We start from the raw sequence: 56,416 nt of genomic DNA, 5'->3' as shown, positions 1-56,416 counted from the left end.
TGTAGGCCTCGAGCTTCTTGAGCATCTCCGGCTGGTCGGGGCTGTCGATCAGCTCGGCCTTGAACTCGCGGCCCAACTGGTAGCGGTACATGCGCGGGGTCATGTCCTTGGACTCGATGAGGATGCGGTCGCCCTGCACCAGGCCGACGATCTGCTCGCTGCCCGACGGCTTGATCATGCCCACGCCCTGGTCGCCCTCAGGCAGGTTGAGCAGGTCGCGCCCCCAGCACTGGTGGCGGGCCTGGCCACCGAGACGGCCCATGATGGTCGGCACGATGTCGACCTGGGTGCCCACGGTGTGGTTGAGCGCGCCAAACTTCTCCTGGATGCCTGGGGCGATCAGCAGCAGCGGCACGTTGAAGCGGCCCAGGTCCAGCTCGGTGACCTGCTGGTGGTTGCCGAAGCCGTGGTCACCGACGATGACGAACAGGGTGTCCTTAAAGTACGGCTCCTTGCGCGCCTTCTCGAAGAACTGGCCCAGCGCCCAGTCGGAGTAGCGCATGGCGGTCAGGTGCTCGTCCAGGCGGCCCTGCCCGGTGACCTTCTCCACCGGCAGGTCCTTGGGCAATGCGTACGGGGTGTGGTTGGAGAGGGTCTGCAGCAGCGCGTAGATCGGCTTCTTGCCGTCATGCTTGGCCAGCTCTTGGTTGCCGCGGTCGAACATGTCTTGGTCGGACACGCCCCAGGTCGGGTCGGAGAACACCGGGTCGACGAAATCGTTGCGGCCGATGAAGGTGGTCATGCCCTGGTTGCCGAAGAACCCGGACTGGTTGTCCCAGGCGAAGTCGCCGTTGTAGACGTAGACGTCGTCATAGTCGCGGGCACTGAGCAGCGCCGGCAGACCGGACAGCTTGTGGCCGCCTTCCGGGGTCTGCATCAGGTATTCGAAGCCCGGCAGGTTGGGGAAGCAGGCCATGGTGGCGAACATGCCCTGGTGGGTATGGGTGCCGTTGGAGAAGAAGCGGTCGAACAGCAGACCCTCCTTGGCCAGCTTGTCGAAGTACGGGGTGATGTTGTTCGGGCTGCCCAGGGCACCGACCGAGTGGCCGGCGAAGCTTTCCATGAGGATCACCACGACGTTCTTGACCCCCAGCGTGTTCGCCGCAGGCGGCACGAAATCACGGCGGATCGCGGCCTCGTCGGCATCGACCAGGGTGTCGTTGGCGGTCAGCAGCTGCTCGCGCACGGTCTGGGTGGCCAGCGGCTGGTCCAGCACGGGCTTCCAGATATTGGCGCGGTCTTCGCCGAAGCGGCTCTTGGCGGCATCGATCAGGGTCAGGGTGCCGTTCAGGCCCAGCTGGTTGACGAAGTTGGAGTCGGTGGTGAAGGCATCACCCCAGCGCATCGGCGGGCCCTGGCGCAGGGTGCCGCGGGCGGCGACCACGGCCACCAGCAGGACCACCATGAACACCGCCAGGCGACCGTACCAGGGCGCCAGCTTGCGGCTGCCCGACAGCTGGGCGCTGGCGTTGCCGCGGGTCAGCCGGTCGATGCCCTTGAACAGCAGGCTCAGCAGCCAGGTACCGACCAGCCAGGCCAACAGGTAGCGGACCACCGGGAAGCCGTACCAGAGCATGCTCATGACGGTCTTGGGGTCTTCCTTGATGTACTGGAACACCAGGCCGTTCAGGCGCTGGTGGAACTCGCGGTAGAAGTCCATCTCCATCAGGCCGAGGAACATCACCACGCTCGAAGCGATGGTCAGCCAGAAGCGGAACAGGCCACGGCGGGCCATCAGCCAGGGGCTGAGCAGCGCCAGCAGCAACGGGATGCTGATGTACACCACCACGCGCAGGTCGAAGCGCAGGCCGTTGAAGAAGCCTTCGGCAACGGTCGAGTACGGCGTGTCGCCGATCATGTCGCTGTTGTAGACCAGCAGCGCCAGGCGCACCAGGCTGAGCATCAGCATGATCACCAGGCCACTGAGCAACGTGTAGGCCAGGTGGGATTTCAGGGTCGGCGAGAACGAGCCTCGCACACCCTGTTGCTTCAAGGCGTCCGTGTTAGCCATGAATGGAGAGGTCCTAGGATTGCGGTTTGCGGGAAGGCGAAAGCGCCGATAGCCTGGTGGTCTGGCCCTTGTGGGCAAGGTGAGACCAAGGCCGCATTGTGCGGCGCGGATTTTCAAAAATCGAGTGTGAAAATTTTGTCGAGAGCAACTATCGCTTACATAACCTGTAGGAGCTGGCTTGCCCCGCGATCACCGGCAAGGCCGGTGCCACCTCCCCCGATAGTCAGATCCGCACATTGCCCCGCGGCCCGGCGATCGCCCAGATGATCAGCCCCAGCACCGGCAACAGCAGGATCAGCAGGATCCACAGCACCTTGATCCCGACCTCGGCGCCGCTCTTGAGCACATTGAGAATGGCCCAGATGTCCAGGGCCAGGATGATCAGGCCGACCAGGCTGTTGAAGGTGGACCCCATGGTGCCGCTCCCGCACGGTGTGTGTGCCCCAGAGCATAGCTGGCTATGGCCCCGATAGAAGGGAATCCTTGGCCGCGAATGCCGGTCAGTGAATAAACTGCTGTCATCCACTGCCCAGAGGTCCGCATGCCCCCTGCCCACACCCAAAGCGCCGCCCCCGATTCACTGTTCAGCGCCTGGCGGCAACAGGCCCTGCAGACCCCCTGGCTCAGTGCCGGCCTGGTGCTGAGCCTGCTGGCCATCGGCGCATTGCTGCTGGCAAGCATCTGGAACGCGGTCAACGGCGATCATGCCGACCATCTGCACCTGGCACTGCTTGGCGGCCTGTCCGGCTTCGGCGCCACCGCGCTGGGCGCGGTGCTGGCGGTGATCCTGCGCGACGTCAGCGCGCGCACTCAGGACGTCATGCTCGGTTTTGCCGCCGGCATGATGCTCGCCGCCAGTTCGTTTTCGCTGATTCTCCCCGGGTTGGACGCTGCCCGCGAGATCACCGGCAACGGCCCGGCGGCGGCCTTCACGGTGGTACTGGGCATGGGCCTTGGGGTGCTGTTGATGCTGGGCCTGGACCGGTTCACCCCGCACGAGCATGAAAGCACCGGCCCCTGCGGCCCGCAGGCCGAGCGGGTGAGCCGGGTGTGGCTGTTCGTGCTGGCAATCACCCTGCACAACCTGCCCGAAGGCATGGCCATCGGGGTGAGTTTCGCCAACGGCGACATGGCTATCGGCCTGCCGCTGACCAGCGCCATCGCCATCCAGGACATCCCCGAAGGCTTGGCCGTGGCCCTGGCCCTGCGCGCCACGGGGCTGTCGAACTTCAAGGCGGCGCTGGTGGCGATCGGTTCTGGGCTGATGGAACCGCTGGGCGCGGTGATCGGTCTGGGCATCTCCACCGGCTTTGCCCTGGCCTACCCGATCAGCATGGGCCTGGCGGCGGGAGCGATGATCTTCGTGGTGTCCCACGAGGTGATCCCGGAAACCCACCGCAACGGGCACCAGACCGCGGCGACGCTGGGGTTGATGGGCGGTTTCGCGGTGATGATGTTCCTCGATACCGCGCTGGGTTGACCGGCCGATCGCAGCGCAAGCCCGCTCCCACGGGCTCCACGACGGCTACGGTTCAGATGTGCACTGCCACCTTCAACGCTTCCAGCGCCGGCTCCACCTTGATGCCCACGGCCTCGCCCAGCGCCAGCACACGGGCCAGGTCGTGCTGCCCGACCATGATCATCTGCAACTCATCGTCGAGCAATTGGCTGAAGTTCAGCAGCACGTAGCCACCGGCTTCCTTGTTCAGCGCGCCCATCTGCACCTGGATGCGGTTGAGCGCGGTGAGCGCCTCGGTGCGCGCCAGTTGCTTGGGTTTGAGGGTGAACGGCACGCTCTTGTCGAACGAATCGCTGATCTGCTGGAACAGGTCCTGGTAGCTGTCGGCCTGGAACAGCACGGTATCGGGCAGACTGCCGACCACCACCCATTCACCCAGCGGGAACGGGAAGCTGTCGTCGTAGTTGATGTCCGGATTGGCGGCGAGGAACGCAGCGGGGTCGGCGTAGGCCTCGGCGGCCTCGGCGGCGATGCGCTCGATGTCCTCATCGCGCATGCAACCGGCGCCGATGAGGCTGATGAATTCGAGCAACTGGTCTTTCATGGGGGGGCCTGCGGGTTGGCGTGAAAAGCGCCAAGGATAGCCGCAAAAGCCCCCGGGCAGTTAGTCGGCCAATGCTTCGAGACGTGCCGCGCTATCTACCGCACCCATGGTGCGGGCGGCCATCAGCGCAGTGGCGCCGGCGGCATCGCGGTGCGCGGGGTCGGCGCCCTGGGCCAGCAAGTAATCGATGATCTCCAGGCGGTTGAACATCGCCGCCAGCATCAATGCGCTACGGCCGTCAGCGGCGGCGGCATCCACCGGCACGCCGTGTTCCAGCAGCAGGCGGATCATCGCCAGGTCGCCCTTGAAGGCGGCACCGGCAATCGGCAACTGGCCGTTGTCATTGGCAATCAGCGGGTCGGCACCATGGGCCAGCAGCACCTGCACGGCGTCATGGTGACCGTGGTAGCTGGCCAGCATCAGCAAGGTGTCGCCCTTGTGGTTGCACAGGTTGGCGGGCAGGCCGTTATCGAGCAGGCGGCCGAGCATTGTCGCGTCGCCGCGGCGGGCGCGCTCGAAGACCTCCTCGGCGAAGGCCGCGGTTTCTTCGGCGGTCATGGTGGCGGGCTGGTGATTGGACATCGGGAACCTCCTGGCATCTGGCAATGGGCCAAGTGTCCATCAGGCAGCAACGACAGGTCCAAGGTTCAGATTCTATCGGCGACAGAGAGCCAGGCTATGACCGTGCAAAATGCACTGTGCAAAATGCACGGGCGTGCAGAATGCAATGCAGTCGCTTACTAAAATAAATATAACTTATTGAATTTAAAGGATTTTATTTTAATCGCGGGCTGGCACGGTCACTGCAATCTTCAACTCAAGTCTGCCAGTACAACAGTCAGGAGTTGATATGGACCTCATCCAGCAAAAATTCGCCTCGCTCTTCGCCGCCTATCAGGTTGCCACCCAGCCACGCCCCGACGGCGGCGTGCTGCTGACCCTGCGCGCCAGCGACGGCGTGGTGACCCGCCGGGTGCTGTCCTATGCGCAACTGCACAGCGCCGAGCAACTGTCGTGGGCCATCAGCGCCATCCGCCGCGACCTTGCCGAACAAGCCAGCGAGCTGCCGGTGATTTCCATGCTGCAGAGCCAGCAACGCTTCGCCCTACCGACCTACCGCTAAGCGCGCAACCCGTTCGTGGGGCAGCTTCTGCTCACTCTTGGAGGGTGTGAGCAGGAGCTGCCCCGCGAGTTCGTTCAGAGCTCGTCGATCAGAGCTCGTCGAAACCGGCAAATTGCCGCGCCATGGCATCCCCGGTGAAGCGTGGCGGCACACCCTGCTCGCTGCCGAACAGACGCAAGGCCAGGCAGAATGGGCTGGCCCCCAGGTCCAGCCAGCGGCGCGTGCCGGCCGGCACCAGCAGCACGTCATCCTTCTCGCACAGCACGGCATACACAGCTGCGCCCAGGCGCAGGCTGAGCTGGGCACGCCCGCTGATCATCGCGAACACTTCATCGCTGTCATGCACATGTTCATCACGCAGGTCGGCCTGGCTCAGGTCGGCGCCATCGCGGCTGAGCACGCCAAATACCACGCTGCCGTGCGCGGTCATCAGTTGGTCGAGCGGCCCACGGCACGCCGCGACCACCTCATCCTGGCTGCTGCCCGGACGCAGGCGCGCACCGGACTGCCAGCGGCCGAAGCGCACGCCCTGCTCGGCCAGGGTCGCGGCGATGTCGTCGTGGTGGGTCAGCACCTTGTGCGGCAGGTCCGGGCTGGACTGGTCGAATACGCTGAGGATGCTCATCAGGGGTGGTTCCTGCTTTCTTTGAGTCGGAAGGCAATGATAACGGCTGCCGCGAGCGCCGCGACGCTGGCCATACCAAAGGTGAAGTGTGGGCCCAGCAGTTTCCAGCTGTAGCCCGAATACAGTGCGCCCAGGGCACCGCCGGTGCCTGACAGCGCCGCATACAGCGCCTGGCCCTGGCCCTGCTGGCGAGCGCCGAAGCTGGCCTGGACAAAGGCGATGGCCGCGGCATGGAAACAGCCGAACGTGGCCGCGTGCAGTACCTGGGCGAACACCAGCACCGCCGGGATATCCGCCAGGTTGCCGAGCAACAACCAGCGCAGCGCGGCCAGCAGGAAGCTGGCCAACAGCACGTTGCGCACCGAGCAGCGGGCGAAGATCCGGCTCATGACCATGAACACCAGCACTTCGGCCACCACGCCAAGCGCCCACAGCAAGCCGATGGCGCCGCGGCTGTAGCCCAGGTGCTCCAGGTGCAGGGTGAGGAAGGTGTAGTACGGCCCGTGGCTGAGCTGCATGAGGGCCACGCACACATAGAAGGCCAGTACCCCAGGCGCCCGCACCTGCCTGAGAAAGCCCCCTGCCCCGCGCTGCTCGGCCTGCTCGACGGGTTGCGCATTGGGCACCCAGAGGCTGGCAACGACGATACCGGCCATGATCGCCACCAGCGCCAGCGGGTAGATGTCCAGGCTCAGCCATTCGAACAAGCGCCCGAGGCCCACCACGGCGAGGATGAAGCCGATCGAGCCCCACAGCCGTACCTGGCTGTAACGCGAGGTCTGGCCGTGCAGGTGGGCCAGGGTGATCACTTCGAACTGCGGCAGCACCGCGTGCCAGAAGAAGGCGTGCAACGCCATGACCAGCGCCAGCCAGGCGTAACTCTTGCCGAAGAAGATCAGCGAAAAGGTCGCCAGGGTCGACAGCGCGCCCAGGCGCACGATCAGCAGGCGCTGGCCGCTGCGGTCACCGAGCCAGCCCCACAGGTTGGGGGCCACGCAGCGCATCAGCATGGGGATGGCTACCAGTTCGCCGATGCGCGCCGGGGAGAAGCCCAGGTGGTCGAAGTACAGGGCCAGGAACGGCGCGGTGGAGCCGAGCAGGGAGAAATAGAAGAGGTAGAAGCTGGAGAGGCGCCAGTAGGGGATCGGGGGCATGGGAAGTCCGTTCAGAAGCTTGCGGCCCTATCGCGGGGCGAGCCCGCTCCCACGCTGGAATTCGTGGGAGCGGGCTCGCCCCGCGATAGGGCCGGGACTGTCAGAGCTGGCCCAGCACCGGGGTCCCGACCTTCACCTCGGCATTCTGCGCACGATGGCGCAGCAGGTGGTCCATCAGCGCAATGGCCATCATCGCCTCGGCGATCGGCGTGGCGCGAATGCCGACGCAGGGGTCGTGGCGGCCCTTGGTGATCACCTCCACCGGGTTGCCGTCGACGTCGATGGAACGGCCCGGGGTGGTGATGCTCGAGGTCGGCTTGAGCGCCAGATGGGCAACGATCGGCTGGCCCGAGGAAATGCCGCCAAGGATGCCGCCGGCGTTGTTGCTGAGGAAGCCCTCGGGCGTCATCTCGTCACGGTGCTCGGTACCGCGCTGGGCGACACTGGCGAAACCGGCGCCGATCTCCACGCCCTTGACCGCGTTGATGCTCATCAAGGCATGGGCCAACTCGGCGTCGAGGCGGTCGAAGATCGGCTCGCCCAGGCCCGGCATCACGCCTTCGGCGACCACGGTGATCTTCGCCCCCACCGAATCCTGGTCGCGGCGCAGCTGGTCCATGTAGGCCTCGAGCTCCGGCACCTTGTCCGGGTCGGGGCTGAAGAAGGCGTTTTGCTCCACCGACTCCCAAGTCTTGAACGGGATCTCGATCGGGCCCAATTGGCTCATGTAGCCGCGCACGCGGATGCCCTGGGTGGCCAGGTACTTCTTGGCAATGGCGCCAGCCGCCACGCGCATGGCGGTTTCGCGCGCCGAGCTGCGGCCACCGCCGCGGTAGTCGCGGGTGCCGTACTTGTGGTGATAGGTGTAGTCGGCGTGGGCCGGGCGGAACAGGTCCTTGATCGCCGAGTAGTCCTTGGACTTCTGGTCGGTGTTGCGGATCAGCAGGCCGATCGAGCAGCCGGTGGTGCGGCCTTCGAACACGCCGGAGAGGATCTCCACTTCGTCCGGCTCCTGGCGCTGGGTGGTGTGCCGGCTGGTGCCGGGCTTGCGCCGGTCGAGGTCGTGCTGCAGATCGGCAAGGGAGATTTCCAGGCCTGGCGGGCAGCCGTCGACAATGGCGACCAACGCCGGGCCATGGCTTTCGCCAGCGGTGGTGACAGTGAACAGCTTGCCGTAGGTATTGCCGGACATGGACGCTCCGCGAATCAGCCTGAAGTGAACGAAAGCGGCAGTATACGGAAAACCTCGGGGGTGTGGTTGCCCCGCGATGGCGTCGACGAACCTTCAGCCTGACCCAAGGTCGAATCATCAACTTCCCATGTAGTACCCCGTCCATGAAGTCGCGCCTTGCCGCCCTGCTCCTGTTGTTCTGTGCCAGCCTTGCCCAGGCCGCGCCCACCGTGCTGCAACGCCCCATCGACCTGGACACCGGCCAGGGCGTGCTGCATGGCAGCCTGCTGTTGCCGCAGCAGGCCACGCCGCCCCCGGTGGTGCTGATCATCGCCGGCTCCGGGCCGACCGACCGCGATGGCAACAACCCTGCCGCCGGGCGCATCGACAACCTCAAGCGCCTGGCCTTGCTGCTGGCCGGCGAGCACATTGCCAGCGTGCGCTTCGACAAGCGCGGCGTGGCCGCCAGCCAGCCGGCCACCCCCGACGAACGCGACCTCAGCGTCGAGCGTTATGTCGCCGACGTGGTGGCCTGGGGCCGCGCGCTCAGGCAGGACCCGCGCTTCGGTCCACTGATCCTGGTCGGCCACAGCGAAGGCGCGCTGATCGCCAGCCTTGCCGCGGAGCAGGCCGGCGCCAGCGCGGTGATCACTTTGGCCGGCAGTGGTCGGCCAGTGGCTGACGTGCTGCGCGAGCAGCTGGCCCAGCGCCTGCCGCCGGCGCAATTGCCCGCTGGCGTGGCGCTGATCGACCGGTTGCAGGCCGGGCAGACCAGCCTCGACGTACCCGCGCCACTGCGCCAGGTGTTCCGCCCCAGCGTGCAGCCGTATCTGATCACTTTGCTGCATCAGGACCCGGCGGCGGCCTTCGCCCGGCTCAAGGTGCCCGCGCTGATTGTCCAGGGGCGCAACGACATCCAGGTGGAGGTAGCCGACGCCGAACGCCTCAAGGCGGCCAAACCCGACGCGCAACTGGCGCTGATCGACGGCATGAATCATGTGCTGCGCATCAGCCCCCGGGGCATGAGCCAGCAGCGTGACAGCTACCGCAACCCCGAGCTGCCGCTGGCGCGCGAGCTGGGCGAGCGCATCGTCCTGTTCATCCAAGGGTTGCCGCAGGCCTGAGGCCTGCCCTCAGGTATTGCCCAGGCCTGCCGATAACGCGGCTGAGAAGGCAGTGATCGCGGCCCACGCGCCCGGCCGCCGTGCACCTGAGGACCCCCTGATGACCGATGCCCCCGCCGCCGAGGCGACCGAAGAACAAGCGCCGGAAAGCGCCCCGCAGCCCTGGGCGGATCTTGCCGCCGAACACTTCCAGCTACTGCGCCTGGCGCCGCTGCCGACCGACCGCAACAGCGGCGCCCGCCCGCTGCGCTTTGTCCAGTTCGGCTACGCCGAGCGCCACGACAAGGCCCACAGCCTGTTGCGCATGGAAATCCGCCTGCCAGGGCAGAAGGTGCGCAAGGAACAGAACCAGCTGGACATCCGCGTCGACCACGAAACGCGCACGGTGCGCATCGGCGACCCGGCCGGCCTGCAGCTCGAGCCCCTCAACCGTGGTGTTGGCCGCTACCTGCTGGCGCAGGCGGTGCAATGGCTGCAGCAGCGCTGCTCGCACTACCAGATCGAAGGCATGAGCCTGCCGAACAAGGACGCCCTGAACGAAGACACCCGCCTGCGCCGCGACCATGTGCTGCGCAGCGTCGGCCTGGAGGTGCAATACACCGATGGGCAACTGCTCAAGGGGCGCCTGGTGGAAACGCCGGTGGGCCAGCTCAAGGGCGGCTGGAACACCGAGAAGGTGCAGCGCGTGGACCACCTCGAGGCCGCCGGCATGCTGCAACAGGCCGAGCAGAACCTGATGGAGAAGGAAGCGCAGCTGCGCGAGCGTGACGAGCGCGTGGCCAAGTACCGCCGCGAAGACAGCGGTTTGCGCTTTACTATCACCTGCCTGGTAGCCTTCGCGGTGTTCCAGGCCGGATTGCTGATCTGGATTGCCACCCGCTGATATCGCCCCTCGGGGCAAGCCCGCTCCCACGGAGATTGCATGCATCCTGTGGGAACGGGCGCGCAGTCAGACCCGTGCCTTGAACAGCTCCTGATGCTGCCGGCACTGTTCGGCCGTCAGCATGAACACCCCGTGCCCACCGCGCTCGAACTCCAGCCAGGCGAAGTCCACCTCGGGATAGAGCGACTCGACGTGTACCTGGCTGTTGCCTACCTCGACGATCATCAGGCCCTTGTCGGTCAGATGGTCGGCCGCCTCGGCCAGCATGCGCCGCACTAGGTCCAGGCCATCGTTGCCGCAGGCCAGGCCCAGCTCGGGCTCGTGGTGATACTCGGCCGGCATGTCACCGAAGTCCTCGGCATCGACATATGGCGGGTTGGACAGGATCAGGTCGAAGCGCTGCCCCGGCAGCCCGGCAAAACCATCGCCCTGCACGGTGTACACCCGCTCCTCGAGGCCATGGCGCTCGATGTTCTGGTTGGCCACCTCCAGCGCGTCGAACGACAGGTCGGCCAGCACTACCTCGGCGTCCTGGAACACTTCGGCGGCAACGATGCCGATGCAACCGGAACCGGTGCACAGGTCGAGGATGCGCGCAGGCTCGGCGGCCAGCCAAGGCTCGAAGCGCTTTTCGATCAACTCGCCGATGGGCGAGCGCGGCACCAGCACGCGTTCGTCGACGATGAAGGACATGCCGCAGAACCAGGCCTCACCCAGCAGGTAGGCGGTCGGCACACGTTCTTCGATGCGGCGCTTGAGCAGGTGCTGCAGACGTACCCGCTCATCATCCTCGAGTGCGCAGTCCAGATAGCTGTCGGCCACCTCCCAGGGCAGGTGCACCGCGCCGAGCACCAGCAGGCGGGCCTCGTCCCAGGCATTGTCGGCGCCGTGGCCGAAGAACAGTTCATGCTCATGGAAGCGGCTGACCGCCCAGCGGATGTGGTCGCGCAGGGTGCGCAGGCGGGATGTGATCACGGGGTACTCCTTTTCAGACAGGACAAAAGTCTAACAGCCCACACCGCACAAATGTTCGCCCCGATGGCCGAATGGATAGCCACAAGCCAGTAACCACGCCGCCTGCGCTGTCAACCATTCACATTGGCGCCAAGGCAAGGGAGAATAGGTACACAAAAGCCCTACCCAAGGAGCCCTTGATGTCCGTTCCAACCACGATGTTCCGCCTCACTGGCCGCGACTATCCGCCGGCCAAGCTGAGCCAAGCCAGCCTGATCGTCATCGATGCGCAGAAGGAGTACCTGAGCGGTCCGCTGGCGCTGTCGGGCATGGACGAGGCCGTGGCGAACATTGCCAGGTTGCTCGACGCCGCCCGCAAGGCCGGCCGCCCGATCATCCATGTCCGCCACCTCGGCACCGTTGGCGGTCACTTCGACCCGCAGGGCCCGGCCGGCGAGTTCATTCCCGGGCTGGAGCCGCGCGAAGGCGAGGTAGTGATCGAGAAGCGCATGCCCAACGCCTTCAAGAACACCAAACTGCACGAGACCTTGCAGGCATTCGGCCCGCTGGACCTGATCGTCTGCGGTTTCATGAGCCACTCCAGCGTCAGCACCACCGTGCGCCGCGCCAAGGACTATGGTTATCGCTGCACCCTGGTCGAAGATGCTTCGGCGACCCGTGACCTGGCCCTGAAGGACACCGTGATCCCCGCTGCGCAGATCCACCAGTGCGAGATGGCCGTGATGGCCGACAACTTCGCCTGCGTCGCCCCCACCGCCAGCCTGGTCTGACCCACGACCGCCCGGCGGACGGGCGGAACCCCAAGGTGACCCGCAGGTCGAAATCCGGATCAGCACCACCCGATCCTGAGGAATTCGAATGAAGCTCAAAGGCAGTTTCGATGCCAAGCGCCTGCGCCAGCGCGAGCCGAGCAACTGGGGCGCGCGCATCGCCGCGGCACTCTCGGTACTGCTGGCCACCCTGGGCATCCTGCTGGCCATGGCCGGCTTCGCCGGCTTGCTGGGCAACTACGCTGCCCTGGCCGAACTCAATGCCAACCGTCCGTTGTCGGCGACACTGACCGTCGTCGGGCTGGCCCTGCTGTACTTCGGCGTGCGCCTGTGGCGGCGCAGCCGTATCCGCCTGCGCCGCGGGCGCGAGCTGAACCTGTCGCCGCACCTGATGAAGAAGCACGACTGACACGCCGTGCGCGGGGCCAGGCTTGCCCCGCGATGACAGTCGCGTAAACTACGCCGCCCACGTGGAGGCACCATGCAAGACGACGACTTTTCCCTCTTCCGCAGCCAAGTGCAGGGCGTCAAGCCGATCAAGCACGATCGCGCCGAAGTCGGCAAACCCAATGCCGACCGCAAGCAGCTGGCAGGCCTGCGCCATGCGGCGACCATCCGCAGCGAGCAGACGCTGGTGATCGACGGCCTGTCCGACCAGTTCGTCATCGACGTCGGCGCCGAGGATGAGCTGATGTGGCGGCGTGACGGCGTGCAGGAAACCCAGCTGCGCAAGCTCAAGCTCGGCCAGATCGCCTTCGAGGGCAGCCTCGACCTGCACGGCATGAACGTCGAGAAGGCCCGCGAGACGCTGTGGGCCTTCATCGCCGAAGCGACCAAGCTCGAAGTGCGCTGCGTGCGGGTCACCCACGGCAAGGCCGCGCGCCTGGACGGCAAGCGCCCGATGATCAAGAGCCACGTCAACACCTGGCTGCGCCAGCACCCGCAGGTGCTCGGTTTCACCTCGTGTCAGGCCCGCCACGGCGGCACCGGCGCGGTCTACGTGATGCTCAAGCGAACCATGCTCGAAGGCCGCGACGAGTGACATCGCGCTTGCAGCGCCGCCGTCGCCGCCGTACCCTTCGTCTTTGCGAAATTTTCCACAGGTAGATCCATGTCCCTGGAACAGAACTACACCGCGATCCTCAGCCAGATCGGCGAGGATGTCTCCCGCGAGGGCCTGCTCGACACGCCCAAGCGGGCAGCGAAGGCCATGAAGTACCTTTGCCGCGGTTATGAGCAAACCCTGGAAGAAGTGACCAACGGCGCGTTGTTCACCTCCGACAACAGCGAAATGGTGCTGGTCCGGGATATCGAGCTGTATTCGATGTGCGAACACCACATGCTGCCGTTCATCGGCAAGGCCCACGTGGCCTACCTGCCCAAGGGCAAGGTGCTGGGCCTTTCGAAGGTGGCGCGGATCGTCGACATGTACGCTCGCCGTCTGCAGATCCAGGAAAACCTCAGCCGCCAGATCGCCGAGGCCGTGCAGCAGGTCACCGGCGCCGCGGGCGTGGCGGTGGTCATCGAGGCCAAGCACATGTGCATGATGATGCGCGGTGTCGAAAAACAGAACTCGACCATGCTCACCTCGGTGATGCTCGGCGAGTTCCGCGACAACGCCTCCACCCGCAGCGAGTTCCTCAGCCTGATCAAGTGATCGGCCTGTGTCCCGAGCCGACCCCATGGGGTCGGCTTTTTCATTTCAGGAGTTGCCCATGATCGTCAAAGCCCTGCGGGTCGGCCTCGGCCAGCTTATCGTGTTCGGCGACTGGATCAGCCGCCCGGCGAAAAAGAAGCGCGATGCCGCGGCCCAGGCCCAGGTCGAGCAGCAGGCCAAGGGCCTGGCGCTGTACCAGTTCCACGCCTGCCCCTTCTGCGTGAAGACCCGCCGTGCCCTGCACCGCCTCAATGTGCCGGTGGCTCTGCGCGATGCGAAGAACGATGCGCAGCACCGCCAGGCACTGCTCGAAGGCGGTGGCCGGGTAAAAGTGCCGTGCCTGCGTATCGAGGAACAAGGCGAGGTGACCTGGATGTACGAGTCCAAGGACATCATTGCCTATCTGGACAAGCGCTTCGCGGCGATCTGACAGATCGCCATCGCCGATGCGACTTGCCCCGCGATGAGGCCGATCAATCCACCATCGGCACATGCCGAGGATGGCTGGCCACCCGTGCCAGCCAGGCCTTCACTGCCGGATAATCGGTCAGGTCGAAGCCCCCCTGATGCGCCACATGGGTATAGGCGTACAACGCCACGTCGGCGATCGAGTACTGCTCACCGACCAGGTAGGGCGTCATTTCCAGCTGCTTGTTCATCACCTTGAGCGCCTTGTAGCCGCCCTTGTGCAGCCCCTTGTACTCCTCCAGCCGCTCCTGCGGCAGCCCCAGGTAGAACTGGATGAACCGCGCCACGGCGATGTAGGGCTCATGGCTGTACTGTTCGAAGAACTGCCATTGCAGCACCTGGGTGCGCAACCGCGGTTCGCTGGGCAGGAACTCGCTGCCATCGGCCAGGTAGTTGAGAATCGCGTTGGATTCCCACAGGCAGGTGCCGTCTTCGAGCTTGAGCACCGGCACCTTGCCGTTGGGGTTCATGGCCAGGAACTCGGGCGTTTCCGTCTCACCCTTGAGAATGTCCACCGGGTGCCACTCATACGGGCGGTCGAGCAGGCTCAGCATCAGCTTGACCTTGTAGCAGTTGCCCGACTGGTAATCCCCATACACCTTGTACATCGCCCCTCCCCTTTCACGCAGTTGCGTAGTAATGCCCCATAGTTGGCGACTGTACGGCTAAATGCAATGCCTGCTGTATGGCAAGGATCACGCCATGGCACGGTAGCCTGAAAAAACTGCTTACACCTGCACAAGGAATGCCCTATGACCGATGCCACCTCAGCGCGCCTGCGGCCGCTGGCGGACAGCTCGCCGTCGGCGATCGTCGCCGGCTTCATCGCCATGCTCACCGGCTACACCAGCTCGCTGGTGCTGATGTTCCAGGCTGGCCAGGCGGCCGGCCTTACCAGCGCGCAGATTTCCTCATGGATCTGGGCCTTGTCGATCGGCATGGCAGTGTGCAACATCGGCCTGTCGCTGCGCTACCGCACGCCGATCACCGTGGCCTGGTCGACACCCGGCGCGGCACTACTGATCACCAGCCTTGGCGGGGTGAGCTACGGCGAAGCGATCGGCGCCTATATCACCTGCGCCGTGCTGGTGTTGATCTGCGGCCTGACCGGCAGCTTCGAACGCCTGGTGCGGCGCATTCCTGCCTCCCTGGCCTCGGCCCTGCTGGCCGGCATCCTGTTCAAGATCGGCAGCGAGATCTTCGTCGCCGCTCAACATCGCACGGTACTGGTGCTGGGCATGTTCTTCAGCTACCTGCTGGTCAAGCGCCTGTCGCCGCGCTATTGCGTTCTGGCCGCGCTGCTGGTCGGCACGGCGCTGTCCGGCGCCCTGGGGCTGCTGGACTTCAGCGGCTTCCAGCTGGAAGTCGCAACCCCGGTGTGGACCACGCCAAGCTTCTCGCTGGCGGCGACCATCAGCATCGGCATCCCGCTGTTCGTGGTGGCCATGACCTCGCAGAACATGCCCGGCGTCGCCGTGCTGCGCGCCGACGGCTACCAGGTGCCGGCCTCGCCGCTGATCTCGGCCACCGGCTTCGCCTCGCTGCTGCTGGCGCCATTCGGCTCCCACGGGATCAACCTGGCAGCAATCAGTGCGGCGATCTGCACCGGGCCGCATGCCCATGAAGACCCGGCCAAGCGCTACACGGCGGCGGTCTGGTGCGGGATCTTCTACGGTATCGCCGGCACCTTCGGCGCGACACTGGCGGCACTGTTCGGCGCCCTGCCCAAGGAGCTGGTGCTGTCGATCGCGGCGCTGGCATTGTTCGGCTCGATCATGAACGGCCTGAGCGTGGCCATGGGCGAGGTGCGCGAGCGCGAAGCGGCCCTGATCACCTTCATGGTCACGGCGTCGGGGTTCACCCTGTTTTCGATCGGCTCGGCGTTCTGGGGGATCGTGGCGGGAGTGCTGACCTTGCTGATCCTCAGTCCGCGCAAGGGCTGACAACCCTATCGCGGGGCAAGCCCGCTCCCACGCATGCCACTCCCATGTGTGCACGCTCACTGAGCGTGGGAGCGGGCTTGCCCCGCGATAGGGCCGCCACAGCTAATCACAAGCGGAAATGCCCGACCATCCCCTTCAGGTCGCTGCCCAACTGCGCCAGTTCGACGCTTGAACGGGCATTGTCCTCCATCGCCAGTGCCGCCTGGTCGGCACTACCGCGAATCTGCGTGACGCTACGGCTGATCTCCTCGGCCACCGAGCTCTGCTGCTCGGCCGCCGCGGCGATCTGCTGGTTCATCTGCTGGATCAACGACACCGCCGCCGCGATGCTGCCCAGGGCGCTCTCGGTCTGCAGCGTGTCGGCCACCGCCAGGCGCACCAGCTCGGTGCTGCCGCGGATCTGCAGCACCGACTGCTGGGCATTGCCGCGCAGGCTGGCGACCAGGCGCTCGATCTCCTCGGTGGACTGCCGGGTACGCCGCGCCAGGGCGCGCACTTCGTCGGCCACCACCGCGAAGCCGCGCCCCTGCTCCCCGGCACGCGCCGCCTCGATCGCGGCATTGAGCGCCAGCAGGTTGGTCTGCTCGGCCACGCTCTTGATCACCTCGAGCACGTCACCGATGGTATGGATCTCGGCACTGAGGCTGTCGATGCCGCTGCTGGCGGTTTCGGCGGCCAGCGCCAGTTGCTCGATGCGCTGCATGCTCTGACGCACCACCTGCTGCCCGGACTCGACCTTGTCGTCGGCAGCCTGGGCCGCCTGGGCTGCCTGCTCGGCGTTGCGCGCCACATCGTGCACGGTCGCGGTCATCTGCTGCATGGCGGTGGCCACCTGTTCGGTCTCGTCCTTCTGGTTGCCGACTTCGCGGTTGGTCTGCTCGGTGACTGCCGACAAGGCCTGGGCACTGCCGGCCAACTGCTCGATACCTTGCTGCAAGCCACTGACGACACCGGACAAGCCCTCGGCCATCTGCTGCATGGCCTGCAACAACTGGCCGACCTCGTCGGCACGCGGCGGCTCGGCCTCGATGCCCAGCTCGCCTGCGGCAATGCGCCGGGCCCGGCTGATCACCCGCTTGAGCGGCGCGACCACGGCGCGGGTGATCAACCAGGCCGCAAGCACACCTACCAGCAGCGCCAGTACCGTGGCCGCGGTAATGGCGACGGCGTTGCGTGCCAGTTCGGCCTGCATGGCCTGCTCCTGATCGGCATACACCTGGTCGACACGCGCGGTAACCTGCTCGGCACGCGCCTGCAACTGGTCCTTGATACCCCGCTCCTGGCCCAGCAGGTCGGTGTACTCGTTGAGCTTTTCGGAGAAGCTGCCGATATGCCCGGCCACTTCGCCCAGCACGCTCTGGTAGCCGGCATCGGCGACCGAAGCCTTGAGCTGGTCCACCAGGGTCGCCGCTTCGACGGTCTGGGCGATGCGTCCCTCGGCGCTGGCTTCACCGCCCTTGCGGCTCTGGTCCAGGCGCACACGGGCCTCGTCCATGGCCTGCAGCATCAGCCGCGACACCTGCGCCACCTGCCCGGCCTGTTCCAGGAACTCACCGCCCTGCTGCCCCTGGGACTGCTTGAGGGTATAGGTGCCATCGTCGGCCAGGCCGGCCTGCAGCACATCGAGGTTGTTGGCCACGCTCGACACTGACCAGCTGGCCATGTCCAGCGCCAGCTCCTTGGCCTGCACCGCCTGGACGAACTGGTCGAAAGCTTGCCCATAGGCATTGAGATCGGCCTCGGTCGAGGCCAGTGCCGGCACTGCCTGGGCCCGCTCCACCAGCCCCTGCAGCCCCGTGCGCAGGGCATCGGCCTCCTTGATGTCCGAGCGCAGGGCGAAGGCCTGTTCGTGCTGGCGCAGCTTCAACAGATCGGTATTGAACTGGGCCATCTGCCGCAGCCCATCGAAGCGCTGGCCGACATTGGCCAGGGCGTATACACCGATGGCAGCCACCACCAGGGTGAGCAGCAACACCAGGGCGAAGCCCAGGCCGAGCTTGCGCGCCATGCCCAGGTTGGCCAGTACACCGTGCTTGGTCGCCGCCATCCCCCATCCCCTCGCCTTGTCGGACTTTACGACAGCAAGAGTGACAACGGCGCCGACTCCGTCACAAGAGCCAGACGCGCCAATGGTGTCATTTAGCTATGAGCGTGTCGCTTTCAGACCGCCAGAGGTCGCCCCGCATGCCGGAAGAACGCCTCGGCCCGCAAATCCTGTCCATAGGCGACATTGATACGCAGCCACTCACTGGCCCGGCCCTGAGGATCGAAGGCACTGCCCGGGGTAAGCAGCACCGCATGCTCCAGCGCCAGCCGCTCCAGTTCGGCGAAGCCGCGCCCCGGTACCCGGGCCCAGACGAACATGCCACCGACGGGTTCACAGAACACCTCCCAGCCGCAGGCCTCCAGCAACCCCAACGTCCTCGCCCGGTGCTGGCCCAGACGCAGCCGCAGGCGCTGCACGCTCTTGCGGTAGCTGCCGTTGGCGAGCATCTGCCCGACCACCTGCTCGGCGAAGCGCGAGGTGCCGATGCCCGCGACCATCTTCAGTTCGGCCAGACGCGCCACCAAGGGCGGATCGGCCACTACATAGCCGACCCGCAGCGAACTGCTGAGGGTCTTGGAGAAGCTGCCCAGGTAGATCACCCGTTGCTCGCTGTCGAGGGTCGCCAGCCGCGTCGCCGGCCCGTCCTGGAAGTCGGCATAGAGGTCATCCTCGACAATCCGCAGGTCATGCCCGCGGGCCAGCTCCAGCAGGCGATAGGCGACCTTGGGCGTCAGGCTGGTGCCAGTCGGGTTCTGGTACAGGCTGTTGATGAACAGACAGCGCGGGCGGTGTTCGGCGAGCAACTGCTCGAGCGCGGCCAGGTCTGGACCACTGGCAGTGCGCGGCACCTCGAGCATGCGCACGCCGTGCAGGCGTAACAAGTTGTAGAGGTTGTAGTAGCCAGGGCGCTCCACCAGCACCGTGTCGCCCGGCGCCAGCAAGGTCCGCACCAGCAGGTCGAGGGCATGGCTGGCACCCTGGGTGGTGACGATGCGCTCAGGTTCCGCGGCGATATCCAACCGCGCCAGCCCTTTGTGCAGTTGCAGGCGCAGGCTCGCCAGGCCCTGGGGCGGGCAGTAGTCGAACAGTGCCTCGGGCGCGCCACGGCTGACCTGGCGGATGGCCTGGGCCAGTTCAGCCTCGGCTCGCCAGGCCACGGGCAACCAGCCGCAGCCGAGCTTGAGCAGCTGCTCATGCCCTTCGCGAAACTGCCGCCAGCTGCCGTCGATCGCCTCGCCCCACGGCTCGCCGGGGTCGGGCCGCAGGCCTGGCTTGCGCTCGGCGACGAAGAAGCCGGTACCGTGCCGTGCCTCCAGCCAGCCGCTGGCCACCAGCCGGTCGTAGGCTTCGATCACGCACGACGCGCTGACCGCCTGGGCCTTGGCCAAGGTGCGGATCGATGGCAGGCGTGCACCCGGGCGCAAGCGCTGCCGAGTGATCCAGGCCTGCAACTGCTCGGTCAGCTGCTGAACCAAGGGTGTGGGGAGACCGCGATCAAGATTGAAGTGCATGCCAAGTGTTCGCTTATTTCAGGCAAACAGTTAAACACAAATCCGTACTGGGTGTACCTTGGCGAACAGCCACCCAGGGCCGATGCTGACGCAATCGATCCTGCGGAAACCGCCCATGCCCACTCGCCACGCCCCCGCCCTGCTGGCCTTCGCCCTGTGCCTGATTACCCTTGCTGTAAACCTCCAGGCCCCGCTGTACATCACCTACGCCGACCTCTCCGGGCAAGGCGCCGCAGCGACCGCCGTGGCTTTCTCCGGCTACGTGCTCGGTGTATTGCCAGTGCTGCTGGCCCTCGGCGGCCTGGCCGACCGCGTCGGGCGACGCCCGTTGATCCTGGTCGCACTCGCCCTGTCGATGATCGCCACCTCGATCATGCTGCTGTCCCCCAGCCTGGCATCCCTGGGCGTGGCGCGCTTGTTCCTGGGCCTGGGCACCGGTTTGGCGTCGGCCACGGCCACGGCCTACATGAGCGAGCTGATGCGGCCCGGCGAAAGTGGCCGCGCCGCGATCTGGGTCACCGCCAGCACTTCCTTGGGTTTTGGCCTGGGCGCTGCGCTGACCAGCCTGTTCCTGCTGCGCGGACAGACACTCACCCCGGGCAGCTTCCATCTGCAACTGGCGCTCGCCACCTTTGCCCTGGCGCTTGTCTGGTGCCTGCCAGACCCACGCCCGACGCAACGCAGCGCCATGCTGCGCCTGCCCTGCTATCCCAGCGGCAGCCTGGCCTATGGCCTGGCGATCCTGCTGGCCTGGGCCTGCGTCGGGCTGGTCATCGCCCTGCTGCCAGGGATTCTGCGCCAGCACGGCCTGAGCACCTGGTCGGGGTTCTCGACCTTCTGCGTGATCAGTTGCGGCTTGCTGTTCCAGCCTCTGGCCCGGCGCATGGCCAGTGCCCGAGCGACCTTGCTCGGGCTGCTGATCCTGCCGTGCAGCTATGCACTGCTGGCCTGGGGCGCCGACAGTGGCAACCTGGTGGGCGTGCTGGCGGGCGCCGTGGCTGCCAGCAGCGCCTGCTATGGCTTCATCTACCTGGGCGGGCTGGCGGCGGTAAATCAGTTGGCCGGCCAGGAAAAAACCCGGGCCAGTGCCGGGTTCTTTCTGCTGGCCTATCTGGGGTTCAGCCTGCCAGTGATCTTCACCGGGCTGCTCAGTGACCGGCTTGGGTCAAGGCTGGCCTTGATCGTGTTTGGTGGTGTGCTGCTGCTGGGCTGCGCGGCGGTGGCACTGGCCCTGTGGTTGGCCTCGGTCAGATCGCCAGCGCGCCACCGTCGACCGTCAGGCTGTGCCCCGTCGTGAAGGCCGCGCCATCGCTGCACAGGTACAACACCGCGCTGGCGATCTCCTCCACTTTGCCGATGCGCCCGACCGGGTGCATCGCCGCGGCGAACTCGGCCTTGCGCGGGTCGGCTTCGTAGGCGCGGCGGAACATGTCGGTATCGATCACCGCCGGGCACACCGCATTGATCCGGATGCCCTTCTTCGCGTACTCGATGGCCGCCGATTTGGTCAGTCCTATAACAGCATGCTTGGAGGCGGCATAGATGCTCATTTTCGGCGCCGCCGACAGGCCGGCCACCGAGGCCGTGTTGACGATGGCGCCACCGCCTTGGGCCAGCAGCAGGGGCAACTGATACTTCATGCACAGCCAGACGCCCTTGACGTTGACGCCCATGATCGCGTCGAACTCCGCCTCGCTGCCCTCGGCCAGCCGCCCCTTCTCGATTTCGATGCCGGCATTGTTGAAGGCGTAGTCCAGGCGACCGTATGCCTCGACCACCCGCTCGTGCAACAGCCGCACATCTTCGTCGCGGGTAACGTCGCAGGCGATGAACAATGCTTCGCCACCAGCCTGGCGAATCAGTGCCACCGTGGCCTCGCCACCGTGCACATCACGGTCGGCCACCACCACCTTCAGCCCCTCGGTGGCAAACGCCTGGGCCGTCGCCCGGCCGATACCCGCCGCGCCACCGGTGACCAGGGCAACCTGGCCGGAGAAAGTCATGCTCATCACTGGCTCCTGTAAAAGGATGGGAAAGTCGTGGCTGAGTCTAGTCAGGGCACCGCTGGGCTGGGCAGCATCATCAAGGGCACGGTTGGACTACTATCGTTCGCAGTGATCTTGCGTGACGCGGCCCATTCAACCCGCCGATCATCCCCTCTCACACTCGTTCAGGAGAACTCGCCATGCCCCACACCAACCGCCGTTTCCTGCTGACCAAGCGCCCGGTCGGCGCCGTGCGCCGTGACGACTTCACCTATGAGCAGGCCCCTGCCACCGAGCCAGGCGAAGGCCAGGTGCTGGTGAAGAACCTTTACCTGTCCCTGGACCCTGCCATGCGCGGCTGGATGAACGAAGGCAAGTCGTATATCCCGCCTGTGGGCCTCGGCCAGGTGATGCGTGCCCTTGGCGTCGGCGAGGTGGTCAGTTCCAAGCACCCGGACTACAAGCCCGGCGACCATGTCAGCGGTGCGCTCGGCGTACAGGACTACTTCACCGGAGAGCCTCAGGGCCTGCACAAGATCGACCCGCGCCTGGCCCCCCTGCCCCGTTATCTGTCGGCACTGGGCATGACCGGCATGACCGCCTACTTCGCCCTGCTCGATGTCGGCCAGCCCAAAGCCGGCGAAACCGTGGTGATCTCCGGCGCCGCCGGCGCGGTCGGCAGCATTGCCGGGCAGATCGCCAAGCTCAAGGGTTGCCGCGTGGTGGGCATCGCCGGTGGCGCGCAGAAGTGCCAGTACCTGCTGGAGGAGCTGGGCTTCGACGGGGTCATCGACTACAAGGCCGAGGACGTGCTGGCCGGGCTCAAGCGCGAATGCCCCAAGGGCGTGGATGTGTACTTCGACAACGTCGGCGGCGATATCCTCGACGCGGTGCTGTCGCGCTTGAACTTCAAGGCCCGGGTGGTGATCTGCGGCGCCATCAGCCAGTACAACAACAAGGAAGCGGTCAAGGGCCCGGCCAACTACCTGGCGCTGCTGGTCAATCGCGCGCGCATGGAAGGCTTCGTGGTGATGGACTATGTCAAGGAGTACGGCAAGGCCGCGCAGGAAATGGCCGGCTGGCTGGCCAGCGGCAAAGTGAAGAGCAAGGAGGATGTGGTGGAGGGGTTGGAGACCTTCCCCGAGACGCTGCTCAAGCTGTTCAGCGGGGAGAATTTCGGCAAGCTGGTGCTGAAGGTCTGATCATTGCGGGCTGCGCTCACACGCAGCCCGCGCCGCGGTATCTCGGATCAACCGCGAATTTCAGCCACCACGGCAGCCAACGCCTGGGCCGGGTCCGCCGCCTGGCTGATCGGACGCCCAATCACCAGATAATCGGAACCGGCGTCCAGTGCCTGGCGCGGGGTCAGAATCCGGCGCTGGTCATCCTGGGCACTGCCCGCCGGGCGAATACCCGGGGTCACCAGTTGCAGCGACGGATGCGCAGCCTTCAGAGCCGGCGCCTCCAGCGCCGAGCACACCAGGCCGTCCATGCCGGCCTTCTGCGCCAGCGCCGCCAGGCGCAGCACCTGCTCCTGCGGGTCGACATCCAGGCCGATACCGGCCAGGTCCTCGCGCTCCATGCTGGTCAGCACGGTCACGCCGATCAGCAGCGGCTGCGGGCCGCTGCGCTTGGCCAGCTCTTCACGGCAGGCCGACATCATGCGCAGGCCACCGGAGCAGTGCACGTTGACCATCCACACGCCCATCTCGGCCGCAGCCTTGACCGCCATGGCGGTGGTGTTGGGGATATCGTGGAACTTGAGGTCGAGGAACACTTCGAAGCCCTTGCTGCACAAGGTTTCGACGATGCCCGCGGCGCTGCTGGTGAACAGTTCCTTGCCCACCTTGACCCGGCACAGGGCGGGGTCGAGCTGGTCGGCCAGCTTCAGGGCGGCGTCACGGGTGGGGAAATCCAGGGCGACGATCAGGGGCGTCTGGCAGGCGGACATGGGCAGGGTCTCTTGGCAGGTCGTAAACGGCGCGCATTGTAAACGAAGTGGCGGGGGGTTTGGGGGCCGTGGGTCATGAGAATTGGCCTGGGTGGGGGTGGCTCCTATAATTGAACCAACGGCTGCGGCAATGGCTCGAATGCCATGTAAGCGGTGCCCTGTAGGTTTTCAGGAGAATCTCGATGCCTTGGTATGCCTGGTTGATACTGCTGGTTGCTCTCGGGTCGATTGTCGGCGGATTGATGCTCCTGCGGGATACGGCGAAGAAGTTACCGTTGACCGAGGAGCAGCTTAGAAAGGTGCATGAGCGAAATGCGGAGATGGATGCCAAGGAGGCAGAAGATAAATAAGGAAGAGGCTCGATGGCCGAGCCGACAAAAAGCCGGCCATCGAGGACGAGTTTACTCCACGATCAGTTTGTCGCGATTGCGGTCAAGCAGTGCCTTACCGACTCCCTTTATCTCCAACAATTCATCGACCGTTTCGAATGGGCCGTTTGCCTCGCGATAGGCCACAATGGCTTCCGCCTTCGCCTTCCCGATGCCATTGAGCGTTTTTTGTAGCACTGATGCGTCTGCACGGTTGAGGTCGATTTTTTCAGTCATCGGCGTCGCTATTTGAGTACTCGCCTGAACAGGTATCAAATGCTCCTGATCCTGCGCTGCAGCTGCACTCAAGGAAAAAGATAGCCCGACAACAACAGGTAATATCCAGTAGGAAAAAATATTTTTACTCACAATTCAGCACTCCTGTGAATGAATATTTCAACGCAGCGACTCCTGCACTGCGTTTTACACTCTAGTGCTGCCTGGGCAGGAATGCCTGCCATTTCGACAGAAATGAGTAACTGAATTAAACAACCCTGGCAAGGGCATCGATAATGGACACCCCTGCCATGTGTCGGGCCTTAAGGAGGCACAGCCTTGGCGAATGTTGCCGGCCCTAGCTGGAAAAAGACCTAATGCGAGCGGTGCGCAGGTAATCAAGCATTTTCATCCGCGCCGGGGTTTCGAAAAATTTAAATAGCAGGAGACTCAAAATGAGTGCAGAAACAAAGTAGACAAATCCATAAAAAATATCCGTAGACAGCATATGATCACTGCCTGCACGTAGCCTTACATGTTGCCCAGCAATGATAATCAATTGATGAACCAGATAGAAGGCAAAGCTCGCCTCGCCCAAAAGCACAAGCACTTTGTTGCTGAGTGCTCGCGCCAGGACCCCATACTGAAACGCAAAGGAGTAAACCAGCAGCCCCATGGGGAGGATATAATAAATATCGAATCGGTACGCTTGTGGAACGTACTGACCCAGCGAGGCGAAAGCGAGAAGGAGCAGCAGTGAAGTGCACTGCAGCATCCCTGCTCCTCTCACCGATGGTGCGGTGCCTCCAAGATACATCCGGAACAGTAAAATTCCAACCAGAAAGTCCCCCAGCCTAAGCGGCGGGCAAATATAAAATATATAATGAACTGCCGACGGCTTGACGACCAACACTAAAACGCCCTTGAGCGTTATGACACACAAGGCCAGGATCATGATTGTTTTTGTGCGAAGCACCGCAAAAAACGGAAATAGCACATAGAAGAACAATTCAACTGACAGGCTCCAGGACGGAGCATTAAAAGAAAAATACTTCGAGCTACTGGAACTTAACGCCTGCGTGAGCGTGGCATTATACGCCAGCGACGCAATGTACTTACCCCAGTGCGAGACAGACTCCACGCCTCTGACCGCCAATAAAAGAGGAATGGCACATAACAACGTCAGCAAGTGCAACGGGTAAATTCTCGCCAGTCTTGAATACAGGTAGTTTTTGTAGCTTGAGGTGCGACCATGATTAGCATAGGAAAGTATAAAACCGGAGAGAATAAAGAAAAAAGTGACTCCAATATAACCCTCGTACATCATCTTATTAAATAGTTCAACCGCCGTTGGCGACTCACTCTGCTGCAAGAAGCTAAGATGACTGAAAAATACCAGGAGCGCCGCAAAAAAACGTAGCGATGTCAATGCAGACAGTTTAGCTTTCATAAATAGACCCAAATTAACCGTGCCAAGCCACCGAAACAGCCCCGCGCAGCTTCAGCTACACAACCTCTGTGTAAGCAGCATTGATTACGCCACCCAACACTACAGTTGGGCCGCGTCGCGAAAGCAGTTTCAGTACAGTCGTCAGCCCCAAACCGGCAGCTGAACGGTCACATTGAAAGTGGAGAAAAAATCTTAGCGATTTTCCAAATAGTGCTTTGCCGCAGCTTTCAACGCCGTTTGAAAGTCGACAGGCGGCACCCAGCCAAGGGTACGCTGCGTTTCACTGATATCCACCTGCAGCGAACCGCACAGTCGCTGGGAAAGCGAACGTTTACCTAAAGACGCAGCAACCCAATCAATAAGAGTAGCGGGCACTGGCAACAACCGCGCCGACTTCCCCAGCGCCTCTCCCATTTGTCGCAGAAGTTCCGTCGTGGATACATCATGGCCATCACTGACCATGAAAGTCCGATTGGCAGCAGCCGGATGTGTGCAGCAAAGCTGAATCAAGTCAACCAGATTGTCCAGCGCCACGAGGCTACGCTTGTTGTGGATGCTGCCAAAAGGTAAAGGGATACCCTTATCCAACCAACGCATCATGTTTAAGAAATTCGCCTTGACGCCAGGACCATACACCAACACCGGGCGAATAATGACAATTTCCATACCCGTTTCTTCGCCCAACTGCCTCAACTGTTGTTCGGCTTCCTGCTTGGATATGCCATAAGGATCAGAGGGCACGGAAACATCATCAGGACGATAGGGGGCGCCAGGCTGGGTCGCTTCGCCGTTGACCTTGATTGAACTGATAAAGATGAAGCGCCTGACGCCGGCATTTGCGGCACGGCGTGCGAAAGCCAATGTTGCCTGCACGTTCACCTTGCGAAATTCCGCCAGAGGGTCGGTCGCGACCTCGTTCATCACGTGGACCCGAGAAGCGCAGTGGACGACCGCCTCAACAGCTCTTTCCTCCTGCGGCCAGGCTGATGCGTGAGAAAGATCGTCATACAGATGAGCGCTGACGGCAGCAGGCAGGCTCTCCATTGGGCGACGCAAGGCTGCAATTACCTCAAATTTACCAGAGGCAGACATTCTCTCCATTACGGCCTTGCCTACAAACCCGGACCCTCCGGTCAATAACACTCGCATATCATCTCGCCTAATAATAAGAATCTACTGGAAACGCATTGAGCTACAGGTAAGCCGTTTCGGGGAATGATACGTTCAGAATACAACGGTCAGCGCTCCCCCTTCACGGGTCGACGCAGCCCGGGCGTTAGCAAGAACCGCCAAAGCTGCAATTAGAAATACCGATTGAGCCGAATAGGGCTTGTGCAATGGTTCGGGATTTTCTTGTCACTGACAATCCACGTTGCGGAATGGCTGCGCCAGCACGCCACTCCACCTTAGCTCATTATCGCGCTAGCGTTCCGAGCGGCGCTGCTGATAAACCCAATCGACAATTTCGCCATCCGGTGTATAACCGCTTACGTTCTCTCGTAGCTGCTGTCGCACACTGAGGTAGTCGTCAGCATCTACGGCTGCCACCAGCGCGCCCAACCTGTCCTTGAGCACATCCCACGGGAGGAAGTCTTCATTGGCGCTCATGATCATCGGATGCGGGGTAGAAACAACGTTATCGCCGATCAGCAACTCCTCATAGAGCTTCTCACCAGGGCGAAGTCCGGTGAACTCGATAGCGATATCACCGTGCGGATTACGCTCCGAACGAACACTGAGGCCCGACAGGTGAATCATCTTCTCTGCCAGGTCGGCAATGCGTACCGGTTCCCCCATGTCAAGCACGAATACATCCCCGCCCAGCCCCATGGAACCGGCTTGAATCACCAATTGGGCGGCCTCCGGGATGGTCATGAAGTAACGGGTGATTTTCGGATGGGTAACAGTCACTGGACCGCCATCCTTAATCTGCTTGTGGAAAAGAGGAATGACCGAGCCAGAAGAACCAAGCACGTTGCCAAACCTGACCATGGTAAAGCGTGTCTTGTTGACACGAGATACCTTGGCTGAATCCCCAAACAACACAGGTGCCAATTCACGGCTGAGCGCTTGCAGGACCATTTCCGCCAAACGCTTGGTGCTACCCATGACATTGGTCGGACGCACGGCCTTATCCGTGGAAATCAACACGAAGTTAGCTACGTTGGCCTGCAGGGCAGCCTGGGCGGTGTAGAGCGTGCCGATGACATTGTTCAGTACACCTTCCGCTATATTGTGCTCAACCATGGGGACATGCTTGTAAGCGGCGGCATGATAGACCGTGTTGACGCTCCAGATTTGCATCGTCTCAAGCAGGTGCTTCTGATTACGAACCGAGCCCAGGAACGGCAACACCCGAACAGGAAGAGACTCTCGGACGACCCGTTGCTCCAATTCACTGAGGATGCTGTAGAGGTTGAACTCACTGTGCTCAAACAGGAGCAACGCAGTCGGCTTGAGCGATAGAATCTGACGGCAGAGTTCGGATCCGATCGACCCCCCCGCCCCTGTCACCATTACCACCTGGCCGGTGATGCAATGTGCCAGCAGGTCACTTTGCGCGGGGACCGCATCGCGCCCCAGCAGGTCGGCGATATCAACTTCCTGAATATCATCGACCTTGACGCGTCCACTTGCCAGGTCCATGAAGCCTGGAATACTGCGCACGTGCAAAGGGAAACTTTCGAGGTGACTGAGGATTTCACGCCGCCGGGCACGTCCACAGGAAGGGATCGCCAACAGAATTTCCTCGGCTCCGGTGAGCTCGATCATCCGCTGTACATCGTTGCCTCTGAATACCTGAAGCCCGGCAATGATCCGATTGGCGAGTGTCTCGTCATCGTCAATGAATGCGACCGGACGCATCACACGCCCCATCACCAGCGCCGCGGCCAATTGGTTACCGGCTGCCCCGGCACCATAAATCGCCACTTTGGGCAACCCATTGTCACGACTGGCGAAGGGCACGTGCTGCGTGGCGGCGTACCAATCGCCCAGGAAATAATGACGCATGATCATGCGCAGCCCGCCGATCATGACGACACTCAACCACCAGTAGTTGAAAATGATCGAGCGGGGGACAACAACCTGATGGTTGCTGTACCAATAGACCACCAACGCCAGAATCAGGGATGACAGGCTTACCGCCTTGACGATTGCAATGAGTGCATGATTGCCAAAATATCGCATCACCGCCCGATACATGCCGAACCGGATGAAAACCGGAATGGCGATCAACGGTGCCGCTGCGAACAGCCATAGATGATGCTCAATGGGATTGACCATCTCGTCCATGCCCAGCCGGACCACGAAGGCGAGCCATAGAGCCAACCAGACCAGTGCTATGTCGGACACCACCTGTAGCGCCCGCTTGTAGCGGCGCGGCAGTCCGAGCATGCTTGTTCTCAACCTGTCCATACCTCAGAGAACTCCTCCCTTGCTCCGAACCCTGGCAATAGTGAAGTGTCCTTCACCAACGTAAGAATGCGTACATACATCTGACATGCAGCACCCGAGCATGATTCTACATCGTCTGCCGGCTGACGCATTAACGATCGACAGTTTCGAGCGCCCCGGCGTTGAATCGGATCGCCAGGCAGACCAGTGGTGAATAAGCGATGAAAACACCCACCAATCCATCCAACCACCCAAGCGCGACGCCAATCGCCAGGGGCAGCAACCAAATGATGTTGATGGCCAAAACGCTCAAGGTCACTGGCAAGTGGCGTCCATACTTACGTGAAGCGTACTGGTAGGCATGACTGCGATGAGCTTCGTAAACCTTGTCTCCGCGCAATAAGCGACGCATCAGCGTAAAGGTGGCATCGACGATGAAGACCCCTAGCAGGATGAGCCATCCCCAAAGCAGCTGCGAAGATACCCAGGCCGCCTGCAACGAGAGAATACCCAGTGCGATGCCAAGGAACCCACTTCCTGCATCACCCATGAAGATCCGCGCCGGAGGGAAGTTCCAGAACAGGAAACCCAGGGTGGCGGCTGCCAGCAGCAGCCCCCCCATGGCAGCATCATCAACGCCCGTCACGGCATAGAGAAGCGCCCCTCCCAGGCAAACGCAGACAGCCTGAATGCTGGCAATGCCATCAATACCATCCATGAAATTGTAGAGATTGAGCAGCCAGACTAGATAGAACGCCGCCAGTATATGACCGATCACCCCAAGATCGACGACAAACCCGAACAGTTGCAGCGCCGGCAGCCCCCCCAGCCAGAACAGCGCCCAGGCAGAGGCAGCAAAATGGCCAAGTAACCGCCAGCGAGCCGCGATATGGCCGTGATCGTCAAGAAACCCTAGTATCGCGATACCCGCACCAGCCCCCCCCATTCCCAAGGCGAGATCTCTGTCAATCTGCCCCAAGGCTGCGAACATGAGCAGTGCCAAAAGAAAACTGATAACGATTGCTACCCCGCCCCCTCGTGGAGTTGGAACAGAATGGGAGCTGCGTGCGTTAGGTACATCCATGAGACTGCGCGCCAACGCGTACCTGCGCATCCCCCAGGTGAGTAACAGAGAAGCGACTGCGACTACCGGCAGCCAGAACCAGACTTGCATTTCTTTGCTCCAAAAAACCAAAAGCGAACACGTGGAACGCTACCTGTTGTTATTGGGTATCCGCGATCTTTTAACCTACGCTCAAGTGAGCCTGCGCCTGATAAAACCCATCATTTCATCAACAATCAGCCGCTGCGCAAAATGCTGGTGGGCTCGTGCGTATGCTTGTTCCCCTAACAACTTTCGCAAGTCCTTGTCACTGTATAGCGTCCGAAGCGCGTGAACAATTTCATCTACTGCGCCTGCCTTATGGAATATACCAGTGTGCCCCTCCACGACTGCATCAGACAATCCGTATATGCGGGAAGCGATTGCTGGACAGCCAGTACCTGCCGCTTGAATGGTGGCGGAGCTGAACCCTTCACGGTAACTCGGGATACAGAACACATCCGATGCAGCCATGTAGCCTTCAGGATCATAGGTAAACTGCACACGGCGCACATGGGACTGACAGGGGCTCAGCAATTCACCTAACTCACCCTCAATGCCATCTTCATCAGGACCAATTACGACAAGGTAGGCATCCGGCATCTCGGGGCTCACACGCTGGAATGCGTGTGCCAGATCCAAGACCCCCTTGTCACGCGTAACCCGTGCCATATAAAGAAAAACGACCGCAGTACTATCGATTCCCAGCTCACGACGATAACGCGTGCGAGCTTCAAGATCCGGCCTGAATCGCTCAGTGTCTACACCACTAATTGAGCCCTGCCCCAAAACAGTGATCTTGTTCTTGCCAACAACCCCCTCTTCCAACAGGAACGCGCGCTGTGACGGACTATCGGCCAGCAGGTGAGTTGCGCACATCGCCAACAAACGATCCATCATTTTCAGTCCTAATCGTGCGACACCCTGGCGGGTGAACCAGACTTGGCCGGTAAAAATATGTACTCGTTGAGGCACACGAGCAAGAAAACCTGCGATCATCGCAAGCAATCCCGATTTCGGCATAATCGAAAGAACACAGTCAAACTGTTCCCGATTAAAGATCCCCAGCAAGGCACTTAGCGCCTTCATATCACTAAGCAGGGAAATTTTTCGCTCCACCGCCAAAGGAATAAAGCGCACGCGCGGGTCGTAAACGCCGGCAATTTCTTCTTCGCCGGCATTGGTAATCAACACAACCTCATAGTGCTTACATAGCTCCTGAATATGCTCACGCATAAACAAGCGCAAGGCCACCGGAACCGTCGAAACGATGCAAATTTTTTTCCTGTGTTCCATTTTAGCCTTTCCTACTCTTCGAGACAGTAGCACGCTTACCATCAAGGAAATCTGGAATGCAGTCTGGGATACTGCGTAAAAACTCGAAATCTAATGCTGTGCGAATATGACGACTGTCATAGCCCCCTTTGATTACCAGCGCGTCCACCCTCTGAGCGTTCAACGGAAGCCTGATGAAAGACGGCACAAGCCTCAGCAGGGCCCTCACCACTCTTTCCGGAACACGCAAGCGCGGCGCAGTCACACCTGCATATTTCGCAAATGCGTCAATGACTTCGACCTGGGCGCAATCGTTGGAGACTATGAACGTCTTTCCGACTGCCCTGCTGTCTTCAGCAGAACGAACCAACGCTCGAACAACGTCGTCTACATGAACATAGGTCGAGATATTTTCCCGCCCATTCCCAATGTAGAAAAAAAGTCGACGGCGGACCATTTCAGCCAATTGGAAGACTGATTGATTCGGCATCGTTGGGCCGATGACAATGGACGGGCGAACAATCGTGCAGGTAAAAAGTCCCTGGCTGGCAGCCATGCTCGAGACCAGTTCATCAGAAATAGTTTTTGTTACCTCATACTGCCCCACGGGCGCAGGTCTAAACGTCTCATCTACCAAGACTTTATGCGCCTGCTCCCCATAGGCCCCCGTACTACTCAACTGAACCCAATGCAACGGTTTTCGACTACGCTCCATCCTGCGTTTCACTGCGGCCAACAAGTTGACCGTACCATCTACATGCAAGCTGTACATGTGCTCGGGATTATTAACCTCTCCCGCACAGTGAAACAGTATGTCGCATTCATCTACAAAGGTATCCAGCGCCGAACTTGCAACTGTCAAATCGCCTTGTATAACACTCGCACCACCAACCCCGGGCTGCCTGGAGAGCAAGGTAACATCATGACCAAGCGAAACTAGCGCCTCACACAATGGCTTCCCAATAAAACCGCTTCCACCTGTAACAGATATTTTCATTTTACATCGCCCGGACAAAATTCAGTCATTTTTATCATGCAACTACTCCCGCACTATCGATCCGTCTCGCCGAAGTGAGGCAGCCTGTATGAAGTAGGCTTTTCGCTGATAGACTATAAAGCACGCGATCAGCACACCAACATAATTATACATTCGCAAGCGTGTCGCCGTGCCAAGGTTGTCGTTTCCCAGCAGCCATATCAAAGCGTACACAACTGAAAACACGTAAATGAAATCCACAAATTTATTTGCATAACGACGGTTACGAAGCAAATAAATCAATCCAATGCAAAAAGGCAAACTTTCCAAAAAAAACAATACTACCGCCGAAAAACTGGGAAAGAAAAAGCCGAGAAACTGCCCAAAAAAATTAAGCAAAAAATCCGGAATAAACTCATAAACAGTATCAAACCGAATCCCTAGATCGCTCCCCCCCTGAAACGCATCAAAAAGCGATCGATACTTCATCAGCGGCTGAAGATACCCAAGGGCGAAGAAAAAATTCAGCACAAGTAAGATCGGCACAACATGCGTAAACAAACCAAACCGCCTGAATGCGACAAGCCGACACCCCAAGAATGCAATTAAAAACGCGAACCCGAGGTAGCCTCGTAACAAGAACAGCACACCACCCAGCAACAGTACCATCACCGCCGCCGTCAGCCTACTCGATAAACAATCCGACTCGAACGACTGGCGAACAGCCCACAACCCCAGCAGAAACACAAACAACATGGCCACATCACGATAAATATCCAACGTATAATAAAATAGCGTTGGATAAACACTTATCATTACCAATGCCAGATAGCTGATATTTCTATTGCGCGCAGCCCCTTGTTCAGTGGACAACCGAACGACCAACATGGGTATCACGATAACACCAAGGATCATCAAGGCAAAGCTGACCCCTTGCCTCGAATAGAGCCCAAACTCGTTCAGTCCCCTAAGTACATCTGGCCAGACACTCGACGTGACCAGATCTGCTCCTCGCGCATAGGCATCATAATAATCACCATCATTACCTCCTGAGAAAAACACCTGGGGATTCATCGTCAGAAAGGAAAATATGCATATTTTGATAAACACCAAGGCGGCGAAAAGCAGAATATAAATCACAGCAGGCTGCTCCAGTAACTCACGTACTGAGAAGCAACCAATGCAGGTGCATGGTGCTTGATTACAAAATCGCGCGATGCCCGTGATCGTTCCGGTATATCACGACGTTCTTCAAGAATTTGCTCCAACACCAACGTCAGCGACTGATGCTCTGGCGTCAGGTTGTACACCGGCGGAAGGGCACCATCATAGAGAATCGAAGATTCCTGCTCAGCACCACCCGCAACGACTTTCCCCTGAGCCATGGAGTACAAGGCGTTCATCGCCAAACTGTAGGAAAAAACCTGATCAACCGAAACATGTGTACGCGAAAGAACTTCAAGGTACACATTGAACGGCATATGCCCCTTGATGATGCACTCGACGTCTGATGGATACTTGTCTTTCAACGCCGTAAAACTTTTTTCGATCAAAAAAGTTCCTTTGAATCCAGGCCTATTCAAACCATGGAACAGCACCAGCTTATTACCCCCTGGCTCGTTCTCGACATACTGAATCTTTTCAGCGTCAATTGGAATAGGAATAGGCTTGCAGACCTTATCCTGGTACCCCTCGGCACAAAAAGTCGAGTAATACTCGTACATAATGGGAATCACCCCATCAATATACTCCATGCACTCACGCATCGCCTTGAGATGCGATTCACTCCGCATATAGTAAGGACCACCGCGATCATACTTTTCATGCCAAGGAATAGGGCTGTAGCGCATGGTTGTTTCAGAGTGCTTCACAAAGAACGGATCATCTCCAGAACCGGACATGGTGACAACCTTATTGTGTTTCTTCAGGTATTTGAAGAAAAACAAGTTCAGATAGGGCAGCCGTGGCACCACATAAAAATTTACAACGTGAACGACATCATACCCACTAAACTCTCTCAACCTCAAAAATGGCAAAACCAACTGTCGAGCTTTATAGGTATAAATATTAGAACCATGCCCTAGATTGATGTCGGCATCAAATTTCTTCCAAAAGTCGCTTGCTGCCGCTAGCGTCACATCATGCCCTTGATTACGCAGGGCATTCCTTAACTCTTTATGCAGGCCACTGTACTCACCGATGAGCAAAATCTTCAACACGTTCACTCCATTCCACTCGCGAGGAAAGCCATCACCCAATCGGACAAGCAGTAGCCAGATCGAGGGAACCTTGCCTGAACTGATCGCACGGCCACTTACGGCAATGCCTTTTTAAACTTGAGCACTGCATACACAAATATTAGGTAAAACAGATAATTCAGTGCATGCGCCATGGTTGCCCCTACGGCGCCATAACTATCGAACAACACGACAAGCACATAGAACAGACCAGCCGACAATACCTCGCCTAAAATATAGGCTTTCCAGAACGCCCGTGCCGTCATCACATAGGCCAACACCCAACTTATAATTTTTAGGGTATCACCGACAATCTGCCAGAAAAACAAGTCACGCATGGCAATGAATGCATCGGTAAATAGCAGATGAATGATGAAGTCACGCAAAAAATACATCAAAACACCAACAACCAAGGTTAGAGGAATAATAACCTTGTAGCCCTGTAGTATCTCCTGGCGCAGTATTTTAGCTTCCCGGATTTCGGAAAATCTCGGTAGGTAATACACGCTGATTGTTGTCGTCAGGAACATCAAGTAAGCGGCACTGAGCCGCCAACTGGCCTCCCAGTAACCAGCAGCCTCCCAGCCGTGCGTCATGCCCAGGTGGTTTCGCACGAGAATTTGACTCAACGGCACGCACAAGGCAGACGCCACGGCCATCAAGGTAAACTTTCCCAAATTCATCGCAACCGCCGGGTCTATCCTTCCAAACACATGTGAAAGGCTAAACCATGGCGCTCGAATACAGAGAAGCAACGTAATGAAAAAGGCAATCGACTGGTAAACAGCTAGTGCAACAAGAGCCCCGTAAAGCCCATATAGCGCTGTCATGACTGCAGTAGTCAGCAACGCAAACAGACTACCACCTATGTTTGCAACAACATAACGCGAAATATCTTTCTTGCCATTCAAGATGGCCAAGAACAGTGCATTCAATGTAAACAGCAGCAGCGTGGCACTAAACCACAAAAATACTCCGCCGTAACTTTCATCCTTCAAGAACCAACCGGCAAGTGGGCGATTTGCGATGGCGATGATCACCGCTACGGTCATAGAGCTGAGGACAACGATAGTACCCGCGGTGCCCCACACAGCTCGTTGTTTCGACTCATCCCCCTCGTACTCGGCTGTGTACTTTGTCACACCGGTGCTGATTGCACCGGTGGCAAACGTCGTAATAATCTGCACGGCATTTTGAAACTGCCCTAATGCCGCGTAGCCGACAGGCCCCACATAGACAGCTAGAATCTTGTTGATTCCCAGAAGCGTCAGTAGCTTTATAATGACGGCTATGCCATTAAGCAGGCTAGTTTTCAACAACGTCATGAAGCATTGGCCACAACAAAGCTATTACATGCAGTGATGACCTGATCAACTTCCTCGTCCGACAACGTCGGCCCCATTGGCAAACTCAAGACCTCATCATGAAGGCGTTCGGCCACGGGGAAGGAAAGCTCGTTCCACTCCTTGTAAGCACTTTGCTTGTGGGGAGGAATCGGGTAGTGGATCAACGTTTGAACACCACACGCCATCAAGTGTTTCTGCAAGGCCTCGCGCTGGGCAGTGCGGACCACAAACAAGTGCCATACGTGTTGCTCGTCACTCGAGTTGCCGCCAATGCTTGGCAATACAATGCCGGAATTATCAATACCTGCCAGATAGCGCTGGGCAATTTCTCGACGCCGCTGCGTTTGTTGATCGAGCGATTTCAACTTTACGCTCAAGATTGCAGCTTGAAGTTCATCGAGCCGACTATTGACACCTTTAAAGAGATTCTTGTACTTTTCATGCGAGCCGTAATTACGCAACGCATACAAGGTCTTTGCTAATTTCTCGTCATTTGTGGTGATCGCACCGGCATCTCCCAGCGCCCCCAAATTCTTGCCAGGATAGAAACTGAAACCAGAGGCATCACCCCAGTTACCCGCCCTGCGACCACCCAACGAGGCGCCGTGAGATTGCGCAGAGTCTTCTAGCACCAGTAGCCCATGCTCTTTTGCCAAGGCATTGATCGCTGGCATATTGGCCAACTGTCCGTACAAGTGAACGACAAGGATAGCCCGCGTCTTCTTGGTTACAGCAGCTGCAACAGCCGTCGGGCAAAGATTGAAGGTTTTTTCATCTGGCTCGACCAGCACAGGCACAAGTCGGTTTTGGCTAATCGCCAGGATACTGGCAATATAAGTATTACTCGGCACGATGACTTCATCGCCATCAGCCAACAAGCCAAGTTCCTTCCACGCCTGCAGCGTCAAAATCAGCGCATCCAGCCCATTGGCCACACCAATGCAAAACTGGGTACCACAGTACTCTGCAAAGGCATGCTCAAATGCGGACAATTCAGCGCCCGCGATGTACCAACCTGAGTCAATAACTCGCGCACATGCCTCAAGCATTGCCTCGCGATCAAGTTGGTTAATTGCTTTCAAATCCAGAAAATTAATCATGCGGCAAGGTCCTGATAATCTTTGCTGGATTGCCTACAACCACAGCAAAATCGGGTACGGATTTAGTCACCACTGCACCGGCTCCCACCATGGCGCCTCGCCCGATGGTGATGCCTGGCAAAAGAGTTGCATTGGCACCAATACTAGCGCCTTGTTTTACGGTAATACCGCTAAAAGAGCCCGGATAAACCTTGGAACGAGGCATTGGATCATTGGTGAACGTTGCATTAGGCCCGACAAATACATCGTCCTCGATACGTGTACCATCCCAGAGAAAAACCCCGGATTTAAGTGTTACACGATCGCCCACCACAACATCGCCCTCAATCAGGGTGTGGGCGCACAAATTACACTCTCGCCCAATCTTTGCACCGGCCAAGACGACAACATATTGCCAAATACGCGTCCCCTCTCCGATCGTGCTACTCTGAACATCAGCTAAAGCATGAATACTAGCCATGTGCGGTGATCTCCAAGAACTTCTCATGGTCACGAATGTAATCGTGCTCATCATAATAATCACTGGCCAGCACTAGCAGTACGCAGTCACTGCTAAAGTCATGCATTTCGTGCCACACCATCTTTCCGATGCGTATCACCTTGCCAGGTGAGTCCAGCACGACACTTTCAGTCGTGCACCCGTCGCTTAATAGCATGCGGCACTGCCCTGAAAGACAGACAGCAGCCTGCTCCAGCTGCTTATGGGCGTGGAACCCCCGCGAGACACCTGTGGCGGTAGCGGTCAAAAAATAGACTCGCTTGATATCAAATGGAATACTCTTATTCTCTTCTAACACGTGGAGAAGCCCACGCTCGTCGCCAAGAGTTTGAATCTTGAAAAATTCGACCAGACTCATTTCATCGCCTCTGACATATTCCTTTCCATTTCACTGATTATCATCAGGCAAATACATACTTGGCGCAGGCACCAATGACCCAAAACCTGCGGGTGGTACCTTTTGACTGCACAGGAAGCCCCCTAGGCTCTGTATGAAAAGCCTTGATACCCGGTGATGCTGCGTTGAAAACAGCCTGGTGCGCCAGCCCGGTCGGAATGCTCATTTACAACCCGTAAAGTCGAGCGCGACTCCGACCGTTCCTCGGCTGTTTTCGCCTTGCCTGACCTTCGTCTCAAGACTTTTCATACAGACCCTAGTGTTCGCCAATTATACGGAACCCTGCGTTCAATGGGGCGTACCAAGGTGACCCAACCCCATTGACGAGAACGAAGCTACTGGATTCTCGTGGTTTCGCCTGCAGCGAGCGTGGCACCTTGCCCCTTGACCTCAACGAATTTCAGGGCGTTACCTTGAGCCTGCCGCCGCATGACACCCAGAGAATAACGAGCCAGAGCAAATGCCCCACCCAACATCAATCCGAGCGCCACTGCTACGGCGAGTACCAACCAGCGCTTAGGCGATACAGGCGATTCTGGCTCCAAGGCTTTCTGGTCGACCGAGATCAATGCCAGGTCGCCGAACTCCGTCTTGAGGGCGTTCAAGCGAGCAGCTTCTGAGCGCCAGGCTTGTGCATCATTGAGAAACTTATCTTCATCAGAGCGCTTCTTGAGGTTTTCCACTTCCCGATTGACTTGCAACATTTGCAGTTCCTTCGCAATTGCAGCAACCCGAGCATTTGAGAAGTCATCGGTCACACGCCGTTGCAACGCCGCCTTCTCCGCTTCCAACGCTTCCACCCCGATGAAATACAACGGCAATTGCTGACTGTTGACCTCGGTCTTAAAGACATTGCCGGCCCCGGCAATGGTTTCACTGGCCAACGAAGAGGGTGTCCCAGGCTTGGTCAGTCCCAAGTTACGAGCAATGGAGATCGCTTCGTCGAGCTTTTCGATGCGGGCTTTGCGCTGCATCTTCAATTCGAGCCTGAGCCCTTGCAGTTCATCCTGCAGGCGTTCACGAGCAATAGCATCTCGCTCGAGGAGTAACGCAATCTTCGCACTCTTTTCAAGGCGATACTCGGACCTGGCGGCGTCCAGCTTTCCGTCAATTTCACGCAATCGATTATCGATCATCACTTTCAGATCCAAGGCAATCTGCAAACGCTGATTGGCGATGACAAAATCGACGTACCGATTCAATATTAATGCGCCATCAAGCCCGCTTGGGTACTTAAAAGTCAGCCCTACTGATCTACTGACCTCGTCATTCACCACCGGGGGCTCAGTGACGGTCAATGCTTGGAGGAACAGCCACTCGAAGTTTTGTTCAAGCGTGCGCCCTGGCGACATAAACGGCTGGAACAGCTGCTGATTTGCCGTGAAAAAGGCCAGACGGCTGTCGTAGGAGCGCAGCGAAACAGCCACCTTCGCCAAAGCAGCTGCAGGGGGAAGACTGTAGATGCCAGAACGGTTCAACTCGTCCAATTCCTTGAGCTCCGCAGGGCGAAGCGTGCTGTGGACCTCATACACAGGCTTGACCCAGGATAGATAGACGAGCGCACCTGCTAAACAGATCGCGACCATCCCTGCGATTAAAAATTTCTGCTTGCTCAAGGCATGCCAAATTGCGAATAAATCAATGTCATCCGTCGATTTGATAGGGAGATGAAAATTGGTCAACGTACCTTCCGCCTTGGAGAAATCGCCATAAGGGTATCCTAACCCTGCAGCCAGGCCCCGCACGTCAGGCAGCAACACTCACTTGCCACGCCCGAATGCCGGAAAACCGGCCTGCCTCTGAGGATTTAGACAGTGTGACAGCATTCCGTCGGCTCCAAAAGACTTGACTAGATCGAACACGCTAGACGCGTACTCACAACACCTCCCCCCCTTGATCGCCCTGAAGAATCTGATCTCGCCTCAATTCGGGTATACGAGAATTACCACAAGACATCATCGTAACCAGGAAGGGGCGACAGCAGGACGCCCTTCCGTTCCAAATCCCCAATTACACACCAGGGTTTGTACGAAAAGTAGCCAAGCAGTGATCAGGCGAGAAAGCTCAATTCTCAGGCTGTCTATCAGCATTCCGAGCCTGCTTTCAACGCGGCAAAATCACCGCCCGGCGACTTTCATGATGGCCCTAGCCTGGTAGCGATCCAGATCGACGAGCCAACATCAGTTCTCGTGCCTTGCACAAAAGAGCCAGCAACACTCCCATCGATAATCCCAAAGCCGCCGCAAGCGCCAAAATGATAGGTGCCCTTTGCTTGACCGGCTGATCCGGCACCTCTATTGCACCATCGATACGATATACCTTCAGTCCGGAAGCATCGATCTTCATTCCCTTGAAGAATGCAAGCTGCTCTTCGAGCTGGCGCAGGCCAGGAACAAACGGATCGTCAGAGACCCGCTCCTGCAAAACCTTGATCTCCGCCTCGAGCGCCCTGGTCCCCCGCATGTACACCAAAGACCCATTCATTTCCGCAGAGACGTCATTGGACAGCGATTTGGATAGGACAGGAGAATGCTCCAACCCGATGGACCTGGCCACAGTCAGCGCCTCTCTGAGTACAGCCACCTCATCCAGACGCTGCTTACGGACATTGTCACGTTTCAGCTGGATTTCTCGTGCAATGTTCCGGCCCCGAAACATCGCGCCGGCAAGCGCATCACGGACCAGATGCTGACGAGCACGCTCTCCCGCCGACTCGGCGATGGCAGAAACCCACTCCACCGCCTGCTGTGGCGTTGTCGCCCTGACCGCTATGAAATCTCTTTCCTGAGCGTTCTGAGCATTCAAACTAAACGTTAAATCCTCGCCCATTTTCGCGTACAACTCATCTTGCGACTTCCTACGCTCTCCTGCAGATAGCTCAGGTAAGTAATGCTCTCGAAAGAACCAGCGGCGCAAGGACTGGGACTGCAAGTCTTGCCAATAAACCTGGTATACCTCTTCCACCTTGAATGGCTCAAGGTCTCCAGTACCACCTCGACCATAATTCAGCGGAAAGATGTCCTCTTGGGAAGGAACCTGCAGGTAAACCCTTGCTTCGTAAACAGGCGTGCGCCATAGCAAATACGCCCCCGCACAGACCATGAAGAAAACAAACACAGAAAGAACCAAAAATTTTCTTTCCCACACACTTTCCAGCAATAGAGCAATATCGAAATCTTCGCCTGAACGTGAAACCTTGAAGCCATCACTATGCATCTGCCCCTGTCCTTTTCTAATTTTTGCGCTAACCACGCTTAACCATGACCCTCTGCTCCTACCTGTAGACTCTCAAGACACTCAATAGCAGCATAAAGCCATCACCACGCCAAAGCCCTCACTTAATCATTGAAGCAGATAGAGCACGGAGCACCACCCAAGTTCCGTAGCCCAACCAGCCACCGACACCCGGCAGAGCGAACCCTACGCATCAGAAGGATGCGCTCTGCCTTTCCGAGAACAATAGGAGGCAGACCAACCAAGCAGCCCTATCGTCAACCTGCCGTCGCCCTCTGCTCGCCCGCACAACGCGAAGCCCTTGAACGGTCACCCCAGGCACGGAGAGCGCATGAGTTCCGGATCAGCGGGAAAATGATGAGACAAGGATGCAGCCCTCCCCCGAAAACACTTGCAAGCGACTGCAAACCCGCAAGCCCCGATCGCATCAAAGAGTGCGGAGTAAAGCATTAAGCTGAAGGAGATTCCAGGAATCACGAACACCGCAGCAAGTTCGCGCACTCAAACCAAACAGAATGCAGAAGGAGGCCTGCCTATAGCAGAATTAGGGAGTTTTCGAGCACTAACAGCGGCAATCTGACCATGGGAATCATCCTGCGGGCACAGATTGCACATAGAAAGGAAGCGTGACCGTCTAGCCAGATGTGAATATAGGTAACAATCAGAGCTGGCATCTTCACCCCACAGGACCGTTCACATCCCCGAGACCATGAGGAAATACTCACGAGAACTTCCGCACACTAAGCCTTCGCGTTAAACGAACAGGATGCCGACCTTACCAACTTCCATTATCAAAAAAAATACGCATTTTCTTTAAAGGCCGTAGGAGTATTCATCAATCTAGACGCACCACTTAACGTGCAGACAACCGAATCCTGCGCTTCTCGCCTGACAGGCCAAAAACAACCAGCAAAGGCCCCACTGCCAGCCCCACGATCAAAGCCGTCAACACCAGCACCGCAACAGGCATGGCCGGCGCCACCCAGCCAAACAGCACCAACGACACATCACCCTGATTTTCCAGCACGAAGAACAGCACCACCGCAGACAATAGCAACACGAACAACGCCACCAGGGCGCGCTTGAGATTACGCATCAGGCTGCTCCTCCTCTTCATTGACCCGATCACGCAGCTCTTTGCCAGGCTTGAAGTGCGGCACGTACTTGCCGTCCAGGCTGACCGACTGACCAGTCTTTGGGTTGCGACCTACCCGCGGCGCACGGTAGTGCAGGGAAAAGCTGCCAAAGCCACGAATCTCGATACGATCCCCGGTCGCCAGGCACTGCGACATCTGTTCGAGCATGGTCTTGATGGCCAACTCGACGTCCTTGGACGAGAGCAGCCCCTGATGGGTGACAATACGTTCGATCAGCTCCGACTTCGTCATATTTTTCCCTTCGTTATCAAGCAGCTAGATCATTGCTTAATCAGTTTGTAGCACGCTCCGAGCGATTTGAACAGGCCGGTTCTTGACTAAACAAAAAAATTCAAGATAAGGATTGTTCACAAGTTGTGACAAGCCGCCTGCGCTCGAGCCAAGGCACCGAAGCTTCGGCCCCACCGAGAAATCACAGGCACAAAAAAGGGCGACCCGAGGGTCGCCCTTTTTACCGATCAAACAGAACTCAGTTCTGCTTGGCCATAGCTTCGCGCAGCAGCGCAGCCATGGTGGTATCGGCAGCCGCTTCCGGAGCGTTTTTCAGGCTCTGGATGGCTTCGCGCTCTTCAGCATCGTCCTTCGACTTGATGGACAGGCTGATGACGCGGGACTTGCGGTCGACGCTGATGATCTTGGCTTCGATCTCTTCGCCTTCCTTCAGCACGTTACGGGCGTCTTCAACGCGGTCACGGCTGATTTCGGAAGCTTTCAGAGTAGCTTCGATGTCGTCGGCCAGGGTCACGATAGCGCCCTTGGCGTCAACTTCCTTGACGATACCCTTGACGATAGCGCCCTTGTCGTTGACAGCAACGAAGTTGGAGAACGGATCGTCTTCCAGCTGCTTGATGCCCAGGGAGATGCGCTCGCGCTCTGGGTCAACCGACAGGATGACGGTTTCCAGCTCGTCGCCTTTCTTGAAGCGACGCACGGCTTCTTCGCCGGCTTCGTTCCAGGAGATGTCGGACAGGTGAACCAGACCGTCGATGCCGCCGTCCAGGCCGATGAAGATACCGAAGTCGGTGATCGACTTGATGGTACCGGTGATCTTGTCACCCTTGTTGAACTGGCCGGAGAAGTCTTCCCATGGGTTGGACTTGCACTGCTTGATGCCCAGGGAGATACGACGACGCTCTTCGTCGATGTCCAGAACCATGACTTCCACTTCGTCGCCAACCTGAACGACTTTCGACGGGTGGATGTTCTTGTTGGTCCAGTCCATTTCGGAAACGTGTACCAGACCTTCAACGCCTTCTTCCAGCTCAGCGAAGCAGCCGTAGTCGGTCAGGTTGGTAACGCGAGCAGTCACACGGGTGCTCTCTGGGTAACGGGCTTTGATAGCAACCCATGGGTCTTCGCCCAGTTGCTTCAGGCCCAGCGAAACGCGGTTGCGCTCACGATCGTACTTCAGGACCTTGACGTCGATCTCGTCACCAACGTTGACGATCTCGGACGGGTGCTTGATACGCTTCCAGGCCATGTCGGTGATGTGCAGCAGACCATCGACGCCGCCCAGGTCAACGAACGCACCGTAGTCGGTGAGGTTCTTGACGATACCTTTGACCTGCTGGCCTTCCTGCAGCGATTCCAGCAGAGCTTCGCGCTCGGCGCTGTTTTCGGCTTCCAGGACGCTGCGACGGGAAACGACAACGTTGTTGCGCTTCTGGTCCAGCTTGATGACCTTGAATTCCAGCTCTTTGCCTTCGAGGTGGGTGGTGTCGCGCACTGGGCGGACATCAACCAGGGAGCCCGGCAGGAACGCACGGATGCCGTTAACGTCGACAGTGAAGCCGCCTTTAACCTTACCGTTGATAACGCCCTTGACCACTTCTTCAGCAGCGAAAGCAGCTTCCAGAACAATCCAGCACTCGGCGCGCTTGGCTTTTTCACGGGACAGCTTGGTTTCGCCGAAGCCGTCTTCGACCGCGTCCAGCGCAACGTGAACTTCGTCACCGACCTTGATGGTCAGTTCGCCAGTTTCGTTGTAGAACTGCTCGAGCGGGATGACACCCTCGGACTTCAGGCCAGCGTGTACGGTAACCCAGTCGCCGTCGATGTCGACAACGATACCGGTGATGATTGCACCCGGCTGAAGATTGAGGGTTTTCAGGCTTTCTTCAAAGAGTTCTGCAAAGCTTTCGCTCATTTTAATTCCTGTAGATTCGGGCGAAAAAGACGCCCATAGCCACATTCCAGACAATGTGGGTTTCGTTAAGTTAAGAAGCGCTGACAGGACGTTGACTGGTGCCCCTGCCCGCTCTCCTCTCCATCAGGCCAAGTCGCGCAGGGCGAGCTCGCTTCTGATGCGTTGCAGCACCTGCTCGATGGACAACTCCGTGGAATCCAGCTGGATTGCATCGGCCGCCGGCTTGAGCGGGGCCACTGCACGCTGGGTATCACGCTCATCGCGCGCACGGATCTCATCTAGCAGACTCGACAGACTAACATCTTCGCCCTTGCCCTTCAACTGCAGGTAACGGCGACGGGCACGTTCCTCGGCACTGGCGGTAAGGAACACTTTCAACGGCGCGTCCGGGAACACCACGGTACCCATGTCGCGACCGTCGGCGATCAGCCCGGGGGCTTCACGGAAAGCACGCTGGCGCTGCAGCAGCGCCTCGCGCACAGCGGGCAGCGAGGCGACCATCGAGGCCCCGGCACCGACGGTCTCGGTGCGAATGGCATTGCTGACATCCTCGCCTTCGAGAATGATCTGCTGCAGCTTGCCCGGCTCCGCCGCGACGAACTGCACGTCCAGATGCGCAGCCAGCGCCTTGAGCAGCTCTTCGTTGGTCAGGTCGACGCCATGGTTGCTGGCGTTGAACGCCAGCAGGCGGTACAGGGCGCCTGAATCGAGCAGGCGCCAGCCGAGCTCACGGGCCAGCAGGCCCGCCACGGTACCTTTGCCTGAGCCGCTCGGCCCGTCGATGGTGATGACCGGTGCTTGCGGGTTCACGACTTGCCCTCTTCGGCGACGCGGATGCCGACTTCCTTGCACAGCGCCAGGAAGTTGGGGAACGACGTGGCGACGTTGGCGCAGTCATGGATCACGATCGGCGCACTGGCGCGCAGCGAGGCGATACTGAAGGCCATGGCGATGCGATGGTCGCCGTGGCCGTGCACTTCGCCGCCGCCGATCTGCCCGCCATCGATGATGATGCCGTCCGGGGTTGGCTCGCACTTCACGCCCAGGGCGATCAGGCCGTCAGCCATCACCTGAATGCGGTCCGACTCCTTGACCCGCAGTTCTTCAGCGCCACGCAGCACGGTACGCCCTTCAGCGCAGGCGGCGGCGACGAACAGCACCGGGAACTCGTCGATAGCCAGCGGCACCAGCTCTTCCGGGATATCGATCCCCTTGAGCCTGGCGCCGCGCACGCGCAGGTCGGCCACCGGCTCGCCGCCGACCTCACGCTGGTTCTCCAGGGTGATGTCACCGCCCATCAGGCGCAGGATGTCGATTACGCCGGTGCGGGTCGGGTTGATACCGACGTGTTCCAGAACCAGGTCGGAACCCTCGGCGATGGACGCTGCCACCAGGAAGAACGCCGAGGAGGAAATATCCGCCGGCACTTCGATACGGGTGGCGGTGAGCTTGCCACCGGACTGCAGGGAGGCTACCGGACCGTTCGACTCGACCGCGTAGCCAAAGCCGCGCAGCATGCGCTCGGTGTGGTCACGGGTAGGCGCAGGCTCGGTGACGGTGGTGGTGCCTTCGGCGTACAGGCCAGCCAGCAGCAGGCAGGACTTGACCTGGGCACTGGCCATCGGCAGCGTGTAGTTCAGCGCCTTGAGCTTGTGCCCACCACGGATGATCAGCGGCGGACGACCTTCAGGGCCGGTCTCGACCACAGCACCCATTTCACGCAGCGGATTGGCCACGCGGTTCATCGGGCGCTTGGACAGCGAGGCGTCGCCGGTCATGGTGGTGTCGAACGATTGCGCCGCCAGCAGGCCGGACAGCAGGCGCATCGAGGTGCCGGAGTTGCCCACGTACAGCGGCCCGGGCGGTGGCTTCAGGCCGTGCAGGCCAACACCGTGAATGGTCACGCGACCATGGTGCGGCCCTTCGATGACCACGCCCATGTCACGGAAGGCCTGCAAGGTCGCCAGGGCGTCTTCACCCTCGAGGAAACCTTCGACCTCCGTCGTGCCCTCGGCCAGCGAGCCGAGCATGATCGAGCGGTGGGAAATCGATTTGTCGCCAGGTACGCGGATCCGTCCGGACACGCGGCCACCCGGTTGGGCCAGGAAAATCAGATCGTTGGCGTTCATAGCGTCCACATAGGCCCGGCGGGCAAGGATTTTACTGAAATGCTCGCGGGCAACCCGGGCGCGGGTGAACACACCCAGCAGTTGGTGCCCGTCCCCAGCATCGACCGCGTCGCGCAAGGCGTCGAGGTCACTGCGAAATGTATCGAGAGTGCGCAGGACCGCCTCGCGATTGGCGAGGAAGATGTCATGCCACATGATCGGGTCGCTGCCGGCGATTCTCGTGAAATCGCGGAAGCCTCCCGCAGCGTACCGGAAGATCTCCAGGTTTTCATTGCGCTTGGCCAGCGAGTCGACCAGGCCGAAGGCCAGCAGGTGCGGCAGGTGGCTGGTGGCGGCCAGCACTTCGTCATGGCGCTCCACCGACATATGCTCGACATCGGCATCCAGCGCTCGCCAGAGGCGATCAACCAGGGCGAGCGCGCCCGGCTCGGTTTCCGCCAGCGGCGTGAGGATCACCTTGTGCCGACGGAACAGCGCCGCATTGGAGGCCTCCACCCCACTCTGCTCGGACCCGGCGATCGGGTGCCCCGGCACGAAGCGCGGCAGGCGCTCGGCGAACGCCTCGCGCGCGGCACGCACCACATTGCCCTTGGCGCTGCCCACGTCGGTGATCACCGCATTACCCAGGTCGAGCTGGGCCAGGCGAGCCAGGACTTTCTCCATGGCCAGGATCGGCACAGCCAACTGGATCACGTCGGCGCCGACACAAGCGGCCGCAAGGTCTGCCTCGCAGCGATCGACCACGCCCAGCGCCACGGCTTGTTTGCGCGACTCGGCATCGAGATCGACGCCGACCACCTCGCGGCACAGGCCGCTTTCGCGCAGCCCCTTGGCGAAGGAGCCGCCGATCAGACCGAGGCCGACCACGACCAGGCGACCGACAATCGGTGCGGATTTGTTTGTTACAGCATCAACCACGAGTGCAAACCCTGTTCAGAAATCAAGACAGCCTGTAAGCCCATCGCGGGACAAGCCCGCTCCCACGAGACCCGCGATGAACCTTGAAACATACGTCAGAGCACCGCTTTCGGATAAGAGCCCAACACCTTCAGCGCCACAGCCTCTTGGCTGATCTGCTCAAGCACCGCCTTGATCAGCGGATCACGGTGATGACCGACAAAGTCGATGAAGAACACGTAGGTCCACTTACCGCTGCGCGACGGACGGGTCTCGATGCGCGTCAGGTCGATGCCGTTTTCGTGGAACGGCACCAGCAGCTCGTGCAGAGCGCCAGGCTTGTTGCTCATGGAGACGATGATCGAAGTCTTGTCGTCGCCGGTCGGCGGCACTTCTTGGCTACCGATCATCAGGAAGCGCGTGGAGTTGTCCGGGCGGTCCTCGATCTTTTCGGCCAGACGGGTCAGACCATACAAGTTGGCCGCCATGTCGCCGGCGATCGCCGCCGAATTCCACTCGCCCTTGACCCGCTTGGCCGCCTCGGCGTTGCTCGACACAGCCACGCGCTCGACGTTCGGGTAATGGGCGTCCAGCCACTTGCGGCACTGGGCCAGCGACTGGGCGTGGGAGTAGATGCGGGTGATGCTGTCGGTCTTGGTGTTCTCGCCCACCAGCAGGTGATGGTGGATACGCAGCTCGACTTCACCGCAGATCACCATGTCATGCTCAAGGAAGCTGTCCAGCGTGTGGCTGACGGCACCCTCGGTGGAGTTCTCCACCGGCACCACGCCGAAATTGACCGCTCCAGCCGCCACTTCACGGAACACCTCGTCGATGGCCGCCATCGGGCGGCTGACCACGGCATGGCCGAAGTGCTTCATGGCCGCAGCTTGGGTGAAGGTCCCTTCAGGGCCGAGGTAGGCCACTTTCAGCGGCTCTTCCAGCGCCAGGCAGGAGGACATGATCTCGCGGAACAGCCGCGCCATCTCTTCGTTGTCCAGCGGCCCTTGATTACGCTCCATGACGCGCTTGAGCACCGCGGCCTCGCGCTCGGGGCGGTAGAACACCGGCGCCTCGCCTGCAGGCAGCGATGCGGTCTTGACCTTGGCCACTTCCTGGGCGCAACGGGCGCGTTCGCTGATCAGCTCGAGGATCTTCTCGTCGAGGCTGTCGATGCGCACGCGCAGGGCCTTGAGCTCCTGATCGGACATCAGCCGTGCTCCTTCTCGAATTCACCCATGTACTGCACCAGCGCCTCGACAGCCTCCAGGCCCAGGGCGTTGTAGATCGAGGCGCGCATGCCGCCGACCGAACGGTGTCCCTTGAGGTTGAGCAGGCCACGGGCATCGGCGCCGGCCAGGAAGGCCTTGTCCAGACGCTCGTCGGCCAGGCGGAACGGCACGTTCATCCACGAACGGGCGTTGACGCTGATCGGGTTGGTGTAGAACTCGCTGGCATCGATGAAGCCGTACAGGCGCTCTTTCTTGGCGCGGTTGCGCTGCTCCATGGCCTCGACGCCACCCTGCTCCTTGAGCCACTCGAACACCAGGCCCGAGAGGTACCAGGAATAGGTGGCCGGAGTGTTGTACATCGAGCCGTTATCAGCCGACACCTTATAGTCGAGCATGGTCGGGCAGCTGCTGCGGGCACGGCCCAGCAGGTCTTCGCGCACGACCACCACCACCAGGCCGCTCGGGCCGATGTTCTTCTGCGCGCCGGCATAGATCAGGCCGTACTGCGACACGTCGATCGGGCGCGACAGGATGTCCGAGGACATGTCGACCACCAGCGGGACGTCACCAGTCTCGGGTACCCAGTCGAACTGCAGGCCACCAATGGTCTCGTTGGACGCATAGTGTACGTAGGCGGCGTTGCGGGTCAGCTGCCACTCGTTCTGGCCAGGGATGGCCAGGTAGTCGTAGGGCTTGGCGCTGGCAGCAACGTTGATAGTGCCGAAGCGGCGCGCTTCCTCGATGGCCTTCTTCGACCAGATGCCGGTCTCGACGTAGTCGGCGGTGCCATTTTCCGGCAGCAGGTTCAGCGGAATCTCGGCGAACTGCTGGCTGGCGCCGCCCTGCAGGAACAGCACCTTGTAGTTGGAGGGGACGGACAGCAGGTCGCGCAGGTCCTGCTCGGCCTTTTCGGCAATGGCCACATAGTCGTCGCTGCGATGGCTCATTTCCATCACCGACAGACCCTTGCCGCGCCAGTCCAGCATCTCGGCCTGGGCGCGCTGCAGCACGGCATCAGGAAGCGCGGCAGGGCCTGCGCAGAAGTTAAAGGCTCGTTTGCTCACATCCACTCTCGCTCTGCCAAATAGAACAAAATCGTAATTCGCTGCCGACCAGTCAAGACTGTGTCGCCGGCACCAGGGCTGCCTTGCAGCGCCAATGCCCCACCTTCATCAGTCAAACGGGGCGACCTTGGTCGCCCCGCTCGGGTTGTTGCATCGATTATTCCTGAGGTGCCTCTTCAGCGCCGGCATCGTCGTCACCCACCGCATCGAGCGGGGCGCCCTCCTCGTCCGTCTCGATCAGTTCATCGAGCTCTTCCTCGGAGGGTTCCTGGACGCGCTCAAGCCCCACCAGCGTCTCGTCGGTGGCCAGCTTGATCAGCGTGACACCCTGGGTGTTACGGCCCAGGCTGGACACCTCGCCGACCCGTGTACGCACCAGCGTGCCCTGGTCGGAGATCAGCATGATCTCTTCGCCTTCCTGCACCTGGATAGCGCCGATCAGCAGACCGTTACGCCCCTTGGTACCCATGGCGATCACACCCTGGCCGCCACGGCCGCGACGCGGGAACTTGGACAGCGGAGTGCGCTTGCCAAAGCCACGCTCGGAAGCGGTGAGGATCTGCGCGCCGGACTCCGGAATCAGCATGGAAATGATCTGCTGACCCTTGCCCAGCTTCATGCCGCGCACGCCACGGGCGGTACGGCCCATCTCGCGCACCACGCTCTCGGCGAAGCGGATCACCTTGCCGGCGTCGGAGAACATCATGACTTCCTTGGCGCCATCGGTGATGGCGGCGGCGATCAGGGTGTCACCTTCCTTGAGCTTCAGGGCAATCAGGCCGTTGGTACGCGGACGGGCGAACTGCACCAGCGGAGTCTTCTTGACGGTACCGGAGGCGGTGGCCATGAAGATGTAGGCGCCGGTCGCTTCGGCGGCCCACTCAGGGGTGTCGCCATCTTCCTCGTCGATTTCTTCGACATCCACCAGCTCGCCTTCAATCACGCTGTCGTCGCTGTCCTCCAGCTCTTCCTCTGGATCTGCGTGCTGCTGCAGCGCCTCAAGATCGATCTGCAGCATGGCGGTGATGCGCTCACCTTCTTCCAACGGCAGCAGGTTGACCAGCGGGCGGCCGCGGGCGGCGCGGGAGGCCTCGGGAATTTCGTAGGTCTTCTTCCAGTACACCTTGCCCTTGCTGGAGAACAGCAGCAGGGTGGCGTGGCTGTTGGCGACCAGCAGGTGCTCGATGTAGTCCTCGTCCTTGACGCCTGTGGCCGACTTGCCCTTGCCACCACGGCGCTGGGCCTGGTACGCGGACAATGGCTGGGTCTTGGCGTAGCCACCATGGGAGATGGTCACCACACGCTCTTCTTCGGGGATCATGTCGCCGTAGTTGAGGTCGTGGCTGGCATTGAGGATTTCGGTGCGGCGGGCATCGCCGTACTCGGCGCGGATCGCTTCAAGCTCCTCGCGAATCACTTCCATCAGGCGCTCGGCGCTGCTGAGGATGCGGATCAGCTCGCCGATCTGCTCGAGGATCTCCTGGTACTCGGCCAGCAGCTTCTCGTGCTCCAGGCCGGTCAGGCGGTGCAGGCGCAGCTCCAGGATCGCCTGGGCCTGTTCCGGCGACAGGTAGTACTTGCCTTCGCGCAGGCCGTACTGCTCCGGCAGGTCTTCCGGACGGCACGACTCGGCACCGGCGCGCTCAACCATGACCTGCACCGCGCTGGATTCCCAGGCCGTGCTGATCAGCGCTTCCTTGGCTTCGGACGGCGTCGGCGAGGCCTTGATCAGGGCGATGACCGGGTCGATGTTGGACAGCGCGACCGCCTGGCCTTCAAGGATGTGACCACGCTCGCGGGCCTTGCGCAGTTCGAACACGGTGCGGCGGGTAACCACCTCGCGGCGGTGACGGACGAACGCCTCGAGCAGGTCCTTCAGGTTCAGCAGGCGCGGACGACCGTCGATCAGGGCGACGATGTTGATGCCGAACACGCTCTGCAGCTGGGTCTGCTGGTAGAGGTTGTTGAGCACTACCTCCGGCACCTCGCCGCGACGCAGCTCGATGACGATGCGCATGCCGTCCTTGTCGGACTCGTCGCGCAGCTCGGTGATGCCTTCGATCTTCTTCTCTTTGACCAGCTCGGCGATCTTCTCGATCAGGCGCGCCTTGTTCAGCTGGTACGGCAGCTCGGTGACCACGATCTGCTGGCGGCCGCCGACCTTGTCGATGTCCTCGATCTCGGAGCGGGCACGCATATAGATGCGGCCACGGCCGGTGCGATAGGCCTCGATGATGCCCTGGCGGCCGTTGATCAGGCCCGCCGTCGGGAAGTCCGGCCCCGGGATGAACTGCATCAGCTCATCGACCGTGATGTCGGAGTTGTCGATCAGCGCCAAGCAACCGTCGATCACTTCACCGAGGTTGTGCGGCGGGATGTTCGTCGCCATGCCCACGGCGATACCGCTGGAACCGTTGACCAGCAGGTTGGGGATCTTGGTCGGCATGACCGCCGGGATCTGCTCGGTACCGTCGTAGTTCGGCACCCAGTCGACGGTCTCTTTGTGCAGGTCGGCCAGCAGTTCATGGGCCAGCTTGGACATGCGCACTTCGGTGTATCGCATGGCCGCGGCGTTGTCGCCGTCCACCGAACCGAAGTTGCCCTGGCCATCGACCAGCAGGTAGCGCAGCGAGAATGGCTGGGCCATGCGCACGATGGTGTCATACACGGCGGTGTCGCCGTGCGGGTGGTACTTACCGATCACGTCACCGACCACACGGGCGGATTTCTTGTACGGCTTGTTCCAGTCGTTGCCCAGTTCGCTCATCGCATACAGAACGCGACGATGCACGGGCTTCAAGCCGTCACGCGCATCGGGCAGCGCTCGCCCGACAATAACGCTCATCGCGTAGTCGAGGTAAGACTGTCTCAGTTCGTCTTCGATATTGACCGGGAGGATTTCTTTGGCCAGTTCGCCCATGAGAAGCCTGATTCCTTTTTCTGGTGAAACTTCGCCTGATCCCTCGAAGGACGAACGAAGCTCGCCGCCGCAGCGCAATTGGGGTGCGACGACTTACGACAAATCAATGAGTTGTGCCATGGATCTGCGCAATGAAGGCCGCGGTAAAGAGCGGCCTTGGAAACTGCCGGATGGTATCACAAACGCTACGCGCATGGGAGATATGGCAGGTTGCCGTACAGTACCATCCGCACGGATGGAAAAACGCCTCAGTGGAGGCGTTTGCGGCACATCAACTGGGCGATTTTTGCTGTATCCGGGCGCTCGACCACACCCTTTTCGGTGACGATCACGTCGATCAGGTCGGCCGGTGTGACATCAACCACCGGGTTATAGGCCTCGACATCAGCGGTCACCTGGATCCCGGACACCTCCAGCAGCTCTTCCTCACCGCGGGTCTCCAGCGGGATATCCTCACCGGTGGGCAGGTTCAGATCGATGCTGGTGCTCGGCGCCACCACCATGAACCGCAGCCCGTGGTGCATGGCCGCCACCGCCATCTGGTAGGTGCCGATCTTCGCCGCCACATCGCCATTGGCGGCAATGCAGTCGGCGCCGACCACCACCCAGGTGATGCCTTTGGTCTTCATCAGGTGCCCGGCCGCCGCGTCGGCGACCACGGTCACCGGCACACCGTCGGCGGCCAGTTCCCAGGCGGTCAGGCGCGAACCCTGCAGCCACGGTCGCGACTCGCAGGCATAGACCTGCTCGACCATGCCCTCCAGGGTGGCGGCGCGGATCACCCCCAGGGCGGTGCCGAAGCCGCCGGTGGCCAGGGCTCCGGCGTTGCCATGGGTAAGCAGGGCCTGCTCACTGCCCTGGTGCCTGCGGATCTGCTCGACGCCGAACTGGGCCATGGTCAGGTTGGCCTCGCGATCGCTCTGGTGAATCGCCACCGCCTCGGCCTCCATCACCTTCAGCACGTCTTCATCCGGGCGCAGGCGCTGCAGGCGCTCACGCATGCGGTTGAGCGCCCAGAACAAGTTGGCCGGGGTGGGTCGCGCCTCGCCGAGCATCATGAAGTCTTCCTCGAGACTCTCCTCCCAGCTATCGCCTTCGGCCAGGCGACGGCGCAGCGCCAGTACCAGGCCGTAGGCGGCGCAGATGCCGATCGCCGGAGCGCCACGCACAGCCATGTCGCTGATCGCCTCAGCCACCTCGGCCGCCTCGGTGCAGGCCAGCCAGCACTGCTCAAGCGGCAGCAGGCGCTGGTCGAGCAGGTGCAGCACGCCGTCGCGCCACTCGATGCCCGTCACCGTCTCCGCCGCCATCAGTTGCTCGCGCATCGCCTCTCCCCGTCGCCCTGGCATCAAAAGCCGGCGATTATAGCGAGCCTGCGTCGCGGACGCTCGGGTATACTGCGCGTTTAGCCGAACCGATCCAGGTATATATCGCGCATGCCCATCGCCACTCCCCTCCTCGACCTGCTGCTTGTGCCGGACTGGCTGGTCCCTGTCGAGCCGGCCGGCGTCGTGCTGGAGGGCCATGCGCTGGGCATCCGCGACGGCCAGATCGCCTGGCTTGGCCCACGCGAGCGGGCGCCACAAGCGCGGGAAGTGCGAACGCTGCCCGAGTGCCTGCTGACGCCTGGGCTGGTCAACGCCCATGGCCACGCCGCCATGACCCTGTTTCGCGGCCTGGCCGACGACCTGCCACTGATGACCTGGCTGCAGGAACACATCTGGCCCGCCGAGGGCCGCTGGGTGGATGAAGCCTTCGTGCGCGACGGCACCGACCTGGCCATCGCCGAACAGCTCAAGGGCGGCATCACCTGCTTCGCCGACATGTATTTCTATCCCCGCGAGGCCTGCGACCGCGTGCACCGCAGCGGCATCCGCGCACAGATCGCCGTGCCGCTGCTGGATTTCCCCATCCCCGGCGCACGCACCCCGGACGAGGCCCTGCACCTGGCCATCGAACTGTTCAGCGACCTGCGCCACCACCCGCGCATCACCATTGCCCTGGGCCCGCACGCCCCCTACACGGTGAATGACCAGAACCTGGAGAAGATCCGGGTGATCGCCGACCAGCTGGACGCACCGCTGCACATGCACATCCACGAGACCGCCAGCGAAGTCGAGCAGGCGCTCAAGGACAACGGCGAGCGGCCGCTGGCGCGCCTCGCGCGCCTGGGCCTGCTGGGGCCGAACCTGCAAGCGGTGCACATGACCCAGATCAGCGACGAAGACCTGGCGCTGCTGGTAGAAAGCAACACCAGCGTGGTCCACTGCCCCGAATCCAACCTCAAGCTGGCCAGCGGTTTCTGCCCGGTGGAGCGCCTGTGGCAGGCCGGGGTGAACGTGGCCGTCGGCACCGATGGCGCCGCCAGCAACAATGACCTCGACCTGCTCGGTGAAACCCGCACCGCCGCGCTGCTGGCCAAGGCCGTCGCCGGTTCGGCCACTGCCCTGGACGCCCACCGGGCGCTGCGCATGGCCACGCTCAATGGCGCCCGGGCGCTCGGGCTGGAGGCGATCACCGGCTCGCTCGAAGTGGGCAAGGCCGCCGACCTGGCCGTCTTCGACCTGTCGGGGCTGGCGCAGCAACCGGTGCACGACCCTGTCTCGCAACTGATCTATGCCACCGGTCGCGACTACGTGAAGGATGTCTGGGTCGCCGGGCAACAACTGGTCGAGGACCGCCGCCTGACCCAAATGGACGAAGCCACGCTGGCCGCCAACGCCCGCGCCTGGGGAGCCCGCATCGGCGGGCGCAACGAATGAACGGCCGGCAGCTGAGGCTGCCGGCCCGCGACACTATTTATCGAAGATTCAGAGGACTGTTCCCATGAGCAACGTCGACCACGCCGAAATCGCCAAGTTCGAAGCCCTGGCCCACCGCTGGTGGGACCGCGAGAGCGAGTTCAAGCCGCTGCACGACATCAACCCCCTGCGGGTCAACTGGATCGACGAGCGCGTCGGCCTGGCCGGCAAGAAGGTGCTGGACGTCGGCTGCGGTGGCGGCATCCTCAGCGAGGCGATGGCCCAGCGTGGCGCTACCGTCACCGGTATCGACATGGGCGAGGCGCCACTGGCGGTGGCCCAGCTGCACCAGCTGGAGTCTGGTGTGGCCGTGGAATACCGGCAGATCACTGCCGAGGCCCTGGCCGAGGAGATGCCCGAACAGTTCGACGTGGTCACCTGCCTGGAGATGCTCGAGCACGTGCCCGACCCTTCCTCGGTGATCCGCGCCTGCTACCGCATGGTCAAGCCCGGTGGCCAGGTGTTCTTCTCGACCATCAACCGCAACCCCAAGGCCTACCTGCTGGCCATCATCGGTGCCGAATACGTGCTGAAGATGCTGCCGCGTGGCACCCACGACTTCAAGAAGTTCATCCGCCCCTCCGAGCTGGGCGCCTGGAGCCGCGCCGCGGGCCTGGAGGTCAAGGACATCATCGGCCTGACCTACAACCCGCTGACCAAGCACTACAAGCTGAACAACGACGTCGACGTCAACTACATGATCCAGACCCTGCGCGAGGAATGAGCATGCGCTTGCGAGCAGTACTCTTCGACATGGACGGCACCCTGCTGGACACGGCGCCGGACTTCATCGCCATCTGCCAGGCGATGCTCGCCGACCGTGGCCTGCCGGCCATCGACGACGCGCGCATCCGCGAGGTGATTTCCGGTGGCGCCCGCGCCATGGTCGCTGCGACCTTCGCCATGGACCCCGAGGCCGACGGTTTCGAAGCCTTGCGCCTGGAGTTCCTCGAACGCTACCAGCGCGACTGCGCGGTGCACAGCAAGCTGTTCGACGGCATGCCGGAACTGCT

53 protein-coding genes and 1 pseudogene (2 of these 54 running past the window's edge) are annotated in these 56,416 nt (G+C 60.7%); 16 read left to right on the top strand and 38 right to left on the bottom strand.

Annotated features, from left to right (window positions below; all coding sequences use genetic code 11):
• On the bottom strand, positions 1-2,011 hold the 5' portion of the coding sequence (locus ABZO33_RS12640) for an LTA synthase family protein (protein ID WP_414536293.1). 65 nt of this gene lie to the left of the window's left edge; only the first 2,011 of its 2,076 coding nucleotides appear in the window; the start codon lies at positions 2,009-2,011; its stop codon lies beyond the left edge, outside the window.
• Between the two features lie 223 nt (positions 2,012-2,234).
• Positions 2,235-2,426: a PLDc N-terminal domain-containing protein gene (locus ABZO33_RS12635; RefSeq protein ID WP_023629733.1), complete on the bottom strand. Its 192-nt coding sequence runs from the start codon at positions 2,424-2,426 to the stop codon at positions 2,235-2,237.
• A gap of 126 nt (positions 2,427-2,552) precedes the next feature.
• Between ABZO33_RS12635 and ABZO33_RS12630 the strand changes: the two genes are divergently transcribed.
• Entirely contained in the window at positions 2,553-3,491 is a 939-nt protein-coding gene (locus ABZO33_RS12630; protein WP_401110106.1) for a ZIP family metal transporter, read from the top strand.
• 52 nt (positions 3,492-3,543) lie between these two features.
• Here ABZO33_RS12630 and ABZO33_RS12625 read toward each other — a convergent pair whose 3' ends face one another.
• Together ABZO33_RS12625 and ABZO33_RS12620 are read right to left on the bottom strand one after the other, a co-directional pair.
• Positions 3,544-4,074 (bottom strand): hypothetical protein, encoded by a 531-nt coding sequence (locus ABZO33_RS12625; RefSeq protein WP_414536292.1) that lies wholly within the window; start codon positions 4,072-4,074, stop codon positions 3,544-3,546.
• 60 nt (positions 4,075-4,134) lie between these two features.
• Positions 4,135-4,656, bottom strand: coding sequence for an ankyrin repeat domain-containing protein (locus ABZO33_RS12620; RefSeq protein ID WP_414536291.1), 522 nt, complete (start codon positions 4,654-4,656; stop codon positions 4,135-4,137).
• A gap of 268 nt (positions 4,657-4,924) precedes the next feature.
• On the opposite strand from ABZO33_RS12620, the gene ABZO33_RS12615 reads away from it, so the two are divergent.
• Complete coding sequence (locus tag ABZO33_RS12615) at positions 4,925-5,197, top strand: DUF3509 domain-containing protein (RefSeq protein WP_046856587.1); 273 nt, start codon at positions 4,925-4,927, stop codon at positions 5,195-5,197.
• 88 nt (positions 5,198-5,285) lie between these two features.
• Here the strand turns inward: ABZO33_RS12615 and ABZO33_RS12610 are convergent, their stop codons facing one another.
• From ABZO33_RS12610 to aroC, 3 genes are all read right to left on the bottom strand, one after another.
• Positions 5,286-5,822, bottom strand: coding sequence for an oxidase (locus ABZO33_RS12610; RefSeq protein WP_414536290.1), 537 nt, complete (start codon positions 5,820-5,822; stop codon positions 5,286-5,288).
• A complete protein-coding gene (locus tag ABZO33_RS12605) occupies positions 5,822-6,976 on the bottom strand; it encodes an MFS transporter (protein ID WP_414536289.1) in 1,155 nt (384 codons plus the stop codon). Before ABZO33_RS12605 ends, ABZO33_RS12610 begins: the two co-directional genes overlap by 1 nt.
• Positions 6,977-7,076: 100 nt before the next feature.
• Positions 7,077-8,168, bottom strand: coding sequence for a chorismate synthase (aroC, locus tag ABZO33_RS12600; protein ID WP_414536288.1), 1,092 nt, complete (start codon positions 8,166-8,168; stop codon positions 7,077-7,079).
• Between the two features lie 143 nt (positions 8,169-8,311).
• Between aroC and ABZO33_RS12595 the strand changes: the two genes are divergently transcribed.
• Positions 8,312-9,271: an alpha/beta hydrolase gene (locus ABZO33_RS12595; RefSeq protein WP_414536287.1), complete on the top strand. Its 960-nt coding sequence runs from the start codon at positions 8,312-8,314 to the stop codon at positions 9,269-9,271.
• Positions 9,272-9,371: 100 nt separating this feature from the next.
• The gene (locus ABZO33_RS12590; RefSeq protein ID WP_414536286.1) at positions 9,372-10,154 is read left to right on the top strand and encodes a hypothetical protein; all 783 of its coding nucleotides are present in this window, start codon (positions 9,372-9,374) and stop codon (positions 10,152-10,154) included.
• Positions 10,155-10,220: 66 nt separating this feature from the next.
• Here ABZO33_RS12590 and prmB read toward each other — a convergent pair whose 3' ends face one another.
• Positions 10,221-11,129, bottom strand: coding sequence for a 50S ribosomal protein L3 N(5)-glutamine methyltransferase (gene prmB, locus ABZO33_RS12585; RefSeq protein WP_414536285.1), 909 nt, complete (start codon positions 11,127-11,129; stop codon positions 10,221-10,223).
• 179 nt (positions 11,130-11,308) lie between these two features.
• On the opposite strand from prmB, the gene ABZO33_RS12580 reads away from it, so the two are divergent.
• The 5 genes from ABZO33_RS12580 (at position 11,309) to ABZO33_RS12560 (ending at position 13,986) form a co-directional block, all read left to right on the top strand.
• Positions 11,309-11,899: a cysteine hydrolase family protein gene (locus tag ABZO33_RS12580; protein WP_414536284.1), complete on the top strand. Its 591-nt coding sequence runs from the start codon at positions 11,309-11,311 to the stop codon at positions 11,897-11,899.
• An 88-nt stretch (positions 11,900-11,987) separates the two neighbouring features.
• A complete protein-coding gene (locus ABZO33_RS12575) occupies positions 11,988-12,308 on the top strand; it encodes a hypothetical protein (protein WP_023631548.1) in 321 nt (106 codons plus the stop codon).
• 72 nt (positions 12,309-12,380) lie between these two features.
• Positions 12,381-12,941, top strand: a complete 561-nt coding sequence (locus tag ABZO33_RS12570; RefSeq protein WP_414536283.1) for a Smr/MutS family protein — start codon at positions 12,381-12,383, stop codon at positions 12,939-12,941.
• Positions 12,942-13,010: 69 nt separating this feature from the next.
• Positions 13,011-13,556: a GTP cyclohydrolase I FolE gene (gene folE / locus ABZO33_RS12565; protein WP_110736603.1), complete on the top strand. Its 546-nt coding sequence runs from the start codon at positions 13,011-13,013 to the stop codon at positions 13,554-13,556.
• A 58-nt stretch (positions 13,557-13,614) separates the two neighbouring features.
• The gene (locus ABZO33_RS12560) at positions 13,615-13,986 is read left to right on the top strand and encodes a glutathione S-transferase N-terminal domain-containing protein (RefSeq protein WP_414536282.1); all 372 of its coding nucleotides are present in this window, start codon (positions 13,615-13,617) and stop codon (positions 13,984-13,986) included.
• Positions 13,987-14,029: 43 nt separating this feature from the next.
• On the opposite strand, the gene ABZO33_RS12555 is transcribed toward ABZO33_RS12560, so the two are convergent.
• On the bottom strand, positions 14,030-14,632 hold the full coding sequence (locus ABZO33_RS12555; RefSeq protein ID WP_414536281.1) for a glutathione S-transferase family protein: 603 nt from the start codon (positions 14,630-14,632) through the stop codon (positions 14,030-14,032).
• Between the two features lie 144 nt (positions 14,633-14,776).
• Between ABZO33_RS12555 and ABZO33_RS12550 the strand changes: the two genes are divergently transcribed.
• Positions 14,777-15,967 carry a benzoate/H(+) symporter BenE family transporter gene (locus ABZO33_RS12550; RefSeq protein ID WP_414536280.1) on the top strand — a complete coding sequence of 397 codons (1,191 nt, stop codon included), beginning with the start codon at positions 14,777-14,779 and terminating at the stop codon, positions 15,965-15,967.
• A 106-nt stretch (positions 15,968-16,073) separates the two neighbouring features.
• Here ABZO33_RS12550 and ABZO33_RS12545 read toward each other — a convergent pair whose 3' ends face one another.
• The 3 genes and pseudogenes from ABZO33_RS12545 to ABZO33_RS12535 form a co-directional block, all read right to left on the bottom strand.
• Positions 16,074-16,937: a methyl-accepting chemotaxis protein gene (locus ABZO33_RS12545; RefSeq protein ID WP_414536348.1), complete on the bottom strand. Its 864-nt coding sequence runs from the start codon at positions 16,935-16,937 to the stop codon at positions 16,074-16,076.
• Positions 16,932-17,159: pseudogene (locus tag ABZO33_RS12540) on the bottom strand (HAMP domain-containing protein); the annotation flags it as partial. The pseudogene ABZO33_RS12540 and the gene ABZO33_RS12545, both read right to left, overlap by 6 nt.
• Positions 17,160-18,127: 968 nt before the next feature.
• A complete protein-coding gene (locus tag ABZO33_RS12535) occupies positions 18,128-19,525 on the bottom strand; it encodes a PLP-dependent aminotransferase family protein (RefSeq protein ID WP_414536279.1) in 1,398 nt (465 codons plus the stop codon).
• A gap of 115 nt (positions 19,526-19,640) precedes the next feature.
• Here ABZO33_RS12535 and ABZO33_RS12530 point away from each other — a divergent pair, with 115 nt between their 5' ends.
• Complete coding sequence (locus ABZO33_RS12530; protein WP_414536278.1) at positions 19,641-20,822, top strand: MFS transporter; 1,182 nt, start codon at positions 19,641-19,643, stop codon at positions 20,820-20,822.
• Here ABZO33_RS12530 and ABZO33_RS12525 read toward each other — a convergent pair.
• On the bottom strand, positions 20,773-21,534 hold the full coding sequence (locus ABZO33_RS12525; protein ID WP_414536277.1) for an SDR family oxidoreductase: 762 nt from the start codon (positions 21,532-21,534) through the stop codon (positions 20,773-20,775). The two genes, ABZO33_RS12530 and ABZO33_RS12525, sit on opposite strands and share 50 nt — an antisense overlap.
• A 176-nt stretch (positions 21,535-21,710) precedes the next feature.
• Between ABZO33_RS12525 and ABZO33_RS12520 the strand changes: the two genes are divergently transcribed.
• Positions 21,711-22,712: an NADP-dependent oxidoreductase gene (locus tag ABZO33_RS12520; protein ID WP_414536276.1), complete on the top strand. Its 1,002-nt coding sequence runs from the start codon at positions 21,711-21,713 to the stop codon at positions 22,710-22,712.
• 47 nt (positions 22,713-22,759) lie between these two features.
• Here ABZO33_RS12520 and pyrF read toward each other — a convergent pair whose 3' ends face one another.
• Complete coding sequence (gene pyrF, locus ABZO33_RS12515; RefSeq protein ID WP_094010694.1) at positions 22,760-23,461, bottom strand: orotidine-5'-phosphate decarboxylase; 702 nt, start codon at positions 23,459-23,461, stop codon at positions 22,760-22,762.
• Between the two features lie 182 nt (positions 23,462-23,643).
• Between pyrF and ABZO33_RS12510 the strand changes: the two genes are divergently transcribed.
• Positions 23,644-23,811: a DUF2897 family protein gene (locus ABZO33_RS12510; protein ID WP_414536275.1), complete on the top strand. Its 168-nt coding sequence runs from the start codon at positions 23,644-23,646 to the stop codon at positions 23,809-23,811.
• 51 nt (positions 23,812-23,862) lie between these two features.
• On the opposite strand, the gene ABZO33_RS12505 is transcribed toward ABZO33_RS12510, so the two are convergent.
• From ABZO33_RS12505 to mtnA, 24 genes are all read right to left on the bottom strand, one after another.
• On the bottom strand, positions 23,863-24,198 hold the full coding sequence (locus ABZO33_RS12505) for a ComEA family DNA-binding protein (protein WP_414536274.1): 336 nt from the start codon (positions 24,196-24,198) through the stop codon (positions 23,863-23,865).
• Between the two features lie 205 nt (positions 24,199-24,403).
• Positions 24,404-25,495 (bottom strand): acyltransferase family protein, encoded by a 1,092-nt coding sequence (locus ABZO33_RS12500; protein WP_414536273.1) that lies wholly within the window; start codon positions 25,493-25,495, stop codon positions 24,404-24,406.
• A gap of 192 nt (positions 25,496-25,687) precedes the next feature.
• Positions 25,688-26,644 (bottom strand): UDP-glucose 4-epimerase family protein, encoded by a 957-nt coding sequence (locus tag ABZO33_RS12495; protein ID WP_414536272.1) that lies wholly within the window; start codon positions 26,642-26,644, stop codon positions 25,688-25,690.
• 273 nt (positions 26,645-26,917) lie between these two features.
• Positions 26,918-28,912 carry a polysaccharide biosynthesis protein gene (locus tag ABZO33_RS12490; protein WP_414536271.1) on the bottom strand — a complete coding sequence of 665 codons (1,995 nt, stop codon included), beginning with the start codon at positions 28,910-28,912 and terminating at the stop codon, positions 26,918-26,920.
• Positions 28,913-29,042: 130 nt separating this feature from the next.
• Complete coding sequence (locus tag ABZO33_RS12485; protein ID WP_414536270.1) at positions 29,043-30,065, bottom strand: MraY family glycosyltransferase; 1,023 nt, start codon at positions 30,063-30,065, stop codon at positions 29,043-29,045.
• An 81-nt stretch (positions 30,066-30,146) separates the two neighbouring features.
• Complete coding sequence (locus ABZO33_RS12480) at positions 30,147-31,289, bottom strand: glycosyltransferase (protein WP_414536269.1); 1,143 nt, start codon at positions 31,287-31,289, stop codon at positions 30,147-30,149.
• A gap of 1 nt (position 31,290) precedes the next feature.
• On the bottom strand, positions 31,291-32,265 hold the full coding sequence (locus tag ABZO33_RS12475; protein WP_414536268.1) for an NAD-dependent epimerase/dehydratase family protein: 975 nt from the start codon (positions 32,263-32,265) through the stop codon (positions 31,291-31,293).
• Between the two features lie 42 nt (positions 32,266-32,307).
• Entirely contained in the window at positions 32,308-33,384 is a 1,077-nt protein-coding gene (locus ABZO33_RS12470) for a hypothetical protein (protein ID WP_414536267.1), read from the bottom strand.
• Positions 33,381-34,463 carry a hypothetical protein gene (locus ABZO33_RS12465; RefSeq protein ID WP_414536266.1) on the bottom strand — a complete coding sequence of 361 codons (1,083 nt, stop codon included), beginning with the start codon at positions 34,461-34,463 and terminating at the stop codon, positions 33,381-33,383. The genes ABZO33_RS12470 and ABZO33_RS12465 overlap by 4 nt, the downstream gene beginning before the upstream one ends.
• 95 nt (positions 34,464-34,558) lie before the next feature.
• Complete coding sequence (locus ABZO33_RS12460) at positions 34,559-35,806, bottom strand: O-antigen translocase (protein ID WP_414536265.1); 1,248 nt, start codon at positions 35,804-35,806, stop codon at positions 34,559-34,561.
• Entirely contained in the window at positions 35,803-36,927 is a 1,125-nt protein-coding gene (locus ABZO33_RS12455) for a DegT/DnrJ/EryC1/StrS family aminotransferase (protein ID WP_414536264.1), read from the bottom strand. The genes ABZO33_RS12460 and ABZO33_RS12455 overlap by 4 nt, the downstream gene beginning before the upstream one ends.
• Positions 36,920-37,387: an acyltransferase gene (locus ABZO33_RS12450; RefSeq protein WP_414536263.1), complete on the bottom strand. Its 468-nt coding sequence runs from the start codon at positions 37,385-37,387 to the stop codon at positions 36,920-36,922. Before ABZO33_RS12450 ends, ABZO33_RS12455 begins: the two co-directional genes overlap by 8 nt.
• A complete protein-coding gene (locus ABZO33_RS12445) occupies positions 37,380-37,784 on the bottom strand; it encodes a sugar 3,4-ketoisomerase (RefSeq protein ID WP_414536262.1) in 405 nt (134 codons plus the stop codon). Before ABZO33_RS12445 ends, ABZO33_RS12450 begins: the two co-directional genes overlap by 8 nt.
• A 374-nt stretch (positions 37,785-38,158) precedes the next feature.
• A complete protein-coding gene (locus tag ABZO33_RS12440) occupies positions 38,159-39,505 on the bottom strand; it encodes a Wzz/FepE/Etk N-terminal domain-containing protein (RefSeq protein WP_414536261.1) in 1,347 nt (448 codons plus the stop codon).
• A 463-nt stretch (positions 39,506-39,968) separates the two neighbouring features.
• Positions 39,969-41,039, bottom strand: a complete 1,071-nt coding sequence (locus ABZO33_RS12435) for a Wzz/FepE/Etk N-terminal domain-containing protein (protein ID WP_414536260.1) — start codon at positions 41,037-41,039, stop codon at positions 39,969-39,971.
• An 871-nt stretch (positions 41,040-41,910) separates the two neighbouring features.
• Complete coding sequence (locus tag ABZO33_RS12430; RefSeq protein WP_414536259.1) at positions 41,911-42,153, bottom strand: DUF1049 domain-containing protein; 243 nt, start codon at positions 42,151-42,153, stop codon at positions 41,911-41,913.
• On the bottom strand, positions 42,146-42,445 hold the full coding sequence (gene ihfB / locus ABZO33_RS12425; RefSeq protein ID WP_414536258.1) for an integration host factor subunit beta: 300 nt from the start codon (positions 42,443-42,445) through the stop codon (positions 42,146-42,148). The genes ABZO33_RS12430 and ihfB overlap by 8 nt, the downstream gene beginning before the upstream one ends.
• 238 nt (positions 42,446-42,683) lie before the next feature.
• The gene (gene rpsA / locus ABZO33_RS12420; protein WP_046856619.1) at positions 42,684-44,360 is read right to left on the bottom strand and encodes a 30S ribosomal protein S1; all 1,677 of its coding nucleotides are present in this window, start codon (positions 44,358-44,360) and stop codon (positions 42,684-42,686) included.
• Positions 44,361-44,483: 123 nt separating this feature from the next.
• A complete protein-coding gene (cmk, locus tag ABZO33_RS12415) occupies positions 44,484-45,170 on the bottom strand; it encodes a (d)CMP kinase (protein ID WP_414536257.1) in 687 nt (228 codons plus the stop codon).
• Positions 45,167-47,374 carry a bifunctional prephenate dehydrogenase/3-phosphoshikimate 1-carboxyvinyltransferase gene (locus tag ABZO33_RS12410; RefSeq protein WP_414536347.1) on the bottom strand — a complete coding sequence of 736 codons (2,208 nt, stop codon included), beginning with the start codon at positions 47,372-47,374 and terminating at the stop codon, positions 45,167-45,169. Before ABZO33_RS12410 ends, cmk begins: the two co-directional genes overlap by 4 nt.
• Before the next feature lie 128 nt (positions 47,375-47,502).
• Positions 47,503-48,597, bottom strand: coding sequence for a prephenate dehydratase (gene pheA, locus ABZO33_RS12405; protein WP_414536256.1), 1,095 nt, complete (start codon positions 48,595-48,597; stop codon positions 47,503-47,505).
• On the bottom strand, positions 48,597-49,682 hold the full coding sequence (gene serC, locus ABZO33_RS12400; RefSeq protein ID WP_414536255.1) for a 3-phosphoserine/phosphohydroxythreonine transaminase: 1,086 nt from the start codon (positions 49,680-49,682) through the stop codon (positions 48,597-48,599). Before serC ends, pheA begins: the two co-directional genes overlap by 1 nt.
• A 157-nt stretch (positions 49,683-49,839) precedes the next feature.
• Positions 49,840-52,602: a DNA gyrase subunit A gene (gene gyrA, locus ABZO33_RS12395; RefSeq protein ID WP_414536254.1), complete on the bottom strand. Its 2,763-nt coding sequence runs from the start codon at positions 52,600-52,602 to the stop codon at positions 49,840-49,842.
• A gap of 248 nt (positions 52,603-52,850) precedes the next feature.
• Positions 52,851-53,927 carry an S-methyl-5-thioribose-1-phosphate isomerase gene (gene mtnA, locus ABZO33_RS12390; protein ID WP_414536253.1) on the bottom strand — a complete coding sequence of 359 codons (1,077 nt, stop codon included), beginning with the start codon at positions 53,925-53,927 and terminating at the stop codon, positions 52,851-52,853.
• Between the two features lie 111 nt (positions 53,928-54,038).
• Between mtnA and ABZO33_RS12385 the strand changes: the two genes are divergently transcribed.
• The 3 genes from ABZO33_RS12385 to mupP all read left to right on the top strand — a co-directional run.
• Positions 54,039-55,364: a TRZ/ATZ family hydrolase gene (locus tag ABZO33_RS12385; protein ID WP_414536252.1), complete on the top strand. Its 1,326-nt coding sequence runs from the start codon at positions 54,039-54,041 to the stop codon at positions 55,362-55,364.
• A gap of 64 nt (positions 55,365-55,428) precedes the next feature.
• On the top strand, positions 55,429-56,127 hold the full coding sequence (ubiG, locus tag ABZO33_RS12380; RefSeq protein ID WP_414536251.1) for a bifunctional 2-polyprenyl-6-hydroxyphenol methylase/3-demethylubiquinol 3-O-methyltransferase UbiG: 699 nt from the start codon (positions 55,429-55,431) through the stop codon (positions 56,125-56,127).
• 2 nt (positions 56,128-56,129) lie between these two features.
• On the top strand, positions 56,130-56,416 hold the 5' end (the start) of the coding sequence (gene mupP, locus ABZO33_RS12375) for an N-acetylmuramic acid 6-phosphate phosphatase MupP (RefSeq protein WP_102684341.1). The gene runs 385 nt beyond the window's last position; 287 of the gene's 672 nt are visible here — the first part of the coding sequence; it begins with the start codon at positions 56,130-56,132; the stop codon falls past the right edge of the window.

It is taken from the genome of Pseudomonas sp. CAM1A (assembly GCF_047501685.1).
GTDB lineage: Bacteria > Pseudomonadota > Gammaproteobacteria > Pseudomonadales > Pseudomonadaceae > Aquipseudomonas.
The sequence above is the reverse complement of the archived record's forward strand: the minus strand, read 5'-3'. Positions and strand labels throughout refer to the sequence as shown.

Excerpts from the sequence above, each read along its gene's own strand:
- ABZO33_RS12635 (WP_023629733.1), bottom strand. The coding sequence starts at position 2,426 with ATGGGGTCCACCTTCAACAGCCTGGTCGGCCTGATCATCCTGGCCCTG.
- ABZO33_RS12630 (WP_401110106.1), top strand. The coding sequence starts at position 2,553 with ATGCCCCCTGCCCACACCCAAAGCGCCGCCCCCGATTCACTGTTCAGC.
- ABZO33_RS12625 (WP_414536292.1), bottom strand. The coding sequence starts at position 4,074 with ATGAAAGACCAGTTGCTCGAATTCATCAGCCTCATCGGCGCCGGTTGC.
- ABZO33_RS12620 (WP_414536291.1), bottom strand. The coding sequence starts at position 4,656 with ATGTCCAATCACCAGCCCGCCACCATGACCGCCGAAGAAACCGCGGCC.
- ABZO33_RS12615 (WP_046856587.1), top strand. The coding sequence starts at position 4,925 with ATGGACCTCATCCAGCAAAAATTCGCCTCGCTCTTCGCCGCCTATCAG.
- ABZO33_RS12610 (WP_414536290.1), bottom strand. The coding sequence starts at position 5,822 with ATGAGCATCCTCAGCGTATTCGACCAGTCCAGCCCGGACCTGCCGCAC.
- ABZO33_RS12605 (WP_414536289.1), bottom strand. The coding sequence starts at position 6,976 with ATGCCCCCGATCCCCTACTGGCGCCTCTCCAGCTTCTACCTCTTCTAT.
- aroC (WP_414536288.1), bottom strand. The coding sequence starts at position 8,168 with ATGTCCGGCAATACCTACGGCAAGCTGTTCACTGTCACCACCGCTGGC.
- ABZO33_RS12595 (WP_414536287.1), top strand. The coding sequence starts at position 8,312 with ATGAAGTCGCGCCTTGCCGCCCTGCTCCTGTTGTTCTGTGCCAGCCTT.
- ABZO33_RS12590 (WP_414536286.1), top strand. The coding sequence starts at position 9,372 with ATGACCGATGCCCCCGCCGCCGAGGCGACCGAAGAACAAGCGCCGGAA.
- ABZO33_RS12580 (WP_414536284.1), top strand. The coding sequence starts at position 11,309 with ATGTCCGTTCCAACCACGATGTTCCGCCTCACTGGCCGCGACTATCCG.
- ABZO33_RS12575 (WP_023631548.1), top strand. The coding sequence starts at position 11,988 with ATGAAGCTCAAAGGCAGTTTCGATGCCAAGCGCCTGCGCCAGCGCGAG.
- ABZO33_RS12570 (WP_414536283.1), top strand. The coding sequence starts at position 12,381 with ATGCAAGACGACGACTTTTCCCTCTTCCGCAGCCAAGTGCAGGGCGTC.
- folE (WP_110736603.1), top strand. The coding sequence starts at position 13,011 with ATGTCCCTGGAACAGAACTACACCGCGATCCTCAGCCAGATCGGCGAG.
- ABZO33_RS12560 (WP_414536282.1), top strand. The coding sequence starts at position 13,615 with ATGATCGTCAAAGCCCTGCGGGTCGGCCTCGGCCAGCTTATCGTGTTC.
- ABZO33_RS12555 (WP_414536281.1), bottom strand. The coding sequence starts at position 14,632 with ATGTACAAGGTGTATGGGGATTACCAGTCGGGCAACTGCTACAAGGTC.
- ABZO33_RS12550 (WP_414536280.1), top strand. The coding sequence starts at position 14,777 with ATGACCGATGCCACCTCAGCGCGCCTGCGGCCGCTGGCGGACAGCTCG.
- ABZO33_RS12545 (WP_414536348.1), bottom strand. The coding sequence starts at position 16,937 with ATGGCCGAGGGCTTGTCCGGTGTCGTCAGTGGCTTGCAGCAAGGTATC.
- ABZO33_RS12535 (WP_414536279.1), bottom strand. The coding sequence starts at position 19,525 with ATGCACTTCAATCTTGATCGCGGTCTCCCCACACCCTTGGTTCAGCAG.
- ABZO33_RS12530 (WP_414536278.1), top strand. The coding sequence starts at position 19,641 with ATGCCCACTCGCCACGCCCCCGCCCTGCTGGCCTTCGCCCTGTGCCTG.
- ABZO33_RS12525 (WP_414536277.1), bottom strand. The coding sequence starts at position 21,534 with ATGAGCATGACTTTCTCCGGCCAGGTTGCCCTGGTCACCGGTGGCGCG.
- ABZO33_RS12520 (WP_414536276.1), top strand. The coding sequence starts at position 21,711 with ATGCCCCACACCAACCGCCGTTTCCTGCTGACCAAGCGCCCGGTCGGC.
- pyrF (WP_094010694.1), bottom strand. The coding sequence starts at position 23,461 with ATGTCCGCCTGCCAGACGCCCCTGATCGTCGCCCTGGATTTCCCCACC.
- ABZO33_RS12510 (WP_414536275.1), top strand. The coding sequence starts at position 23,644 with ATGCCTTGGTATGCCTGGTTGATACTGCTGGTTGCTCTCGGGTCGATT.
- ABZO33_RS12500 (WP_414536273.1), bottom strand. The coding sequence starts at position 25,495 with ATGAAAGCTAAACTGTCTGCATTGACATCGCTACGTTTTTTTGCGGCG.
- ABZO33_RS12495 (WP_414536272.1), bottom strand. The coding sequence starts at position 26,644 with ATGCGAGTGTTATTGACCGGAGGGTCCGGGTTTGTAGGCAAGGCCGTA.
- ABZO33_RS12490 (WP_414536271.1), bottom strand. The coding sequence starts at position 28,912 with ATGGACAGGTTGAGAACAAGCATGCTCGGACTGCCGCGCCGCTACAAG.
- ABZO33_RS12485 (WP_414536270.1), bottom strand. The coding sequence starts at position 30,065 with ATGCAAGTCTGGTTCTGGCTGCCGGTAGTCGCAGTCGCTTCTCTGTTA.
- ABZO33_RS12480 (WP_414536269.1), bottom strand. The coding sequence starts at position 31,289 with ATGGAACACAGGAAAAAAATTTGCATCGTTTCGACGGTTCCGGTGGCC.
- ABZO33_RS12475 (WP_414536268.1), bottom strand. The coding sequence starts at position 32,265 with ATGAAAATATCTGTTACAGGTGGAAGCGGTTTTATTGGGAAGCCATTG.
- ABZO33_RS12460 (WP_414536265.1), bottom strand. The coding sequence starts at position 35,806 with ATGACGTTGTTGAAAACTAGCCTGCTTAATGGCATAGCCGTCATTATA.
- ABZO33_RS12455 (WP_414536264.1), bottom strand. The coding sequence starts at position 36,927 with ATGATTAATTTTCTGGATTTGAAAGCAATTAACCAACTTGATCGCGAG.
- ABZO33_RS12450 (WP_414536263.1), bottom strand. The coding sequence starts at position 37,387 with ATGGCTAGTATTCATGCTTTAGCTGATGTTCAGAGTAGCACGATCGGA.
- ABZO33_RS12445 (WP_414536262.1), bottom strand. The coding sequence starts at position 37,784 with ATGAGTCTGGTCGAATTTTTCAAGATTCAAACTCTTGGCGACGAGCGT.
- ABZO33_RS12435 (WP_414536260.1), bottom strand. The coding sequence starts at position 41,039 with ATGCATAGTGATGGCTTCAAGGTTTCACGTTCAGGCGAAGATTTCGAT.
- ABZO33_RS12430 (WP_414536259.1), bottom strand. The coding sequence starts at position 42,153 with ATGCGTAATCTCAAGCGCGCCCTGGTGGCGTTGTTCGTGTTGCTATTG.
- ihfB (WP_414536258.1), bottom strand. The coding sequence starts at position 42,445 with ATGACGAAGTCGGAGCTGATCGAACGTATTGTCACCCATCAGGGGCTG.
- rpsA (WP_046856619.1), bottom strand. The coding sequence starts at position 44,360 with ATGAGCGAAAGCTTTGCAGAACTCTTTGAAGAAAGCCTGAAAACCCTC.
- pheA (WP_414536256.1), bottom strand. The coding sequence starts at position 48,597 with ATGTCCGATCAGGAGCTCAAGGCCCTGCGCGTGCGCATCGACAGCCTC.
- gyrA (WP_414536254.1), bottom strand. The coding sequence starts at position 52,602 with ATGGGCGAACTGGCCAAAGAAATCCTCCCGGTCAATATCGAAGACGAA.
- mtnA (WP_414536253.1), bottom strand. The coding sequence starts at position 53,927 with ATGCGCGAGCAACTGATGGCGGCGGAGACGGTGACGGGCATCGAGTGG.
- ABZO33_RS12385 (WP_414536252.1), top strand. The coding sequence starts at position 54,039 with ATGCCCATCGCCACTCCCCTCCTCGACCTGCTGCTTGTGCCGGACTGG.
- ubiG (WP_414536251.1), top strand. The coding sequence starts at position 55,429 with ATGAGCAACGTCGACCACGCCGAAATCGCCAAGTTCGAAGCCCTGGCC.